The following is a 56312-nucleotide window of genomic DNA, read 5'->3' as shown; positions in this document are numbered from 1 at the left end:
TGAAAATAGAAATGAGAGTACATGCACATTCGCCGACAACCGGCGTGCGCGAACGCGTCTGCGGGCACCCAGCGCCGGGGCGATCAGCGACGTCGCGGCAATCGACAATCCTATGCCGATCGACGTCGAAAAGAAGAGGATGGAACTCGCATATCCGACCGCGGCGACGATCGCTTCATCGCCAAGGCGCGACAGAAAATAGATATTTGCGAGGTCGCCGATGAAGATCGCCATCAACCCGACGGCGCCTGCCGTCGTCATCGACAGAATGTGGCGCAGGAGCGACCCGGTGACGAACTTCGGACCTTCCCCACCCCGCCGGACGATTTCGACTTCCGCCATTCGCTTGGCTCTCTCAACCACTTCCCATCGTCATCCCCGCGTAGGCGGGGATCCGTCCAAGCAAGAGGTCGTTACTGTGGGCCTGGATAGATCCCGGCCTTCGCCGGGATGAGGGAGGCACCTACAGTTTGCGCCGGGCTTTGAACGCGGCGGCGAGCGTACCATCGTCGAGATAATCGAGTTCGCCGCCGATCGGAACGCCTTGCGCAAGGCGCGATACCGTAACGTCCGCCGACACGAGTTGATCCGAAATAAAATGCGCCGTCGATTGGCCCTCGACGGTGGCGTTGAGCGCGAGCAGAATTTCTTTGACGTCCGGTGATTGCGCCCGCCCCACGAGGCTCGCAATGTTGAGCTTGTCCGGGCCGACGCCGTCGAGTGGCGACAGATGCCCGCCGAGCACGTGATATTGCGCGAAGACGACGCCCGCACGTTCGAGCGCCCACAGATCGCCAACTTCCTCGACGACCACGATCAAGCTCGTATCGCGGCGCGGATCGGCGCAGATGCTGCACGGCGAAACCGTATCGAGATTTCCGCACACCGGACATTCGGCGATTTTCGCGATGGCCTGCTGCAAAGCTTCCGATAGAGGAACGAGCAACTCGTTCCGCCGCTTGAGCAGCGACAGCACCGCCTTGCGCGACGAGCGCGGCCCAAGGCCCGGCAACCGCGCCAGCAGCTGCACGAGGCGCTCGATTTCAGGGCCTGCGGTTTTGCGAGACATTCAGTGCGATGCCGGGAGAGCCGATGCGATGATGAGACCTCGCAGGTCTTCGAGTTTCTAGAAAAGCTTCATGCCTGGCGGCAACGGAAGCCCGCCGGTGATCTCGGCCATCTTGTCCTGCATGGCCGTATCGACCTTGCTGCGCGCGTCCACCGCCGCGGCGACGATCAGATCTTCGAGGATCTCGACTTCGTCCGGCTTCATCAGGCTCGGATCGATCCGCACGCGTTTCACTTCGCCTTTGCCGTCGACGGTCAGATGCACGAGACCGCCGCCCGACTGGCCCTCATGCTCGGCCTTGGCGAGATCGTCCTGCATCTCTTTCAGGCGAGCCTGCATCTGGCCCACCTGCTTCATCATTCCCATAATGTCTTTCATATCGTCCTCGCGGCAACACGCCGTAATCGGCTCAAGCTTTAGACGGCTTCACTCTCGCTGTCCGTATCAGTCTCACGGCCGGCGATTCGCCGCACCTCGGCGATCTTCGCATCGGGAAACGCTTCGAGCACGGCACGCACCGCCGGATGCGCTTTCAGCGATTCGAGTTCGGCCGCTTCGCGTTGTCTGCGCACGGCGCCGACGGCCGGAGCACCGGCTTCTTTCGAAAGCAAAACAACCCAGCGCCGGTTCGTCCAGGCATTGAGTTTCTCGCGCAGCTCGTTGGGAAGCTCCGGAGGCGCCTCGGGAAAAAGAAACAAATCGATCGATCCCGCGGCCGCATCGAATTTCACGAGGCTCACATGATCTTCGAGATGGATCGTGAGCTTCACATCGCGCTTCGCGCTCGCAAGCGCGATGACCTCGTCGAACGAACGCGGATTGGCGAGAGGAAAAGCACTCGGACTTTCTCCGTCGTCTTCGTCATCGCCGATCGGTTCGCCGTCGTCGAACTCGAATGCGTCCCCCGCCTCGTCGTCGAAGCTTTCGGCAACCGGGGTGCTAGCGCGCGAATTGAGCGGCTGACGCTGGTCGCCAGTGCTGCCTCCGTCGCCCGCGGGAAGAGCCTGACGACGCGCCGGCACGGCGCCGCCACCCAGCGCACGGATCAATTCGTCCGGCGTCGGCAGATCCGACGTGTACGCAAGGCGAATGAGAACCATCTCGGCTGCCACGCGCGGATTGGGCGCCCGCGCCGTTTCCTCGAAACCTTTGATGAGCATCTGCCAGGCGCGCGACAGGTACGGCATCGAAAGCCGCCCGCCGAGATCCTTCAGCCGGGCTTTTTCTTCCGCCGTCAGGCCTTCGCCCGCAGGCTCTCCGCCCACGGCTTTGACGCGCGCGATCGCGTGCACGGATTCGGCAAGGTCCGATATGATCTCGGCCGCCTCGGCACCATCACGATGCAGCGACGACAGCGCTTGAATCGCGCCGGCGACATCGCCGCGGAACAGACATTCGGCGAGATCGAAAATGCGTGCACGGTCGGCAAGACCGAGCATGTCGCGCACCTTCGCGGCGGTCACATGCCCCTCGCCCATCGCGATGGCCTGATCGAGAATGGAAAGCCCGTCGCGAACCGAGCCCTCGGCCGCACGCGCGATCAGCTGCAAGGCATCCGCATCGGCGCTCGCACCCTCGGCGCCGACGATTTTCTGAAAATGTTGGGCAAGCACCGGCTGCTCGACACGGCGCAGATCGAACCGCTGACAGCGTGACAGCACGGTCACGGGAACCTTGCGGATTTCCGTCGTCGCGAAGATGAAGCGGACGTGCGCCGGCGGCTCTTCAAGCGTCTTCAGGAGCGCGTTGAACGCCCCCTTCGACAGCATGTGAACCTCGTCGATGAGGAAGACTTTCGTGCGCGCTACGAGCGGCGTGTACTGCGAGCTCTCGATGATTTCGCGAATGTTGTCGACGCCGGTGTTCGACGCGGCGTCCATTTCGAGCACGTCCGGATGACGGCCCTCCATGATGTCTTTGCAGTGAACGCCGAGACCCGGCATGTCGATCGTCGGCTTGTCGTAGCCGGGCGCTTCGTAATTGAGCGCGCGCGCCAGAATTCGCGCCGTCGTCGTCTTACCGACGCCGCGCACGCCGGTCAGCATGTAGCCTTGAGCGATCCGCCCCGACGCAAAGGCGTTCCGGAGCGTCGTCACCATGGCCGACTGCCCGATCAGATCGTCGAACGTCGCCGGACGGTACTTCCGCGCCAGGACGACATAAGGCTTCGCGGGCTCTGAGCCGCCAGAAGCCTCGACGCCGTCCGACGCATCTGATTTTTTCTTTGCCATGATCCCTGAGCCAACTTTCGCCCGAAGGGCGAGGGAGCAAGGCGACCCGCGCCAAGACTCGTGTAGGAGACCGCGCCCCTGCGGAGAGCGCCGGATCGCCCTTGCGATCCGAATTGCGCTCGTGAGCGAATAAAAAGGAGGCTGGCGAACGACCCGACTTCTGATCGTTAGGGCTGCTTCCTTCCGGACCTGACCCGGTTGGCGACGAATTCGTCCGTCACCAACCTCCCGCTCCTATAATGGGCCGGGCAGCCGAAAAGTACAACCCTTCGGAAGATCAAGGATTTAACTCATCCTCGAAATTCTGAGGTGCCTCGATGTCCTCTGCCCGTCAGCCTGGGCGCTTGATCGGCACGAGGCCGTTCGCGGCGAGTTCGCGGGCTTCCTTCCGGTATCGGCTCGCCGGATACGTGCCGAAAATTTTCGTCTGCGTCGAGAAGAACGAGAGCTCTTCCAGCGCCAACTGAACGGGCCTGTCGACCGGGTGGCCTTCGATATCGGCGATGAACATCGTCGCGTTGAAGGTGCCCTCTTCCTGATAGCTCTCGAGCTTCGTCATGTTGACGCCGTTCGTCGCAAACCCCCCGAGCGCCTTGTAGAGGGCCGCCGGCACGTTGCGGACACGGAAGAGGAACGTGGTCATGACGGGGCCGTTTCCAGGCTCCGCGTCGTCCGGGTCCTTCGCCAGAATGACGAACCGCGTCGTGTTGTGCTCCTGATCCTCGACGTCGCTCTTCAGGATCTTCAGGCCGTAGATTTCGGCGGCAAGCCTCGACGCGATGGCGCCCGTTGTAACGTCGTCGCTTTCCGCAACGAGACGCGCGGACCCGGCGGTGTCGGCTTCCGGAACGGGTTTCAGGCCGAGCATGCGCAGCGTATTCCGGCACTGGCCGAGCGCCTGCGTGTGGCTCATGACTCGCTTGATCGTCGACATGCTGGCTTCGGGCTTCGCCATCAGCTGGTGGCGTACCCGCAGAAAGTGCTCGCCGACGATATAGAGACCGGCATCGGGCATCAGATGATGGATGTCGGCGACGCGCCCGGCGACGGAATTTTCGACCGGGATCATCGCGTACTGCGCTTCCCCCGTTTTGACCGCCGCCAAGGCGTCCTCGAACGTCGGATAGGCGACGCTTTCGGAATCTGGATAAGCTTCGCGCGCCGCCAGATGCGAATTCGCCCCCGGCTCACCTTGGTACGAGATTTTGCCGGCGCCGAGCTCGGAGCCTGATTGATTTGTCATAGCCTGTCGATTGTCCGGGAGAAGATGCTAAGGCGTGATGAGGCGGCGGGCGCGCTCAAGGTCGGCGGGAGTATCGACACCGAGAGGAACGGTGTCAACGATAGCGACGTCGATGCGCATTTGAGCCTCAAGTGCCCGTAATTGTTCAAGTTTTTCGCGTTTCTCGAGAACCGCTGGAGGCAGCCCGACGAAGCGTTCGAGACTGTCGCGGCGATAAGCGTAAATCCCGATGTGATGAAAGAGCGGCCCCTCGCCGTGAGGCGCGGTCGCGCGCGTGAAATAAAGCGCCCGGAGCCGGTTCTCGCCGATCGGCGTCCCGACGACCTTGACGACGTTCGGATTGTGACGCTCCTCGTCATCGGAAATGAGCGCGGCAAGCGTCGCGATATCCGTTTCACCCGACGCGAGCGGCGCGACGCAATCCGATACGAGCCGCGGATCGAGCGTCGGCAGGTCGCCCTGCAGATTGACGATGATCTCCGCTTTCCGCGCCGGATCGACCTTGGTGACGGCCTCGTGGATGCGATCCGAGCCCGATGCGCAATCGGCCCGCGTCATGACGGCCTCGCCGCCGGCCGCCTTCACAGCCTGTAAAATCTCGGTGCTATCGGTCGCGACGACGACGCGACCCGCATTCGCGTCGACCGCGCGCTGCCAGACGTGGACGATCATCGGCTTTCCATGAATGTCCGCGAGCGGCTTGCCGGGAAGCCGCGTCGCCTGCATCCGCGCCGGTATGAGGATGAGAGTTTCTTGGGCCACTGCGGTGAGTTCTTTTGTTCGGTGACAAATTGCCACGATATCGCTATCGACATTCAAAAAACGTCGACGTGCGTGCGGGGCGGACGAGCTTATATACCGCAAATCGATCTCGTCACCTTGAATTGCGCGTGCCTAGGGGAAGCCGAAGAGGGAGCGAAGATAAATGGACAGTTTCGAGTTCACGAAGATAGCGGGCGCTGTGCTGTCGGCGCTGCTTTTGATTTTCGGAGTGAAGACAGCGATCGACATGAACATCGGGCATACGCCCGAAAAGCCCGGATTCGTGCTGCCGGCTGCAGCACCAGCTGCCGAGGCCGCGACATCGAAGGAAAGCGCCGCGGAAGCCGCGCCCGCAGCTGGCGGCGGCGGTGAAGAAGTCGTCGCACTCCTGGCGAAGGCAAATCCCGAAAACGGCAAGGCCATATTCAAGAAATGCCAGGCCTGCCATGTGTCCGAAAAAGGCAAGGCGGCGACCGTTGGTCCGAACCTGTGGGACGTCGTTAATCGCCCGAAGGCGAGCTTCCCCGGTTTCAGCTATTCTGAAGCCATGAAGTCCAAGGGTGGCAACTGGTCGTTCGAAGAACTTGCGCATTTTCTCCATGGGCCCAAAACCTTCGTTCCGGGCACCAAAATGGTGTTCAAGGGCCTCCCCACCGCGTCTGATGAAGCAGACGTAATTGCCTATCTGGCGACGCTTGCAGATACCCCCGTTCCACTGCCAAAATGACGGCGTTTTAACTCGCTAAGAACGGAAAACTTTGCGACCCTGCCGGGCACTTGGCGGGGTCGTTTCATGTCCGGCTTATCTCCGGCCAGGCGGCCTTATTCCCCGGGGCGCCGAAGCTATGTTAACGCGCCATGTTGAGCTGTCATTGCAAGCGAGAGTTGGAAGGACGAATTCAAATATGCAGATGCGCCTGACGCCGTTCATGGTTGCCGCGCTGGCGTTCTTGAGTTTCTGGCCGAACCTGGCAAGTGCGGACGAATCTCAGTGCCGCAACGCCATGTCTCTCGTCGGCGAGCCGAAATACGGACCCGACTTCAAAAATTTCGATTGGGTCAATCCCGACGCGCCGAAGGGCGGGACCGTGCGCCAATGGGCAAACGGCACCTTCGACACGCTGAACCCATTCTCCGACAAAGGCGTCAAGGCCGCGGGACTCGGACTGTTGTACGACAGCCTGTTCACGCCGAGCCTTGACGAGCCCTCAACGCAATACGCGCTCATCGCCGAGTGCGCGTCCTATCCGGATGATTTTTCCTCGGTGACTTTCAAGCTCCGCCCCGAAGCGAAATTTCAGGACGGCCAACCCATCACGCCTGAAGACGTGATCTTCTCGTTCGACGAGTTCAAGAAGGTCAATCCGTTCTACGCGTTCTACTACAAGAACGTCGTAAAGGCCGAAAAGACCGGCGATCACGAGGTGAAGTTCACGTTCGACAAGGCTGGCAATCGTGAGTTGCCGATGATTGTCGGCGAGCTGAACGTCGTGCCGAAGCATTACTGGGAAGGCAAAGCCGCCAACGGCAAGCAGCGCAGTCTCGCCGAGACCACTGTCGAGCCGCCGCTCGGCAATGGCCCCTACAAAATCAAGTCGGTCGATACGAGCCGCAAGATCAGCTACGAGCGCGTCCCCGACTACTGGGCGAAAGATCTGCCCGTAATGCGCGGACAGCAGAATTTCGACACTCTCGAATTCACGTATTATCGCGACCGCACGCCCGCCTTCGAAAACTTCAAGACCGGATCCCTCGACGTGTGGGGCGAGAACCAGGCAGCAGCCTGGGCGACGCAGTACAATTTCGACGCCCTGAAGAAGGGCCTCGTGAAAAAGGAAGCGATCCCGGTCAAGCGCGTCGCGCCGATGCAGGCATTCGTCTTCAATCTCCGCCGCCCGCAATTCCAAGACCCGCGTGTGCGCCAGGCGTTCAACCTGCTTTTCAATTTCGAGGAAACCAACAAGAAGCTGTTCTTCGACCTCTATCAGCGGGTTGATAGCTACTTCGCCAATTCCGATCTGGCGGCAACCGGCCTGCCACAGGGCCGCGAACTCGAAATCCTGAACGAAGTAAAAGACGAGGTCCCGCCGGAAGTCTTCACGACCGAATGGAAGAACCCGGTCAACGCCCAGGAAGGCGATTACCGCAAGCATCAGCAGGAGGCTCTGAAACTTCTCGAAGCCGCAGGCTGGAAAATCAGGAGCGAAGCAGTCGACGATCCGTCGTGCGGCACCTGGTGCAAGATCAAGAAGACGATCGGCCTTTCATCGGGCTCGACTGCGCGCGCCCTTCGCAACGATAAGGGCGAGCAGATGACGGTCGAATTCCTGATCAATGGCGATACGTTCGAACGGATCATCCTGCCTTACGTGAAAGACCTTTCCGCTCTCGGCATCAAGGCGACCGTGCGTAACGTCGACGATGCGCAGTATAAGCAGCGCGAAGACAATCGCGACTTCGACATCATAGTCGACACGTTTGCCCAGTCGAACTCGCCCGGCAACGAGCAGCGGGATTTCTGGGGCTCGGCATCGGCCGACAAGCCGGGCAGCCGCAATACGGCCGGCATCAAGAACCCCGCAGTCGACAAGCTCGTCGACAAGATCGTGTTCGCAAAGGATCGCGACGATCTCGTTGCGGCAACCCACGCGCTCGACCGCGTGCTGCTGTGGAATAACTACGTCGTGCCGCACTGGAATTATCCCTACGAACGCCTCGCCTACTGGGACATCTTCGGACGCCCGGCGAAATTGCCGTCGCAGACAGCGGGTCTGACACAGGTCTGGTGGTCCGACGCCGACAAGGCGAAGGCCGTTCAAGCCGCGAAGGGAAAATGAGCCGCGTGCCAGGATCTCACTCAGCTCGAAAGACCACGCTTCTCCCGGTGACGTTCTTCACCGCGCTGGCGCTGCTGTTCTCCGTGTCATGCGCGAGGATCGCAAGCGCCGAACCGCGGCATGGTCTCTCGGTTTTCGGCGAGCTTAAATACCCGGCGGATTTCCAGCACTTCGACTACGTCAATCCGGATGCGCCAAAGGGCGGCCGCATGGTGACGTCGGGAACCGGCGGCGCCAACACGTTCGACACGTTGAACCAGTTCATCCTGAAAGGCGACGCCGCCCAGGGCCTCGACTCCATGTTCGATGCCTTGATGGTGCGCGCGCAGGACGAGCCCGATGCCGTCTATGGCCTCGTCGCCAAGTCGGCCGACGTAGCACCCGACAAAATGTCGGTGACGTTCAAGCTGCGCCCCGAAGCGAAATTCTACGACGGGTCGCCGCTGACGGCCGAAGACGTCGTCTTTTCCTTCGGCATCTTGAAGGAAAAAGGTCATCCCGCGATCTCGATGACGCTGCACGACGTCGTCTCAGCGGAAGCGCTCGATAAGGAAACGGTGCGCTACACATTCAAGGGCAACTTGGTGCGCGATCTGCCGATCATCGTCGCGCAGCTCCCCGTTCTGTCGAAGGCCTATTACACCACTCAGCCGTTCGAAGAGACGTCCCTGAAGCCGCCGCTGGGCTCCGGGCCCTACAAGATCAAAAGCTTCAATCCCGGCACCGACATCACCTACACGCGGCGCGAGGATTATTGGGCGAAGGATCTGCCCGTAAACAAGGGCCGCTATAACTTCGACGAGGTTCGCTACGACTATTATCGCGACCGCAACATCGAACTAGAGGCGATAAAGTCGGGCAACTTCGACCTCCGCGAGGAGTTCTCGAGCATCAGCTGGGCAACCGGTTACGAGATTGCCGCCGTCCGCGAAGGGCGGCTGCTCAAGGCGTCGCTGCCGGATGATCGCCCGTCCGGGGCGCAGGGCTATTTCCTCAACACCCGCCGCGACAAGTTCAAGGACCCGCGCGTTCGTCAGGCGCTCGATCTCGTTTTCGATTTCGAATGGTCGAACAAGAAATTGTTCTACGGGCTCTACAAGCGCACGACGAGCTACTTCGAAAATTCCGACATGAAGGCGACGGGGAAGCCGAGCCCTGAAGAGCTGGCGCTGCTCGAGCCCTACAAAGATAAACTTGCGCCCGAAGTCTTCGAAGAACCCTATACGCCGCCGGTGACTGACGGCAGCGGCAACAACCGCGACAACCTGAAGAAGGCCCGCGATCTTCTCATCGCCGCGGGCTGGAAACCCGGCTCCGATAATTTCTTGCACAACGACAAAGGCGAACGGCTGACGATCGAATTCCTCGACTTCGAGGCGATGTTCGAACGCATCACCGTTCCCTACACGGAAAACTTGAAGCGCATAGGCGTCGATGCCTCGTGGCGGCTCGTTGATCCTGCCCAATATGAGCGGCGCGTGAAGGCGTTCGATTTCGATATCGCGACCCAGCGATATTCCTTGCGGCTGACGCCCGGCATCGAGATGCGCAGCTATTGGGGGGCGGAGGCTGCCAAGACCGACGGCTCGTTCAACCTCGCCGGCATATCCGATCCCGTTATCGATGCCCTCGTCGACAAAGTTGTCGCAGCGAAATCGCGGGCCGAGTTGGTCACAGCGACGCGCGCCATTGATCGCGTGCTCCGTGCAGGTCATTATTGGGTTCCGCACTGGTATAAGGCGTCGTACTCGATAGCGTATTGGAACAAATACGCGCGACCTGCCGTGCAGCCCAAATATGATGCAGGCATACTCGATACGTGGTGGTACGATCCGGCAAAGGCCGCAGCGTTAAGCTCCGGTAAGCCGACCGCTCAAACTCAGGAACAACCGGCAAAGCCCTGATGGCTGTTTATCTTTTAAAACGCATACTGCTGGTCATCCCGACTCTGCTCGGGATCATGCTGTTCTCGTTCATCATCATCCAGTTCGCTCCCGGCGGACCGGTCGAGCGCATGATCGCCGAGTTGACAGGGCAATCGTCCTCGATCGTCAGCCGCATGGGCGGCGGTGGTGGCGACACCCTCGGCGGCGGAGCCATGAGCAATCAGCTCGGCGTCGGTGGCGGCGATTCCATCACCTCGAAATATCGTGGCGCCCAGGGGCTCGATCCCGCTTTCATCAAAAGTCTCGAGAAGCAGTTCGGCTTCGATAAGCCCGCCTACGAACGCTTCTACCTGATGATGAAGAACTTCCTGACGTTCGATTTCGGCAAGAGCTATTTCCGCGACGTCTCGGTACTGGAGCTGATCAAGGAGAAGCTTCCGGTTTCGATCTCGCTCGGCATCTGGATGACGCTGCTGACCTATCTGATCTCGATCCCGCTCGGCATCCGCAAGGCCGTAAAGGACGGCGAGCCCTTCGATACGTGGTCGAGCGCGGTCCTCGTGATCGGCTACGCGATACCGGGGTTCCTGTTCGCTGTCCTTCTGCTCATCCTGTTCGCGGGCTCGCAGTTCCTCCACTGGTTCCCGTCGCGCGGCCTGTTCTCCGATAACTGGGATCAGCTGTCGACGTTCGGCAAAGTCACCGACTATCTATGGCACCTCGTGCTGCCGATGATCGCGATGGCCGTCGGCTCGTTCACCGCGATGACGTTCCTGACCAAAAACTCGTTCCTCGACGAGATCCGTAAGCAATACGTTGTAGCGGCGCGCGCCAAGGGCCTGACCGAAAGCCAGGTCCTTTACGGCCACGTCTTCCGCAACGCCATGCTGCTCGTCATCTCGGGCTTTCCGGCAGCCTTCATCAGCGCGTTCTTCTCGGGCGCGCTCCTGATCGAAACGATCTTTTCGCTTGACGGTCTCGGCCTTCTCTCGTTCGAGAGCATCGAAAAGCGCGACTATCCCGTCGTGTTCGCGTCGCTCTACATCTTCTCGCTCGTCGGCCTGTTCGTCGGCATCCTGTCGGACTTCGTCTATACCCTCGTCGATCCTCGCATCGACTTCGAGACGCGCGAGGTATGACGATGGATCAACGGGCCGATCGCGCATCAGGCGCCACTGTATCCCCGGAAGCGGCACCCGCGAAATCGCGCCTTGAGCGCCTGCGGCAGCGCTTCCGGCTGTCGCCTGTCAACCGCCGCCGCTGGGACCGGTTCAAATCTCATAAGATCGGCTATCGCTCGTTCATCATCTTCACGTTCCTGTTCGTCGCCTCGCTCTTCGCCGAGTTCATCGCCAACGACCGCCCGCTGATCGCGAGCTACAAGGGCGAAATCCTGTTTCCCGTTCTCGTCGATTATCCTGAAGAGAAGTTCGGCGGCTTCCTCGCCGTGACCGACTACAGGACGCCCGACATTGCGAACGAGATCAACGCCAACGGCTGGATGCTGTGGCCGCCGATCCGGTATTCCTATTCGACGATCAACAAGGATTACCCGGGCCGCATCGGCGAAAGCGGCGTCTGCCTCGGCTATCCGGCGCCACCTCCATGGGCAACGTCCCTCAAGCTCTGCCCCGCACCGCCCGACCAGCTCGCGCGCTACGAGGAGCTTGGAAACACCAATTGGCTCGGCCTCGACGATCAAGGGCGAGACGTGCTCGCGCGCGTGATCTACGGCTTCCGTATTTCCGTCCTGTTCGGCCTGATCTTGACGATCGTCTCGTCCGCAGTCGGCGTTGTTGCCGGCGCCGTGCAAGGCTACTTCGGCGGCCGTGTCGATCTCATATTCCAGCGCCTGCTCGAAGTCTGGAACTCGATTCCGGAACTGTTCGTGCTGCTCATCATATCGTCGCTCTTCGTGCCGGGATTCTGGACGCTGCTCGGAATTTTGATGATCTTCAGCTGGACGTCTCTCGTCGGCCTCGTCCGTGCCGAATTCCTTCGTGGCCGCAACCTCGAATACGTCCGCGCCGCGCGCGCGCTCGGCCTTTCCGACTGGCAGATCATGTTCAAGCACTTGCTGCCGAACGCCATGGTCGCGACTCTGACGTTCCTGCCGTTCAAGCTTTCGGGCGGCATCGCGGCCCTGACCGCGCTCGACTTCTTAGGGCTCGGCATGCCGCCCGGCTCACCCTCGCTCGGCGAGCTTCTGCTGCAAGGCAAGAAGCACCTCGAAGCGCCGTGGCTCGGCATATCGGGCTTCATCGCCGTCTCTATCATCCTGTCGCTCGCGATCTTCATGGGTGAAGCCGTGCGCGACGCACTCGATCCGCGAAAGACCTTCAGGGGCAAGAGTTGATGTCAGCCGGAACGCCTCTCGTCGATGTTCGCAATCTGTCTGTCGCTTTCGGCGACGGCGCCGAAGCGGTGCGCGTTGTCAAAGGTGTGTCGTTCACGGTCGGCAAGGGTGAGACGGTCGCGCTTGTCGGCGAATCCGGCTCCGGCAAGACCGTCTCCGCAATGTCGATCCTGCGCCTGCTTCCCAATTCCGCCTCCCATCCAACGGGCGAGATTTTGTTCGAGGGGAAGGACATCCTGAAGATGAACGCGGCCGAGCTTCGCGCGATCCGCGGCCAGCGCATCTCCATCATCTTCCAGGAGCCGATGACGACGCTCAACCCGCTTCACACCATCGAGAAGCAGGTCGGCGAGATCATCAAGCTGCATCAATCGCTATCGGATGACAAAACCCGCGAACGCGTCCTTGAGCTTCTGAAGAAGGTCGGCATTCGCGAGCCCGAAAAGCGGCTCGGCGCCTATCCGCATCAGCTGTCCGGCGGCCAGCGTCAGCGCGTGATGATCGCGATCGCACTCGCCAATAAGCCGGACCTGCTGATCGCCGACGAGCCGACGACCGCCCTCGACGTGACGATCCAGGCGCAAATCCTCGAGCTTCTGAAGTCGCTGCAAAAAGAAATGGGCATGGCGATGCTGCTCATCACACACGACCTCGGCATCGTCCGCCGCATGGCTGAGCGCGTCTACGTCATGCGTCACGGCGAGATCGTCGAAACGGGACCGGCGGAAGAAGTCTTCACGGAGCCGAAGCATCCCTACACGCGCCATCTCCTCGAAGCCGAACCCAAAGGAATGCCACCCACGACCGACACCACGCGGCCCGTGGTCGTCGAGACCGACAACCTCAAAGTCTGGTTCCCCATCAAGCAGGGATTGCTTCAGCGGACGGTCGATTACGTGAAAGCCGTCGACGGGTTGTCGATGAAGCTCAGAGCCGGTGAAACCTTGGGCGTCGTCGGCGAATCCGGTTCCGGCAAGACGACGCTCGGCCTCGCCATTTTGCGTCTGCTTTCATCCGACGGACCGATCGCTTACGTCGGCAAGCGCATCGACGGCTTGACGAACAAGCAGATGCGCCCGCTCCGCAAGGAAATGCAGATCGTCTTCCAAGATCCCTACGGTTCTCTCTCGCCGCGCCTCACCGTGGGCCAGATCATCGAAGAAGGACTGACGATTCAAAATCCCGAGCTTGATGACCACCAGCGCCGGGAACGCGTAAGCGCTGCACTGACCGAGGTCGGTCTCGATCCGACGTCCCAAGACCGCTATCCGCATGAATTCTCAGGCGGCCAGCGCCAGCGCATCGCGATCGCACGCGCCATGGTTCTGCAGCCGAAATTCGTCATGCTCGACGAACCGACGAGCGCGCTCGACATGAGCGTGCAAGCCCAGATCGTCGATCTCCTGCGCGACCTGCAGACGAGGCACGATCTCGCCTACCTGTTCATCAGCCACGATCTGAAAGTCGTGCGCGCGCTTTGCAACTACGTCATCGTCATGAAGAACGGCAAGGTCGTCGAAGAAGGCCCCGCGCGCGACATCTTTGAAAAGCCGAAGGACGAGTATACCAAGGCGCTTCTCGCGGCCGCATTCGACCTCAAAGTCGCCCACAGGGGAGCGCTCGCGAGCTGAACAGGGAGGCCGAAAATGGCAACGCCTAAGCTCGTTCACTACCACGCGCCACAAACACGCTCCTTCGCGATCCGCTGGCTGCTTGAGGAACTTGGCTCCCCGCCTCACGAGCTCAAAGTGCTCAACATGAAAAAGGGCGAGCACAAAACTCCGGAATTCCTCGCCATCAATCCGATGGGAAAAGTGCCGGCCATCGCGCACGGCGATGCGCTCGTGACCGAAGTCGGCGCCATTGCGATCTACCTCGCCGATCTCTTCCCGGAAGCGCAACTCGCGCCCGTCATCGGCGATACGGCCCGCGGCACGTATCTCAGGTGGATCGTTTTCAATCACGGCGCCATCGAACCCGCCATCGCCGACCGCTGGCGGAAGATCGAGCCATCGATGGCCTCTGCAATGAGCTACGGAACGTACGACGACACAGTCAACGCATTGGTCGGCGCGGTCAGCGGTGGTTCGTATATTCTTGGTGAACGATTCTCTGCCGCCGACGTCGTAATTGGTTCTGCGGTCCGCTGGATGACGCTGTTCAAGCTGCTGCCCGAAAAGCCTGAATTCGCGAGCTATATCGAGCGCCTGACGAGCCGTCCTGCATTCAAAAGCGCAATGGCGAAGGACGAAGAGCTGGTCCGCGCGCTGGCTTCCTGAAAAGCGGAGTGTCACCGCGGCGTGCTTTCGGAACCCCCGGGATCAGCTATCCTGGGGTTCCGAATCGCCGATGCGAGATCCATCGATAATGCTTCCCAATGATGTCTTCCGGGACCGCCTCGAGCGGACACTCGTCGATCTCGAAGCGTGGGCCAAGGCAACGGCCGATTGCGCCGAAATCGGCATCGCCGCTTCCGAGCGCTATTGGCGAATGGTCGTCGTCCCGAATGCCGATCTCGCCTGCCCGTTCGAGCTGATGATCAAATCCGATCAGAAATTTGGATTGAAGCTCGCAGCTGAAACCTACGAGGACCGCCCCGTCGAGCGGTTCGATTTGTTCCCGGCCCTCGTTCGAGCGATAGAGGCCGGCCGCGTCGACGAGATCGAAATATTCAATGCCATGACGGACGCGCTCGTCGGTGTCGCGATGCGCGTCGAACTGGCGCCCGGCTGGGACTGGATCGGCGACCGGCGGATCGCTCCGCCGACGCCGGCCGAAGAATGGCGAACACGCCGCTTCCTCCCGTATCGCCGCTGAATAGCGACGATTAGAACGACGGCGCGTGACCGGCGAGCCGCTTGATTGCCGAGATATGGCTGCCGGATTTTGCGATCCGTCGCGCGGCCTCGGACAGCGGCTCGACCGCGACCACCATGTGATAGGCGTTGGCGTGAATGAACATCACGCCGTCAAGCATGATACCGACGTGCCCCTTCCAGAACACGAGGTCACCGCGCGCCAACCCTTCGAGATCTTCGGAGACGAGAACATTGTCGCCAAGCTCCGCCTGCTGCATATCGCTATCGCGCGGCGCCGGAATGCCCGCAGCCTGTAGCGCCGTCTGCACAAGGCCCGAACAGTCGATTCCGACGCGCGTGCGGCCACCCCAGAGATACGGCGTACCGATGAAGCGTTCGGCGATTTCCGCATAATCGCGCACAAAGCGATCTTTCACCGAAGCGTGCCGCGCGTAAATGAAACCGCCACCCTCGAGTTCGAGAAATCGATCGTCGCCGCCAATCACCGCAATCGGCGTGTTGAGTGCGAGGTGCATGATCGGCGGCGACTTGATGTCGGGTGCGCCGTAAAGAAATGTGCCGAGCGTCTGCACGCGATGAGTTGGACGTATCGCGCCGCGCGCGATCGTGTCCGAGCGCAGATAGCCGACGTATCCGTCGCGCGCCAGCTGAACCCACGCCCAGCCGTTGGCATCGTCGAAGATTGTCAGGCTCTCGCCGAACAAAACCTCGGTTTCGAAACCGCATGACGGATCAGGTTTCTTGCGAAGCGGCACCGTGGAACGCACGACAAAGCCGGGCTCTCCGGTGACGTAACGCTCGGCGCGAACCACGCCCTCGAGCGACTTCGCCGCGAGATCCGGACGAAAAACGTTGCGGCGCGGATCGAGTGCGCCTGCGGTCCGTTGCGAAACTCCAGTGGTCACGAGGTCAGCTCTCGCCTCAGTTGTTCCATCACTGCGCGGGCCGTCTGCGGCTCCCCGCCCTTCGGGCCAAGGGGCCGAGCCGCCGGTCGCCACCCATATAGGTCGAAGTGGGCGAAACGGCGAGCCCGGGTGACAAAGCGCTTCAGAAACAACGCCGCGGTAATGGCGCCGGCGAATGGCGATTCCCAGACGTTGTTCATGTCGGCGATATCGCTGTCGATATGACGGCGGTAACCATCCCAAAGCGGCAGATTCCACAACGGATCGCCGATAGAGGCGGCAAGCGGCGGCAGGCTGCGCGCCAGTTCGTCGTCATTCGTGAAGAACGCAGGCAAGTCCGGCCCGAGTGCCGTTCGCGCCGCGCCGGTCAACGTTGCGAACACGAAGATGCTGTCGGGCTCGTCCGCGTCGGCGAGCGCCAGCGCGTCGGCGAGCACAAGCCGCCCTTCGGCGTCCGTATTGCCGATCTCGACGCTGAGACCGAGACGGCTCGCGATCACATCGCCCGGCCGGAAGGCATCGCCGCCGATCGAATTTTCAGCTGTCGGGATCAGCACGCGGAGCCGGCATTTGAGGCCCTGCCCCATGATCATGTGCGCGAGCGCCAACGCCGTCGCGGCGCCGCCCATGTCCTTCTTCATCAGAAGCATTCCGCTCGCGGGCTTGATGTCGAGACCGCCGGTATCGAACGTGATGCCCTTGCCGACGAGCGTGATCTTCGGCGCGCCGGCTGGGCCCCAGCTCACGTCGATGAGACGCGGCTGCCGCGGGCTCGCCCGGCCGACGGCATGAATGAGAGGGAAGTTCTCCGTCAACAGGTCGTCGCCGGTAGTCACGGAAATATCGGCCCCGTGGCGCTCGGCAAGAACACGCGCGATGGCTTCGATATCCGCAGGCGCCATATCCGACGCGGGCGTGTTGATCAGATCCCGGCCGAGCCAGACGGCTTCGGCAGTATTGATGATGCGATCGGATCCCGCATTGGCGAGCCGCAGCTTGGCGCGGCTGCCATTCTTGTCTTTCTTCAGGTAGCGCGAAAACGAGTAGGCACCGAGAGACCAGGCCAATGCGGCAAGATCGGCGTGCCCCAGCTCCGAAGCGAAGCGATACGTTCCCGCCGGCAAGCCTGAACCCAAAAGCCCGGCAAGCAATTCGGATGGGCCACTCGGTTCCCCCTGCTGGCCGTTGCCGATCCCGAGCGCGACGGACGCGATGTTTCCATCCGCGCCCGGAATGAGAACGGTGCGCTTGGCGTTCCCTGAAAACTTCTGCGCCTTGAGCCACGCGCGCTGAACATCGTCGAGCGAGCCGATGGCATCGACGCCGTCGGACGGCACGAAATGAACAGGGATGTCGTCAGTGGCCGCAGCGCCGAGTGCAAATGTTTCCGCCGCTGCCCAGGCTGTCGTCTCGACCATTCGTCTCACACTCCACTGCGTTGCATTCATTCAATAGAGTCGCGCGCCGGCTGCAACTGCCCAGTGCTGCCGTGGCTGCCGGGGGGCGCCAGAGCACAAACCTTTTCAGCGATTGCACTGCTTATACAGGTCTGGGGCAAAACTTAAGCGTTTGTTGACCCATGCCTCAGAAACTGACGGTCTCGCAAAGATTCGCCAGGGGAACGGCGAATCAATCCCCGACGGAGACTTTCATGACGCGTTTTGAGCACCCCCTGCCATGTGTAGTGCTGCGGCCCCGGCGCCTCGGCACCCTCGCGGCCCTGACCGCGAGCCTGCTCTTGGGGGCCTGCTCCGCGTCAACCGATCTGTTGCCGAGCATCGCCATGAAGCCGAACGATACCAAGACGGCTGATGCCGGTCCGTCGTCTCCACAAAACGAGTTGCAGAAGGCCACGATCTACTGGGGCAACGAGTACAACAAGAAGCCGAGCGAGCTTCGCCCGGCCCTCAACTATGCAAAAAATCTGAAAGCCCTCGGCGAAAAGGACAAGGCTCTCGCCGTCCTTCAACAAGTCAGCGTCCTTCACGGCAACAATCCGGAAGTCGCCAGCGAATACGGGCGCCTCGCGCTCGAAATGGATCAAGTCGGCGTCGCCAATCAGATGCTGACGATGGCCGACGACCCGACGAAACCAGATTGGCGCATCGTCTCGGCACGCGGCACGGTCATGGCGAAGCAGGGCAAGTACACCGAGGCTATCCCATTCTATGAACGCGCATTGACGCTTTCACCCAACAATCCGACCGTCACGAACAACCTCGCGATGGCTTATGCGATGAACGGCGATCCGAGGAAGGCCGAAGGTCTGCTCCGCCAGGCGGTATCCTCGTCCGGAGCGACACCGAAAATTCGCGAAAACCTCGCGCTCGTACTGGGTCTCCAGGGCCGCTACGACGAATCGAAAGCCATCGCCTCCGGCGTCCTCAACACTGATACCGCATCCGCCAACGCGGCTTACCTGAAGCAAATGGTGAAGATCGAACCGACGACGGCCATGCCCGACGCGAACAGCTTTGCCGCCAATACGTCGGTCAGCGCGGCGGCTCCCGTCCAGAAGGCAGCGGCGACGGCCGGTTCTCTGCCTGTTACGCAAGGCGTCTGGCAAACGAGCACCGACGAGCCGCTGCCGGTCACGCACTGACCTCGAGCGGCAACTACAAAAATCGACAGTCGACGCACTATCAGCCGGCCAATTGCGCCGGCTGTTCGCGTTCGCGCGTCCACTCTGCGTCATAAAAAAAGCCCCGGCCACCGATGGGGCCAGGGCCAACGCGACACAAATCCAAAGCGCGGCGACGCCGATGTCTTCTTGTGGGACGGCTTACTTTTCCATCTGCATGTAACTGATGCCAGCCGGCCCGAGGATGACGATGAAAAGCACGGGCAAGAAGAACACGATCATCGGAACGGTCAGCTTCGGCGGCAGAGCAGCAGCTTTGCGCTCGGCTTCGGACTGTCGAATCTCGCGGTTCTCCTTCGCCATCGTTCTGAGCGCTTGGCCAACCGGCGTGCCGTAACGCTCGGCTTGCACAAGCGCCGTCATCACCGATTTGACGCCGGGAAGTCCCGTCCGCTTAGCCAGATTTTCATACGCCTGCCTGCGATCCTGCAGGTACGACAGCTCTGCCGTCGTCAGCATCATTTCCTCGGCGAGTTCGACCGACTGGGCGACGATCTCCTTGCCGACCTTCGCGAAACCCGCCTCGACCGACATGCCCGATTGCACGCATATCAAAAGCATGTCGAGCGCATCCGGCCACGCTTGCTTGATTGCCATCTGCCGCTTCTGAACACGGTTGGAGATGAACATGTTCGGCACATAAAAGCCGAGGAACCCTGCGGCAAACGCCATCAAGACGTTGACGAGCGCAGAGTAGCCGCTGTCGTAGAGAACGAAGAGATAGAATAGCGCGAAAAAGAAGATCACGATTGGAGCGGCAACGCGGAAGAACATGAAGGACACGATGTTCGCCTGCCCGCGAAGACCGGCGCGCTTCAGGTTTTCACGCAATTCCTCGTTGTCGAAGCGCTCGCGAAGCTTCAGCTGATCGACGACCTGCTGCATAAAGCCCTTCGGCGTCGCTCTCAACCGCCCGCCCTGTGGACGATCCTTCGTCGCCAATTCCGCGAGACGGGCCGAACGCATCTTGCCGCGTTCGATGGCCATCTCCTTCATGCGCCGGTTCATCTGATCACGCTGCAACATCGGCAGCGCAACCGTCAGAACAGTCGCGAACACGCATACGGCGGCGAGCACCGTCGCGATGAATTGCGGGTCCATTACAACGTCGACGAACGACAACATCGCTATACCGCCAGCATGTCTGTCTGCACGAGCAGAAGCCTAGAACTTGAAGTTGATCATCTTCTTCATGACAAGAACGCCCGTCATCATCCACGCCGCGCCACCCGCAACCATGAAGTGCCCGATCGTCGTTGTGAAAAGCGGCATGATGTACCCAGGAGACGAAAGAAAGACCATTGTCATGACACCTGGCGGCAACGAGGCGAGCACCATGGCAGACGCTTTTGCTTCAGCCGAAAGCGCCTTCACTTTGAGCGCCAGCATTTGCCGGTCACGGAGAACATTCGAAAGGTTCGCGAGTGCTTCGGACAAGTTGCCGCCGGATTGCTGCTGAATGCCGATGACGATCGTCAGGAAGCGGACTTCCGATATCGGCATTCGCTCGCACATCCGCTCGAGGCCATCCGCGATGGATAGGCCGAGCCGCTGTTGCTCGACGACTTCGCGGAACTCACCGGCGAGCGGCTCCGGACTTTCGCGCGAAATGACTTGAAAACATTCGTTCAGCGGCAAGCCCGACTTGATGCCGCGCACGACGACGTCGATGGCGTTTGCCAATTGCGCAACGAACTTCTGCTGACGCCGGTTGATCATCTTGTTGAGGATCCAGCGCGGCATACCGAGGCCGCCGACAATGGCCGCAACGACTGTACCGCCTAACGGCAGCCCCAAGATGAATATCGAGACAGACGCGAAGAGACAGCCGAGCAGCGCGCTGGCGATATAGAATTCGCGCGGCTTCATTTTCGAGCCGGACCGCATCAGCCGCATGCTCAGCGTTACTTTTTTATCGGCTTTCTGGCGGTCGTCGATTTCCTTCAGCGAATCGGCAACGGACTTCTTGCGGCTGCTTTGCAGGTCGCCGGCGCCCCCCGAAAGGCGCGAGCTTCGAGCACTGGACACGCTCTCCAACCGCTTCGACTGCCGGTCATCGGCGAAATATGGATAGGCGATCGCGAAGACCGCGCCAGCGAATGCGAGCGCCGCAAGCAGCGGCACCATGAGCGAAAAAACATCGAGATCACCCATTGCGATCACCAAGCGGACCGCCGTGTTTGTCTTCGACCTCGGACTGGACGAGCGCCCGAGTCAGGCGTTCCGTCTCACCGTAATAGTCCGCGCGTTCCATGAAACGCGGCCGCGTAATGCCCGTCGACCGGTGCCGCCCGATCAGCTTGCCGTGCGCGTCCTCGCCGGTGATTTCATAGATGATCAGGTTCTGAAGAGTGATGGTCTCTTCTTCCATGCCCATGACTTCGGTGATGTGCGTGATTTTGCGCGAACCGTCACGCAAGCGCGACGCCTGAACGATCACATCGATGGAACCGCAAATCATCTCGCGAATGGTCTTGATCGGCAGCGCGTAACCGCCCTGCATGATCATCGACTCGAGACGGCTCAGCGCTTCGCGCGGGCTATTGGCGTGCAACGTGCCCATCGAACCGTCGTGGCCCGTGTTCATCGCCTGCAGCAAATCGAACGCCTCCGGTCCGCGGACCTCACCAACGATAATGCGCTCCGGACGCATGCGAAGGCAGTTCTTGATGAGATCACGCATCTTGATCTCACCTTCGCCCTCGAGATTGGGCGGCCGCGTTTCGAGACGTACGACATGCGGCTGTTGCAGCTGAAGCTCGGCCGAGTCCTCGCACGTGATGATGCGCTCGTCATCATCGATCGAACCCGTAAGACAGTTGAGAAGCGTCGTCTTGCCGGAACCTGTGCCGCCCGAAATGAGAACGTTGCAGCGAACGCGTCCGATGATCTCGAGGATCGTCTTTGCGTCCGGCGTAATCGAACCAAACTTGACCAGCTGCTCGAGGCGCAAACGGTCCTTGCGGAATTTACGGATGGTGAGCACGGGCCCGTCGATCGCGAGAGGCGGCGCGATGACGTTGACGCGCGATCCGTCGGGAAGACGCGCGTCGCAAATCGGGCTCGATTCATCGACCCGCCGGCCGATCTGGCTGACGATGCGCTGACAGATATTCATGAGCTGTTGATTGTCGGCGAACCGGACGTTGGTCTTTTGAACCTTCCCGCCGACCTCGATGAACGTCGTGCCGGCGCCGTTCACCATGATGTCGGCGATGTCGTCTCGCGCCAGAAGAGGCTCGAGCGGGCCGTAACCGAGCACGTCGTTGCAAATGTCTTCGAGCAGTTCTTCCTGCTCGGAAATCGACATCACGACGTTTTTGATTTGAATGATTTCGCTGACGATATCGCGAATTTCTTCGCGCGCCGCAATGCTGTCGAGCTTCGACAGCTGCGTAAGATCGATCGTATCGATCAGCGCGTTGAAGACGGTCGTCTTGACATCGTAGTACTCTTCCGAGTGCCGCCGCTGCGTCTCGGCAACGGGCTCAGCTCGCTGCGGCGTGGGGTTCGGCGCAACGGGTGCTCGCGCCGGCGCCGATGCGCGCGGTTCGATAGCGGCGGCTGCCTGCGGTTCAGGAGCCTGCGGCGCAACGCGCCTCTCTGACGATTGATCGTTGGAGCGCCTACCGAACATGGGGCCTAGATCCTCAACGCTTGAGCTTCAACTTCTCCAGGAGCGGCGCGATGGCCGACAACGGCGAACTTGGTTTTTCCGCTTTAGTGTCTTTACGGCGCGTTAGCCTGAACGCTAATTCGTGGAACTTCTCGATCGACTTCGCCTTGGAGTTGAACTCGCCGATCATTTGCCCGTTGTTCGCCGCCTGGCTAAAGGTTTCGGAATCGTAGTCGATCACCGAGATGACCTTGAGACCAAGAGCCTGCTCGAATTCCTTGACGCTGATTTCCTGGCGCTTCGGCACGTTCGTCATGTTCAGGATCAAGTGCGGCTTCGCGTCGTTTTTCCTCGACGTCTTGAGAAGATCGACGATGTTCTTGGCGTTCCGCAGGTTCGCGAGATCCGGAACGGCCGTGATGACAACCTGGTCGGCCTGCATCAGGACGCGCTTCGACCACGGCGACCACCCATGCGGCAGATCGACGGCAACGAACGGCACGTTCTGGCGCGCAACATCGATGACGATGGCGCAAGCTTCGGGCGAAATGTCGTAGTCGCGGTCGAGCACGACGGGCGCCGCAAAAATGGAAAGATGCTGCGAGCATTTCGTCAGCAGACGATCGAGCAACTGGTCATCCAGACGCTCCGGCGTCGCCAATGCTTCAGCTATGCCCTGAACAGGATCCTGATTGAAATCGAGGCCTGTGGTGCCGAACGCGAGATCGAGATCCGCGATCGTGACATCCGATTTCAAAACTTCCGACATCGTCCACGCCACGTTGTGGCAAATGGTCGACGAACCGACGCCGCCTTTCGCTCCGATGAATGCGAAGACATGGCCGACAGGATCGGTTTCCGGATTGTTGTAGAGATTGGAAATGCTCTCCATCAACCCCATCGGATCGACGGGGGAGACGAGATACTCCGCGACGCCGCGCTTCAAGAGCTCACGATAGAGGAGCACGTCGTTGTGCCGCCCGACGACGATGACCTTCGTTCCCGGATCGCAGCTCTCCGCCAACCGATCGAGTTCGACGAGCAATTGGCTGCCTTTAAGCGCACTGTCGAGGATGACCAGATTGGGCGTCGGGCTATCGAGATAGTGCGCGACGGCAGCGCCGATGCCGCCCATGTGGACGCTGACGTGCGCTTTCGACAAGCGGCGATCATTGGCTGCGTACTGAAGCGCGTCGGCAACCTGCGGATCATCGCAAAAGGCTTGAATGGAAATGCGCGGTATGGGACGGGCGCGATCGGCCGGATGGAGATCCTGAGGCGCGCCTTCTTCGAGGACCGGTTCCTCGCCTGGGCTGGTTGGAGCGTGCTTGGACATGTCGTCTCCGAAAGATCAATTGGTGGAGGGCTTGGCGATCGTCGCGGCTTCGGCATCGGCGCCAAGTGGCTTACCTGCCACGTATTTGGAATACATATCGTCCCGGCGGTTCGCGTCGCGGCTGGTCATCGTACGCGGACCGAGCAGGTCAGCCGGGTTCGCGACCATGACGGCAAGATTGCGCTGCCCCGCGCAGCCGTAGTTGGGATACGGCGTATTTTGATAGCTGCGAGCGAGATTTTCCGACCAGTCCCGTCCGCACTCGGGCGCCTCGGCGACATAGCGCATGTAGGACAGGCGCAACGGCGCATCGCGGCCGTCCGCATGATAAGCCTCGACCGCAATCGACGTTTCCGAATAGCCGGTCTCGATCATCAACCGGCGCGCTTCGTCAGCTGCCTGCATCGCGGCGCCTTCGTTCGCCGAACCGCCGGGAGCCGAAATGACGACGCGGCTGTTTCCTGCATCCGAAGCGCGGCTTCTGCCGGCGAACTCCAAAACGCGCGCGCGCTGCGCGGGTGTCAGACCATCGGAACTCGCAGCTATATGCAGATTGAGCGTCGCCGGCTGCTGTGACACGAGGATCGGATGTCGTTGCTCGGGATCGATGACTTGCCAGCCCGCGACCTGAGGACCGGGAGCATCGTGACGGCATCCAGCGATGAAAAGCGGAAGCAACGCTATGAAAAGTACTTTGGCGAAGCCCGAGTGTAAATTCCGGGACTCGCGGTCGGTCGTGCACTTGATCGGCATGATGCGTCTGCGCCCCAGTTATTCGACGATGAAACCGTAATCACCCTTGAGACCGCCGGAAGGCATCGCTTCGCTCTTGCCGTAGATCCTGTTGAGATGACCGAGAAAGTCCGCCTTGAGGTCGGTCGCCGGCGCCAACCCGTCCGTCGGCGCAGCAAGCTGCTGACGCGAGGTCGGCTGCACCAGGTAAGGCGTCACGATGACGACCAGCTCCGACTCCTGGTTTTGGAAATCGCGGCTTCGAAACAGCGTGCCGAGAATTGGAATATCCTTGGCGCCCGGCAGGCCATCGATGTTTTGCTGCGTCTTCGTATTGATGAGGCCTGCGAGGGCGAGCGATCCGCCGGATGGCAACTCCACAACCGTTTTCGCCTGGCGCGTATCGAACACCGGATTGCCGCCGATGAATTGCGAAATATCGCTGACGCTGGTGTCGATCTTCAGACTGATGCGGCCTTCGGAAAGCACGACAGGCGTAAAGCTGAGCTGCACGCCGAATTTTTTGAACGCGACGGAACTCGTGCCGGTTTGCGTGTCGATGCCGGTGACGTATGGCACTTCGCCGCCCGCGAGGAATTCGGCTGGCTCACCCGAAATGGCGGTCAGGTTCGGTTCCGCGAGGGTCCGGATCAGACCGTCACGTTCCAACGCCCGGATCGCCGACTGGATTCGATTGCCACCCGAACCCCATCCCGACAGCAGACCGCTGTTGCCAATGGCGCCGTTACCGGGGCCGGTGTTGAACGGGCATATCGGCGCGCCGACCGCGCAGGCTGCACCCGCAGCGGCGGGAAGTCCGAACGTCGGAAGCGTTCCGAGACCTTGCGCCGCCGATATGGGTAATGAGTTTTCTGTCAGAAGCGTGGTCGAGAAGCTTCCCGACTGCAGCATTCCGCCAAGATTGACGCCTAGCTGCTTCAGAACCGTCCGCTGAACTTCGGCGACCGTCACCTTGAGCATCACCTGCTCTTCAGCTTCGACCGTCAGCATATTGATGACGGGTTGTTTCTGCTGATTGGTCTGACTCTCGCCCATCGTAACGCCCTCTTTGACGTTGACCGACGAGTTCACAAGCTGCTGCGAGATGAATTGTGCGGCGATGTTGCCGGCGCGGGTCGAGTCGATCGGACTCTTGACGCTTCCCGTGAGGATGACCGTCTGATTGAGCATCTCGACCTTGATCGAAGAGCCCGTGATGATCCGGTTGAAAAGCGATTGCAGCCCCGCCGTCTCTCTCTCGATGTAAAGCTCCATGGTCGCGAATTGCGCGCCCGTCGTATCGAAGAAGAAGGCGTTTGCTTCGCCGGTTCCTTTGGCGAGCAGGAAGACGCGGTTTGAACTCAGCACCACCGCATCGACCACGGCGGGGTTCGACACCATCACGTCGCGGACATCGCGCGGGAATTCGAGTAGGACCGATTTTCCCATGCCTATCTTCAGGCTTTTCCTGATAGGGCCGCCGGTGTCCTTGATGCGAATGAACGATTGATGCCCCCCCGCATCCGCCGAGAGGTCGCGATAAGCTTCTTCGGACTCTGGCGGCTGCGCCACTGCCGCCGAAAAGGCGAGCGTCGCGCCAAAAAACATCACGATGGCGCGCAATCGAGCGCGCCAAGAAAATCCGGAATTACTGCGCATGAGCCCTAAACCTATGACGACTACTGATTAATCATTTACTCAGTTCACGCCATACACACGCGACTTGGCTCCGTAGCGAACGATGCGCACGGAATTGTTTTTAGGTTTGTCGAGGCTGACACCGCCGGCCCTTGCCGGGTCTGTGCTTAAATCGGCAACGCTGCGAAGGGACAAAGTGATCTCGCCCATCGAATTCGCGAGTGCCATCATCTCCGCTTGGCGCGGCGTCAGCTCCAACGTCGCCGTCGTTGCCGAACTGTCCGCTGCCTTCTTGCCCTCCTTCGTCTCGATTTGCTGACCGATTGCCATGACACGGACGTTTCGGAACAGCGTGTCGACGACGCTTGCGTCCTGACCGCTGCGGCCCCGCACCTGCCGGATCAGGATGACGTCCACATGATCGTTGGGGAGAATGAGGCTGCCAGCCGCCGTCTCAGCTTTGATCTTCGTCGAAATGGCGCGCATGCCTTGCGGCAGGATCGCAGCGAGAACGCCGCCCTGCCCCGCCTTGATCAGCTTCTGCGCGGTAACGGGCTCTCCGGCGAGCAGCGGCGAGCGCGCCACCGAACCCGAGAGGTTATGCATGATCGACTGGCCGCCGCTCTGCTTGGTGATGTAGCTCGCGGAGACGGCTTCCGAAGGCCACGAGACCCATCGGAAGCTTCCTTCGTTGACGATCTGTCCGACCGGGATATCCGATCCGGCGACCAGGACGTCGGTGCTATTGACCGTCTTCTCGACAGTGATCGGAGCTGCGGGCGGGCGCACGAACGCGCTCGCCACGTAATACGCGAGCAGGGCGGCGCTTAAAGCCACCGAAAATCCAATGAGCTGAGCCCGTTTCATCCGCCCCGTAGTCCCCGAGAGCACAAATCGATCTGCTCCGGACGATGACGGCCAATTGTCAATTTGAGGTTAATCTCTGTCTCGAAGCGAGGCTAAGACCCCGAAACGTTGTAGAGACAGTTATGAATACGTTAACGCTCGTTCGGCGAGCACGCAACATCCCTTGATCGGCAATTCCGCCCGGCTCGCGGGCACGCGTGTCGGACTCGCCCAAAGGAAAACTAGACGACGAGAGACAGAAAGATATCCGTCGCCGGGAAGACCACGAGCCCACCCGCCGCGATGGCGATGCCGTAGGGGATGGGGCCCTTGGGCAGGTGGAGACGCAGAGCCCAGCCCGGAAGAGCGAGCTTTTCAGCGGGAAACCAGTTGCGGTATCCGAGGATTACGAGCGAAAGCACGCCGCCGAAAATCGCGACGAAGACGAGATACTCGACGATGTGATTTGCGCCGATCCAAACGCTTCCCGCGGCGATCAGCTTGGCATCTCCACCACCGAGAAGATTGAGCGAAAAGAGCGTGAACGTCACGCCGAGGATCGCGAACCCGATTGCGAGGTTGGTGCCGAAAGTCTCGAGCGGCATACGCGTGAGCAGCGCCACGACAATAAATCCGCCGACGAGCGCGAGCGAGATCTTGTTCGGTATTTTCATCGTGAAGAGATCGTTGGCCGCGGCAAACGCCATCGCGACTGGAAACGTCATGAGCAGGATTGGGTCGAGCGACGCCATGAGTGGAGACCTAGATGGATGCAAAAGACGCTACGAGAATGCAGCATGTGAGTAAAAGCGCGCCTAACGGCCGCGAAATCTCTGCTTTCGATTCCGCCTTACAGATTGGCCGCAAAGTACGTGCCGATGGTCGCGAACATGCCCTGCAAGGCTCCGGATATCTGCGACAGTGCGGCGACCATGCAGATACTCACCATCCCGGCAACCAACGCATATTCGATAGACGTCGCGCCGCTTTCATTGCTTAGGAAGCTCCGGACGAACCCTTTGTGCATGTCGGTTACCTTGTGCTGTCGGAGCTGAAGTCGGGCGCCTTCCGCGAAGAATTGTGGCGCAGAGATCTTAATCTCCGGTGGCCGCATGAAATTTGCGAAGCATTGCCGCGGGCAGCCGCACCGGCCGGAACTATCTCGGATGAAAAAATGCGCCCGGAGTTGTTTTTTCCGAGCGCATCTTTTTCGCAAACCTAGGAAGGCAAGTTGCCTTACTTAGCCGTGTTCGCGGTGTTGAGTTCGGTGCCAACCTTGGTGAACGTGTCGTTCAGGTAGCCCTTAAGAGTGCCGAGCGAAGCGATGATGCCGACAGCGACGATCGCAGCGATCAGGCCATATTCGATGGCCGTTGCACCCGACTCGTCGTTCATGAAACGCGAAAACAAGTTCATCTGTACTCTCCCAAACTAGTCGTAAGTGTAGTGTCCAATCCTGCTTCGCCGGGGGGATCCGTCCTCACCAGCGAACTTTAGCGACAATAATGCTCAAAAATTAAAGTCAGGTAAAACCGCGCAGGTTGCACGGATGACCTAACTAAAGCGCAAATGAACGCCCGATATTTTGCAGAAGTTACGAGTATAGTCACAGGAATGACCAGATGACTATTATTACTAAATCGAAAATAACAGAACGAATACATGAAATGTAGAAGTATTCAATAGTTAATACTGCTTAATTATTTGGTATTTGGCTTCGGATCTGGAGGTGGATAGAGCATAGCCTCTGCCGTCTTCCACAATACAATCCGAGACGCAGCTGCGCGTGACCTTGGATGAACACGGCCTCCATTCACCGGCGCACATTCAACTCGAGTAACTTTTTCATCCCGCGAATGACGCGCTGCAACCTGTAGGATCGCGCCGGTCGCCACTCCGCGCTCGATTGAAACGGCCATTACCAGTTCCTTCACCAATTCATGCGGTAATTATCTCTTCCTCGAGATAGCCGGATGCCGAATGCTGAGAAGATCCAGACGACCCGCAACGCCACCCCGGCTGATCCGCGGCATCGCGTATGCGAGCCTCATTGCATTGGCCGGCATGCCGGCAACCGCCGGAGACTTGGTCGTACGTTACGATCAATCCCAACTGCTGCGGCTTCCAAGACCGGCATCTGAGATTATCGTGGGCAATCCTTCGATCGCGGACGTCACTCTTCAAGACGGCAACCTGGTCGTCGTGACCGGCAAGACCTTCGGAATAACGAACATCATCGCCCTCGATAGCGACCACAACGTCATCCAGGACCAGCGGGTGATGGTGGAGCGCGACGATCGCAGAATCGTCAATCTGCATAAAGGAAGTCAGCGCTTCACGTACGCGTGCACGCCCAACTGCGAGCCGACGCTGACAATCGGCGACGAGAAGGACTTCTTTGATAACGTCAAGTCGGCGAACTCCAGCAAGACGAAGTTCTCCGAAGGCTCAGCCGATCAAGGTGCCAACGCAAACAACCAGCAATAATGAGCGGGTAGAGGAACGGCGCCGATTCCCGGCGGGCGCCGTGTTGGATGCGATTAACGCTTTGTGAACCGCGCCGAAGGAAGGATGTTTCGATAAATACGCTTTTAATGTTCCAGGTCTACCTCTCAACGTAACGCATTGAAGAGGGATCTCGAGCGCAATGACGGCTGGCATCAAGCCGCTTTTGAATCTTCTCGGCCTTCGTCGGCTTCAACGCGACGACAATGGCTCGACCGCGGTTGAGTTTGCGATCGTCGCCACGCCCTTCATGATGTTCATCCTCGGCCTCGTCGGCTGCGCCTTCTATTTTTTCATTATCAGTTCGATCGAAAAGGGCATGGACCAGGCGAGCCGCCTTATTCGCACCGGACAAGCGGTCACGCAGAAAATGACCGTCGACCAGTTCAGAAAGAAAATTTGCACTGGGGCAGGCCCGTGGATCGACTGCAACAAACTTCAGATTTTTGCGCAGGCTGCGGATAATTGGAATGGCGGTATCCAGCCGTACAAATGTCTGGACAACACCACAAACCTCTCTCTCGTCATGAAGCCGACGGACCTCATAGCTATTTACACCGGCACTGCGAGCCAGATCGTGATCGTTACGACCTGTTATAAATGGGACTTCACCGCCAAGCTCCCGCTCATCAAATTTGGCAACGCTCCCGACGGCACGACGATGATGCAAACCGCTACTGCTTTCCGCAGCGAGCCCTACCCGAGCAATTGAACCATGCATCAGTTTGGGCCTTCTCGATTGATATCTCAATTCCGCTCGCTGCTGCGGGACAGCTCCGGCGTCGCAGCCGTCGAGTTCGCGTTTCTCGCGCCGCTACTGATACTGATGACTTTCGGCACCTTCGAAATCACACGCGCACTGATCGTTCACAAGCGCTTCCAGAAAGCGGCGGCGATGATCGGGGACCTCGTAGCCCGTGAGCAGCAGCTCGGCGCAACGAGTACGGACGCAAAAAATCAGCTCAATGCCATCATGGTCGCAGCCGTCCAGGCGATGTCGCCGTACAGCTCCAACGCGATGCGGATGGGCATCTATCAATTCAGGGCCAACAGCACCGACGCCACGAAGACCAGAATCGAATGGTCTTACGCCTACAATTCCATGGTCATTCAGCCATGCTCTCTGACGTACACTGCGAATAAGCTGGTTCCGGCGAACCTCCTTTCGAAGGGTGACGCCGCAATCATCATCGACGCCCAATATCAGTTCTCGCCGCTGCTGAAGAACCTGCTGCCGGCCATCATAAAGAACCTGACCTGGTCCGACACGGCGACGTTTTCCCCGCGCTACGGGTCGGTCTTCTACGGTCAGGCGACCCAAAATTCGGTTTGCCCGACCTAATTGGTCATTCATCTCGAAATTTCTGGGGTGTGTGCGCTCGGCGCATCAACCACGAATGAAATTCGAATACTTTTTTTAATTAATCCGAGTACGGAGGAAATTAATCCTCCTATGCCGGATTAATGAGCACTCCATTATCTTAAACACCCCTTCTACCGCAAGCGCGAAGAAAACTTTTTTCGCCGGACGCACAGAATTGAGCATTCCTTTCTAGTAGCGCCCCGACAGACCCTTGTCTTGTTGCAACCATCCGGTACAGTTTACTCATCATAATTAAAAGTGCGCTAAGGATTGCCACCTTATGGGACGAAGATCCGTTCATTCGCCTGAGGAGTTGCGTCAGCTTATTCTCGATGCCTCGCAAACCATTGTGGAACGCAATGGAATGACGGGACTCTCAGCTCGCGAAATAGCGCGGATGATCGGTTATTCGCCCGGCACGCTCTACAATATCTTTGAGAACCTGGATGACGTTCTGCTGACGCTTCAAGTGCAGTTGATGGGCCGCACCCTCGAACACATGAAGCGCGTTCCGCTCGGACCGGATAGGGAAAAGAACGTCGAGGCTTTGGCGCACGGCTACGTCGACTTCGCCCTCGTCAATCGCCGCATGTGGAATCTATTTCTGGCCCACAGCTTGCCTCCGGGAACCAGCGTGCCCGTGCTGCTTCACGATTATACGAATAGCCTCATCGACATCGTCAAAGACCAACTCGCTCCGATCGCACCGGACGCATCGCGTGAGTCTCTCGATGCGATGGCACGCACTCTGTGGGCTGGCCTCAACGGCATCACGGGGATCGCGGCAACGGAAAAGGGCGTCTACCTCACGCCCGCGACCGCGCAATCTTTCGCCAAGGAATTGACGACGAACTTTATTAGGGGTTTGCGCTGCCAGGCAGCACATCACTAGCCGGAGCGGGAGCCGGAAGCGGTGCCGCTTCTGCCGCCGGTTGAGGCTGCACACTTGGAGCCGCGGCGTCCTTCGCCTCTCCAGGACGATCGCCAGGATGCTCGCCGATCGAACTCGTCGTTATACCGTTCGCGCTATCGGGCTTGCGGCTCGCAAAGTGCGGACCTTGAACGATTCCGAACCACTTGTCGGTCGGCAGCATCCGCTGCTGCAAACCCGTCCACATGCTGCGCGAACTAAGCCCATCGACGAATGTCGTTGTCTGCGGTGAAATCATGATCGCCGCCGCAGTTGCCCCCGCCATCGCGAGCGAAGCTCCGAGATGCCGGCGATCGAATAACTTCAACGCCGTGCCGAATGACGATTTGATGCGCGTGTCCATCACGTCGACCGAATAGATCTCATCGAGCGTCAGATGCGTGATGTAACCGACGAACATGAACGCGCCGGCGAGCCACGAAACGCCCTCCGGCTTGCCGAGCAGATACCGAAACACGATCGCCGTCGCGACTGACGAAAATACCGCCGCTAGGATCGAATGCCAGATCCCTCTGTGCACCGAGATACGATGGAAGATCGCGTGCAAGCCGTATCGAACGACGAGAAGCGTTCCGAGCCACAGCACCCAAAGCTCGGCAATGGAGAACTCCGTCGCCGCATTGAAGAGCACCGCGAATGAAAAGAAGATCGCAAGCCCCGCGAACATCGCCCGGCTCGGCCGCGAGTCCTTGAGATCGATGTCGGGCAGCACGGAACCGAGAACGCCGGCTAAAGTTACCGCGACGAGATTTTGCGGAGCGACGACGTCCGCCGCGAGGGTGAGGGTTGCAAGCGCGCCAGTTACAACGGTACCAATCGCGATGTGAGTGGTGAAATTCGCCATCGTTGCCACCAACCGCATTTGCCCGCTCGAAAACCGAGACGTATGGACTGGCTAGCGGCCCTCTCTTCGGCTAATGGAGCATCAGATTCGCACCGCCCCGACGAGGGCCTGATGCGGCACGGATGTGGATAAGCCGGCCGGGAGCACGGCCGGCTAAGGCCGAAACGATCCTTCCAATTGCGGCGCTGCGATTCGAGTATAAGACCTGGGCGCAGCCATCGACGACGGAACACCGCTTTTAATGTCCACCGCCACTGAAAACGAACACAGCAGGATCGCACGCGTAGCGGCGATCAATATCGGCGTCGCGCTGACCGTCGTGACCTTGAAATATATCGCCTACGCGGTTTCGGGATCGGTCGCCCTCTTCTCCGATGCGCTCGAAAGCATCGTCAACGTAATGACCGCCATCGCGGCCTTTAGCGCCATCCGCCTCAGTGCCAAACCGGCCGACGCCGATCATCCCTTCGGTCACTACAAGGCCGAATTCCTTGCGGCCATGTTCGAAGGCGCAATGATCGCCGTCGCCGCGGTTCTCATCATGATCAAGGCCTATTCTGGCTTGGTGAACGGCGTCGAGCTCGCGCACCCGGGCCTCGGCCTCGCAATCAACGTCCTCTCGACTGTGATAAACGCCGCTTGGGCTTGGGCGATGATCAAGTGGGGACGGAATTGGCGCTCGCCCGCGCTCGTGGCGGATGGCCAGCACTTGTTTACGGACGTCATCACGTCAGTCGGTGTCGTCATTGCCCTGATCGTTGCAATTCTGACGGGCTGGACGATCCTCGACCCATTGATCGCCGCCGTCGTCGCGACTCACATCCTCTTCATGGGCTACAACATCGCGACGGATTCCATGTCGCGATTGATGGATCAGGCGGCGAGCCCCGACATCGAGGGCCGCATCAGAGGCGTCATCGAAGCGAACGGCCACGGAGCGCTCGAAGCACACGACATTCGCACCCGCCAAGCCGGACGCGCCCTGTTCATTGAATTTCATCTCGTCGTGCCGGGCACGATGACTGTCGATGATGCTCACGTCATCTGCGACCGGCTCGAGAATTCAATCGAGCAGAGCATCGAAGGCTCTGAGGTCGTGATTCACGTCGAGCCGGAGTACAAGGCGAAGCCGGAGGAATCCGGCGCCGTACCGCTTTAGGCCCGCTCGGCCCAGAGATCGTACTCGTCAGCTTCGACGACCTTGCCGCGGATCATGTCCCCGGCTTTCAAATCGGCTTCGCCATTGAGAAACACGTTGCCGTCGATATCGGGCGCGTCCCACTTCGAACGGCCGATGGCGCCGTCTTCGTCGACTTCATCGATGATGATGTCGATCGTCGATCCGACCTTTGCTCGCAGTATCTCGCTGCTGACGTCCTTCTGAGCGGCCATGAAGCGGTGCCAGCGCTCCTCTTTCACCTCTTCCGGAACCGCACCCTCGATCGCGTTGGCCGTCGCACCCTGCACGGCTTCATACTTGAAGCAGCCGGCGCGGTTGATCTTGGCTTCCTTCAGCCAGCTGAGCAGGAATTGAAAATCTTCCTCTGTCTCGCCCGGGAACCCGACGATGAACGTCGAACGAATGGCGAGATCCGGGCAGACGTCACGCCAGCGGCGAATACGTTCGGCCGTCTTCTCCTGCGACGCAGGCCGCCGCATCGCCTTCAGGACCGACGGAGAGGCATGCTGAAACGGGATGTCGAGGTACGGCAGGATCTTGCCGTCCGCCATCAGCGGAATGACGTCGTCGACATGCGGATAGGGGTAAACGTAGTGCATCCGCACCCACGCGCCGAGATCGCCCAGCGCGCGCGACAAATCGAGAAAGCGCGCTTTGAGCGGACTGCCCTTCCATGGGCTCTCCGCGTATTTCAAATCGAGGCCGTATGCGCTCGTATCCTGGCTGATGACGAGCAGCTCTTTGACGCCGGCGCTGACGAGACGCTCGGCCTCGGTCATCACGTGGTTCGACGGCCGGCTCGCGAGATCACCTCTGAGCGACGGGATGATGCAGAACGTGCAGCGATTGTTGCAGCCTTCCGAAATCTTCAGATAGGCGTAATGGCGCGGCGTGAGCCTAAGCCCCTCGGGCGGCACGAGATCGAGAAACGGATCGTGCAGCGGCGGCACGGCGTCGTGCACGGCTTCAACGACCTGCTCGTATTGATGCGGCCCCGTCACCGCGAGAACACCCGGATGGGCCTCGCGAATCCGATCCTCTTCCACGCCGAAGCAGCCCGTCACGATCACCCGGCCATTGCCGTTCATCGCTTCGCCGATGGCGTCGAGACTTTCCTTTTTGGCTGAATCGAGAAAACCGCACGTGTTCACCACGACGACGTCGGCGCCGTCGTAATCGCGGGCTATCGAATAGCCTTCCGACCTGAGCTTGGTGATGATGCGTTCGCTGTCGACCAGGGCCTTCGGACACCCGAGCGATACAAACCCGACTTTGGGCGTGCGTGATTGCGGCTCGACCGCGCCATGCGCCAGCCGCCGCACCTTTGCACTTTCCTTTGCCTTGATCTTTACTGAGGGTCTCGCCATCTTCGCGCTTCTAGCCTTCGGGCCAGACAAGCGCAATCGCGACACTATGGCCATTATCCAAAGTTGAGCCCGTGACCGACCTCCAAGCCGATCAAGTTGCTTCCAAAACAGACGCTCCGCTCACCAATGCAAGGGCGGCGGCAAGGGCCTGGCTCGAAACCGGGCGTCCCGTTGCCATCGCGACGGTGATCGACACCTGGGGCTCGGCGCCCGTCCGCGCCGGCGGCCAAATGGCGATCGCCGATATCGACGAGTTTCAGGGCTCGGTTTCCGGAGGCTGCGTCGAAGCCGACGTCATCGCCGCGGGGATGGACGTCATTGAAACCGGCAAACCGGAGATTTTGAGCTTCGGCATCGCCGACGAGACCGCCTGGCGTGCTGGCCTCGCCTGCGGCGGCAAAATCCGCGTCTACGTTTCGCGGCTCGATCCGAACACCGACCTCGAATTCGTAAAACGATTGGACGAAGCCGCAGCCAACCGGCGCCCGGTGGTAATCACGACGCGTCTCTCGGATGGCGTCCGCGAAATCCACGATGGAACCGCAACGACGGACCCGTCGATTGCCGAAGCGATCCGCCGCGCTCACAGCGCCGTCGACAAGGCCGGCGAAACGTTTCTGCACGCGTTGACCCCACCGCCGCGCATCATCATCGTCGGCGCAACACACATCGCCCAGCATCTCGCGACCATGGCGACGGCAGCCGGGTACGACGTCAAGGTGATCGATCCGAGAACCGCGTTTGCAAGCCCCGCGCGTTTCGATCCCTCGCAGATCATCGCCGGATGGCCGGAAGAGTGTTTCAAGAAAATGACCGCCGATCCGTTCTCGGCAGTCGTGACGCTCACCCACGTCGATCATATCGATGATGAAGCTCTCACCATCGCGCTCAAATCGCCTTGCCGTTACATCGGCTCACTCGGCTCGCGCAAAACGCATGCAAAGCGCGTCGCACGTCTGCAGGCCGCCGGATTTACCGATGCCGACATCGCGCGCATCAATGCCCCCGTAGGTCTCGATATCGAGGCCGAGACGGCAGGAGAAATAGCGACCTCGATCCTGGCGCAGATCATCTCGGCATTCCGGAAAGCGCCGGAGTGAAGCTCGCTGCGGTCATTCTCGCCGCCGGAAGCTCGTCGCGCTTCGAGAATGGTCACAAACTACTCGTGGAGATCGACGGCGTCTCGATGGTCAGGCGCGTCTGTTCTGCGCTCGCGCAATCGAAAATCGACGACATCGTTTTAGTGACCGGCGCGACTGACGACAGAGTTGCAAAGGCAGCGGGCGAAGGCCGTTGGCGGATCGTCGAAAACCCCGACTCTCGCGAAGGCCTTTCCACATCACTTCGCACCGGCCTTCGCAATATCGATCGGACAGCCGTTGGACTTCTCGTCGCGCTCGCCGACATGCCGGGAATATCGAGCGCACTGGTCGATAGATTGGTGTCGGCTTTCGAGATCAACCCTGATGCAATCGTCTTTCCCGCGTCGCCGGACGGCCGCAGGGGCCATCCGATCATCTGGCCCCGATCACTGTTTGCGGCACTCGAAATGGTATCGGGCGACTCGGGCGGCCGATCAGTAGTCGCGGCTCATCAAGATCTCTGGCATCCGGTCGCGTGCGATGACCCGGGCGCCTTCGCCGACATCGATACGCGTGCGGATCTCGAAACGTTTATCGCTCCGGATCAGCCGACGCGCCGCAAGTGATTGTCGAACGAGATGTCCTGAAGCTCGTGCTCGGTGATGGTCGAAGCGCGCGCCGTTTCGTAACGCACGACGCCGAAACCCGATGACGCCGCGAAATCTTGCTGGCCCTCGGGCGCGATTCCGCACACGTCCTTCAAGTTGCTCTGCCCGACGACGGTCGCAGTCGTCGTGTCGACGTAGAGCACATGCCCGGCTTTCGGAGCGCTGGCCGCGATGTAGCGACCGTCGGCGCTAACCGCCATCGCGCCGATATATCCCTTGAGATCGCTGCCGCCCTTGGCCTGCGGCTCGATGAGCTTCAACGCCCGATCCACGCCTGCACTGCCGACGAGCTGCGGCGTCTCGCTCGGGCTGCCTTCCCATTGGGCGCCAAACCACACGAGGCCCGTCGCGTCCTGCGTGACGTGACGAATGGAAAGCGATTTGAGATCGCCCGTCATCGTGTGCTTGGCGATGAGCTTCCCGCTTTCGCGATCAACGAACGCGAGCGACGGCTCCATCGTATCGACGTTGAGATTCTCGCGCCCGGCGTCCGGCACGGTGTCGAGGCCGCCATTCCCGACGGCAATCGTCTTGCCGTCCGCCAGCAACATGATCTCGTGCGGCCCCGTACCGTAGCTCGGATGCTCGCCGATTTTCTTGAAGCCCGAAGCGACGTCGTAGATGCCGATCACGCCGTCGCCGCTGTCGATGTCGTTTTCGGAAGCGTAGAGCGCCCGGCCGTCCTGCGAGAAGCTGCCATGACCGAAATAATGCCGGTTCTCGCCGGGGGTGAAGACAACCGGCTGCTGCGTCGTTTCCAAATCGAAAGCGACCGCGAAGGCTCCCGGCCGCCGCGCAAAGACCGCAACCCTGTTCGAGGGCCGGTGAATGGCGATGTCATGCCCACGGCCCGAGAGCGCAACGTCCCTCAGAACGGATCCGTCGGCACGAAGAAGAAGAACCGTATGCGAGCCGTCCGCGCGACGCGCGGCGGTCACGTAGGCGATATCGTTTGCGCCCATTGCGAACGCGCCGCGCATCGGCGCCGCGCCGACGAACGCGAGCGTGCCGAGCAATAACGATCTGCGGTCAATCGCCATCGAGCTCATTGAACCCCACAGTCAGCTTCGCTGCCACCGACAGCCTGTTGGACACCATGTTGCGAAGGCCGTTTGCCCGATCGAAAAGCTCACGCGGCGTCGGAGAATCGTCGCGTTGCGCATGCGATGCATGACCGCCTGCGCCGTCGCTCGCCTCGAGCGCGCGCCACGTTCCGGCAACCCAATCCTTCATCCAGCGCCTCTCGGGCGGCAGATAGCTTTCGAGCTGCAAAGCGTCGTAGAGCTGGTGCAGCGACGCGATGCTCGCGGCATAAAACGGCTTCTGAAGACCCGATTTGTCGTACGGCGGCTTGAGCCGGATCTTGGGATCGATCTGCGGTTTGATCTGCAAATCCGCCGTCAACGACAGCCCGACGATCAACGCCTTGACGACCTCGACCGCAGCCTCGCTCTCATTCTTGTAAGTATCGTTCTCGGGCCCTGGATGAAGCATCTTGTCGGCCCAGCCGCCCGGCTTTTCCCACCCCGTAGCAACTTCATCCGTGAGGCGAACGATGTTCCGGGCTATCGCCCCGGCGACGACGCAACGATAGCGCGCAGCCTCATCGGGCCCGAGCGGTACGTCTTTATCCTGTATCAGATATTCAAGTGCGCCGAGCCCCTGCACGGCCGCGCTCTGCTTCGCGAGCGCCCCAGGCTGCGCAATTGCTTCATCCCGCGCAGTCAGGATGAGGCGCATCTGCCGCCCGAGAAAACCACGCGGGTCGGGCCAGAATGAAATCTGCTCGCGACGGCCTTTCTCGAGCATCGGCCCGAAGCGAAGAAAATCGATGCCCGCGTACGCTTCAACCACTTTCGCAAATTGCTGCGAAAGCAGCTGCCGCGATTCCGCCGACCCGCTTTTGCAAACGTTTTCGACAGCTGCCGGCAAAGGCTCCACGGCAACCTTCAGAGCGTCGATGTGCGGAATGATGTGCCGCTCGATAGCCGCCTTCACCATCCCCGCGTGGCTGACTGGTTCGTTCGCCGCGACACCGGCAGCTTGGCTAATCAATGCAAGGATCGAGAACCCGACCAGCATCACTCTATGTACCATCATAACCCATTCACATATTCGACGAGCTGCTTCTTGTCGTCAGGCGAGAGCGCCTCGAAAAGATTGCGGCTGCGCTCAGCCTCGCCGCGATGCTTGCCAATCGCTTCCTCGACGGTCTCCGCCGACCCGTCGTGAAGAAAACGCCGCTGTTCCGAAGGTAAGCGGTGACCGATAAGCGGTGCGGTTCGCCATTCCGACGATTTCACCCCCGGCTCTCCGACACCGTCGTCGAGCGCTGGACCCATATCGTGAAGAAGCAGATCGGTGAAGGCCGGAATTTGCCGCCCATCGCGCGTGGCGAGCGTCGGCACATGACAACCGGCGCAACCGCTCGCCGCAAAAACCGCTTGGCCCTCCGAAGGATCAGCCTCAGCCGGCACACGCAGTGTTTTCAAGTAGCTCTCGACCATTCTAAGCATCACGGACGAGAGTTCTCGCCCCTCGAACTCCGGGCTCTCGCCGTTGGGCGCCGCCAGGCACGCGGTTTCGAGCTTGGTGCAATCGCCATAGGGAAACGGCATAGCCGGACTGGACATGCCAATGTCGATTGCGAAGGCATGCGCGACTTGTTCGTCGAGCGTCACGTGCCCCGCTTTCCAGCCGTATCGCCCAATCCCCCGTGGCGTGACGTTCGCACGCCCCTTGATGCCGTCGCCGTTACGATCGCCGGGATCGGCACGCTTCAAAATCTCTTCGTCCGCAACATCGTCGAACGCCGCCCTGCCAAACAGCGGTGGCGCGAGCCGAACGCCCGCGTGCACGCCGGTAGCGAGCGCCGGACCTTCCAAGTTGTATTTGAGATAAGGAAGAAAGCGCGCCTGCCCCTCCGGCATCAATCCGGGCACGGCATTGGTTTGCAGTTGCAGCCCGTAATAGGGATCGGTCGCCCCACCGGCATTCCCGAAACGCACGACGGCACCCGAAATATCGGCCTTACCGTCGTCGCGCGTCACGACGCGCGCGCCTTCGCCGCGCGAATGGCAGCCGGTGCAGGATCGCGACGAGAAAAGCGGCCCCAATCCGTCGGTGGCTTTGGTCGAGGCCGGCCCTGGAATCCATTGACGGTCAAACAGCGCCTTGCCGACAGCCGCATCGAGCTCGCCGGCACGAAGCGCATCCGTCGGCACAATGGCGAAAAAGAAAAGCGTAAGCGCGACACGCATGCGGGCCTTCACACGACCTCGATGTAGCCCATCATGCCGGCTTCTTGATGTTCGAGAATATGGCAATGGAACATCCATTTTCCGGGATCGCCCGCAACGAGACCGACCTCGATGCGCTCATTCGGGAGCAGGAGCACCGTATCGCAGCGAACACGCGGAATACGACGCACGCTCGAATTCAATACTTCGAATGTGTGCCCGTGAATATGGATCGGATGCGCCCGCGGCGTCGTGTTCTTCAACTCGAAAATATAGCTCTGACCCGCCTTGAGAACGGCGATCGGAGGCCCGAGATCCTTATGTTCGTGTCCCGGCCAAGCCTGCTTGTTGATCGCCCAGAACGTATGCTTCGCGAGGCACAGCGGCCCGATCTCAATGCCTGAATTAGCTACGCTTTCCGCAAGCGCAGCGCCCGTCGGCGTAGCGGAAAATTCAATCGGTATGTGCTGGGCATTCGCCTCGTCGAGTTTCGCGAACGGCATGACCTTGAGGGGCGTCGCCTTGAATTTGCCCTTGCGCTTTGCCGGCCCCTCGGACTTGAACTCCGCCAGAACGAACGGCTCCTTCGAAAAATAATCGAAGAGCTTCACGGACTGGCCCCTGGGCGCCGTGCGCAGCAAGACGTCAAGACGCATGGCGGTACCCAACCGCCAGGATTCGAGCGGCATCGGCGGCACGCCGTTGCCGTCGACGGCGATGATTGCAGCTTCCGCGTTCTCGAACCCGATTTCGGATACGCGCATCGGATCGAGATTGTAAAAGCGAATGCGGACATTGGCCGACGATGGCACGGTGAAGACCGGAGATTTCTCGCCGTTGACGGACCGGACGGTTCCGGCTGTGCCGCTGCGCGCTGCGCCCTGGTCCGTCGTGAATGGCAGGAACGTACCGTCAGGGCCGATGCGCCAATCCTTCATCAGCAGCACGTATTCCGCGTCCGGCGGCGTGATCTCGTCGCCCTCGACGATCAGCACACCAACCAAACCTCGTCCGAAATGCTCGGTCGAATTGCAGTGCGTGTGAAAGAAGAACGAGCCCGTGTCCGGCGGCACGAAGGAATAGCGGCCTTCGGCGCCCCGCGGGATGGGCTGCTGCGTCATGTACGGGACGCCGTCTTGATCGTTTGGAATGCGCAGGCCGTGCCAATGGATCGACGCGACTTCGCCCGCAACCGGCAGGTTGTTTTTGAAAACCGTGTCGAACCGCTCACCGAGCTTGAGGCGCACGATCGGAAAGGTCGTGCCCTCCTCGAACGTCCACAACGGCAGCGTCTTGCCATCGAAACACGGCAACGCCGTCGGCCGCTCGGCAAGATCGAAAGTCACGGCTTTCACGCCGTTCGCGATGGGCTTCGCGATAACTTCGGGCGCCGCGGCCGCCTTGGCCTTGGTTTTGGCTTCGACTGTTCTCGCGACGCCGAGAAAACCCGCGGCGGCGCTTGCCGAAAAAGCCGCCGCACCAGCGATGAGATCTCTGCGTGTCACCATGCGAAGACCTCATCTGGAGCAACGGCGTTGGTTACAAGGTAGGCCAATTACTTCGCCCCGGCGACCTTGGACGGATCATCGAGGCTGTCCGAACCTTCGATCTTCACCTTGAGGTTCAGCGCTGCAACGACTGCCTCGATGGCACGCGCCTGGGCGACAAGAGCATCGACGGCATCGAGAATGAGCTTGTTGCCTTCGTCGTTACCGGCGGCCAGCATCTGGTCGTACATCATTTCGCCGGAATCGGCCTTCGTTTTGATGGCATTCATCTTTTCGAGCGTGGTGGCCATCGCTTCGTCGACGCGCTTTGCGGCATCTGGCGCCTTCTCGCGCGCAAGTTCCGCGATGCTCGGACCGCTGATCGGGGTGACGCCGTCGTATTTGCCATTCCAGATCTCGGTCATTCCGACTTCGTCGTAATAGTGGCTGTTGTGCGTGTTGTTCGAGAAGCAATCGTGCGCCTCTTCAGGATCGTGCAGCAGCACGCCGAGCTTCATGCGCTCGCCCGCGAGTTCGCCATATGAAAGCGATCCGATCCCCGTCAAAATCGTCGACAGCTGCGCGCTCTCGTCGAGACCGGCGAGAGCCTTGCGCGCGGCGCCATCCGGCTTCCAATTTCCGGTCATCTCTGTGAGATCATCGACGAGCAGACCCGACGCCGCCTTCAGATAGGCACGGCGGCGATCGCAATTTTTGTGCGTGCAGTTCTTGAGATCGAAGTCGCTGGCTGCCCGTTCGCCCGATTTGACGCCGGGCTTGTGCAGGTTCTGTCCCCACAGCAAGAACTCGATCGCGTGATATCCCGTCCCGACATTCGTCTCGACATCGAGCGCGCTGTTGAGCTTGGCGATGACCTTCTTGTCAATCTTCGACGCGTCGAGAATTTTCGGTCCGAGGCGGATCTTCTTGTTGGCGATGATATTCGCCGTGTAGAGAGGGTTCTCTTCCTTGGTGTCGCCGTAGCTCGCCTTGTCGACGTAGTCGATCAAGCCTTCATCGAGCGGCCACGAGTTCACGTTGCCTTCCCAATCGTCGACGATCTTGTTGCCGAAACGAAAGCCTTCCGTCTGCATGTAGGGAACGCGCGAAGCTTTCCACGCCTCTCGTGCAGCCTGCAGGGTCTCCGCATTCGGCTTAGCCAACAGCGCGTCGATCGATTTATCGAGATCCTTGGCCTTCGCCAGGGCATCGCCGTACATCGCATGAGCAACATCGCCGTAATTCTTCATGATGTCTTTGGTCGCGGGCGCCGCGAAAGCGGGGGCTCCCGTCATCAGAACCGCCGCCAGCGCTAATTGAGTTGCGCAGGCCCATGCGAACGCCTTTTTCGACATCTCGGTCTCCGTAGCTGCTAGGTTTCGACGGCACTAAATAAGTGCGGGATCACCGGATCCAGTTATTATTGACGGCGTAGGTATAGAATGCGGGTTGACCTGACTGTCAAGTGAACTCGGATCGGTGCCGCCCCTTGCCACGCCGATAAGATTTGTGAAACAAGCAAGTCACGGACATTTGAGCCACGGCCGCGCGGCACCGGGTAAATAAAAGATGCGCTTGACGAAGCAAACCGGCCACGCAATCCGCATCCTGATCGATTGCGCGCTTGCCGGAGATCAATTGATAAAGGTCGCCGATATCTCCGATCGGCTCGGCGTGACCAAGCAGAACGTCTTTAAAATTGTCCACATCCTCTCGCACGCCGGGTTTCTCGCGGCGGTCAGGGGCCCGAACGGCGGCGTCAGGCTCGCCAAGCCGGCCACGTCGATCAAGATCGGAGACGTTGTCCGCGCCATTGAAGTAACTCGAGTACAAGTCGAGGCCGGCAATGATCCGACGTCGAACGATACCGACCCCGGCAATATCAACGCGATGTTCGACGATGCTCTGACGGCGTTCATCACCGTGCTTGATCAGCACACGCTTGCCGAACTCGCGGTTCGATCGCCTATGGGATTGAAACAGATCGAAGAGCCCGGCGAGAATGATCACGGTAGCAGCAAGGCACGGAGCAAAAAGCCCGCGGCTCGCGGTTCTCGGCGAAGTTGACCCTTGCTGACTAGCTTATCGCGCTCATCCGGATTACTTGCACGGACCATGACCCGTGACACCATCCGCTTGCCTTTCGCGGCGCTTGCCGCAGTGGCGCTTCTGGCGCTCATTCCTACGTGGATTTGGGTAAGCAATCCGCTACGCGCCTTCATTTTCTTAGGCGCCGGCCTGCTCGCTGGAATTGCCGGGCTCTTGGCTTGGCCGCGCACCGCACTCGATCAAAAAGCAAGTGAAATGGCTGGAATTAGCTCGAATTCCGACACGATGCTCACGTGGACAGATCTTGCTGCGGCAATACCCGATCCTGCGATCATCCTCGATCAGACATCCGTCATTCTGAATTATAACCAAGCCGCGTTGAAGCTTTTCGACAGGCTGAGACAGGGCGTGCCTCTCGAGCACGTCGACCGCGACCCCGAACTCATCGCAGCTGTTTCAGGAGCCTTTGAAAGCAGCGAAAAAAAAACGGCGCGTCTCCTTCCCCGCGGCGGCCTCGGACAACGCCTCATCGCGACCGTGACGCCGCTGGGCCGGAGCAATCAGCATGGACCTCTTGCAGCTCTGATTACGATCCAAGATGAATCCCAGCATCATCGCCTGCTCGAGATGCGCACCGATTTCATTGCCAACGCGAGTCATGAACTGCGCACGCCGCTCGCATCCGTACGAGGCTTCATCGAAACGCTCCAGGGACCGGCGCGAAACGACGAAGCGGCCCGCGAGCGCTTCCTCGCCATCATGGCGGACCAGGCCGAGCGGATGACACGCCTCATCGACGATCTGCTTTTGCTCAGCCGTGTTGAAGAGAAAGCCAACCTGAAGCCGACGGGCCGCGTCGATCTCAACGATCTGATGGAAGACGTCGTGCGATCAATGGCGCCATTTGCACAGGAACGGAGCATTACGATCAGTGTAGAACCCTTGCCCACCCCATTGGTGGCGATGGGCGACCGCGACGAACTCTTTCAGGTCTTTCACAACCTCGTCGAAAACGCCGTCAAATACGGCCGCGACGGCGGCACGGTAAAAATCGCGCTGAAGAAGAAAACGAGCGTCCATGACGAAAGCGCCGGGGCTCGTGCGTTCGTTTCGATCACCGACGACGGCCCGGGCATCGCGCCTGAGCATTTACCAAGGCTGACGGAGCGCTTCTATCGTGTCAGCACCGAGCACAGCCGCCGCATCGGCGGCACGGGCCTCGGCCTCGCCATCGTGAAGCATGTCCTGAACCGCCACGAAGGCGAACTTTCGGTCCAATCCGTTGTTGGCCAGGGGACCACATTTGACGTGGTTTTACCGGCCTACAAATAAAATACATATAAAACAGATATTTGCACTGTCACAAATCGATTGCGTCCCATCGCTAGAAGAGTGCAGCGACGGATGACGGCATTCGAAAGCGGCCGCTAAGCGGCTCACTCTCATGAAGGCCACGTTTGTCGCAATGCGCGCCTTGGGGAAGGCCGCGGAGGATTCGGTAACAGCATGTCAGCATGACAAGCCGGAGCCGCCCGATGAGACCCATCACTGCTACTGTATGAAATGTAGGCGACGCCAAGAATGCTTACCAAATTCAAGGCGTTAACGTTTCACATGGCCGTGACCTTACTGGACTAGAGAGTGCGGGCCGAGCTCAGCTCGGCGATGGAGTGGCGAGGGCTTGAACGCCCCCCGTTCAACAAGGAGACCACAGTGAAACAGTCTTTTCTGGCGTTATTTGCGGCGTTCGCGGCAACTGCTGCCGTAACCGCTGCGGCCTCGGCAGCGGATCTTTCCGGCGCGGGCGCGACCTTCCCGTATCCGATCTACGCAAAGTGGGCTGACACCTACAAGAAAGAGACGAACGTCGGGCTGAACTATCAGTCGATCGGTTCGGGCGGCGGCATCAAGCAGATCCAAGCCAACACGGTTACCTTCGGTGCAACCGACAAGCCCCTCTCGGGCGAAGACCTCGAGAAGAGCGGCCTCATCCAGTTCCCGACCGTCATGGGCGGCATCGTTCCGGTTGTGAACGTTGAAGGCATCAAGCCGGGCGAACTCGTATTCGACGGCCCGACGCTTGCAAAAATCTATCTCGGCGAAATCACCGCCTGGAACGACCCGGCAATCCAGAAGCTGAACCCCGGCCTGAAGCTTCCTTCGGACGCCATCGCCGCCGTTTTCCGCTCTGACGGATCCGGCACGACGTTCGTCTGGACGAACTACCTCTCGAAGGTCAGCGCTGACTTCAAGTCGAAGATCGGCTCCAACACGTCGGTTCAGTTCCCGGTCGGCCTCGGCGCCAAGGGCAACGAAGGCGTCGCCAACAACGTGATGCAGACGAAGGGTTCGATTGGCTACGTCGAATACGCCTACGCCAAGCAGAACAAGATGTCCTACACCAAAATGATCAATAAGGACGGCAAGACGGTTGCTCCCGTCATCTCGTCCTTCCAGGCCGCCGCTGCCGGCGCAGACTGGTCTTCGGCTCCTGGCATGGGCGTGATCCTCACGGAGCAGGCTGGCGCCGAATCCTGGCCGATCACGAACCCGACCTTCATCCTTATCCACAAGAAGCCGACGGACGTCACAGCCGTTAAAGAAGCCCTCAAGTTCTTCAACTGGGCCTATGCCAACGGCGGCAAAGAAGCCGAAGCGCTTGATTACGTGCCCCTGCCCGACAGCGTCGTAGCTCTCGTCAAGAAGAGCTGGGAAGGTGTCGTCGGCGAGGACAACAAGCCGGTCTTCTCGAACTAATCTATCGGACGACGAGAAGCGCCAATACGGCGCTTCTCGATCCGTTTATAACGCAGACGTCATTCTTCAGTCTGGAGCGATATCTTGACCTTCATGGCAGACGTTCATTCTAATGCGGCGGCTGCAGCCGTAGCACGGCGCAAAGTTCTCGAACGTCTTCGCATGACAGACGGAATTTTCCGCGGTTTGACCCTCTCCTCCGCGTATTTCGTCCTGATCCTTCTAGGTGCGATCTTCGCTTCACTCGTCGTCGGTGGCTACCTCGCATTCAAGACCTTCGGCTTCAGCTTCCTGACGACCGAAGTCTGGAACCCGGTCACCGAGCAATTCGGCGCTCTCGCCGCGATCTACGGAACGCTCATCACGTCCGCGATCGCGATGCTCGTCGCCGTACCGATCAGCATCGGTATCGCGGTATTTCTGACAGAGCTTTGCCCTTTGCCTCTGCGCCGCCCGATCGGCATCGCGATCGAGCTTCTCGCCGGCGTTCCGAGCATCATCTACGGTATCTGGGGCTTGTTCTTCTTCGCGCCCGTGATCCAGCAATACGTCCAGCCGGAATTGATCGCGGCGTTCAAGGACGTACCCGTCCTCAATCAACTGTTCGCCGGCCCGCCCTATGGCATCGGCATTCTGACGTCCGGCCTGATCCTCGCGATGATGGTTCTGCCGTTCGTAACGGCCGTCTGCCGCGACGTCTTCGAAACCGTCCCGCCGGTCCTGAAGGAAGCGGCGTACGGCATGGGCTGGACGACCCGCGAGGTCGTACGCAACGTCGTAATCCCATACACGCGCGTCGGCATCATCGGCGGCGTGATGCTCGGCCTCGGCCGCGCACTCGGCGAAACCATGGCTGTCACCTTCGTCATTGGTAACGCGCACCGGATCTCCGCTTCGATCTTGGCACCGGGAACGACGATCTCGGCGACGATCGCGAACGAATTCACCGAAGCGGTCGGCGACATCTACACTTCGTCCCTGATCGCCCTCGGCCTCATCCTCTTCTTCATCACGTTTGTCGTCTTGGCTCTCGCGCGCCTCATGTTGATGCGCATCGAGAAGAAGGCGGGAGCATAAACATGGCCTTGGATCTCGCGAAATACCGCAGGCGCCGCATCAGAAGCACGATCACGGTGGCACTCTGCTGGGCGGCCTCGGCCCTCGGCTTGACCATTCTCGCCGTCATTCTGGCGACGCTGCTTTACAAAGGCCTAGCCGGTCTCAACCCGAAGGTCTTCACCGAAATGACGCCGCCGCCGGGCAGCGATGGCGGCCTTCTCAACGCCATCGCCGGAAGCCTCGTCATGACGATCACCGGCGTTGTCGTCGGCACGCCTATCGGCATTCTTGCGGGCACCTACCTTGCGGAATACGGCCGCTACAGCAAGGTTTCGTCGGTGATCCGCTTCATCAACGACATTCTTCTGAGCGCACCATCCATCGTAACCGGCCTCTTCGTTTACGAACTGCTGGTACGCCCGATGGGTCACTTCTCCGCATTCGCCGGCGCAGCCGCCCTCGCCGTGCTCGTCATCCCGACAGTCGTTCGCACCACCGAGAACATGCTTCTTCTGGTGCCGAACCAGCTTCGGGAAGCATCCTCGGCGCTCGGATTGCCCCAGTCTCTCGTCATCCGTAAGATTGCCTACAAGGCCGCTCGGGCCGGAATGATCACCGGCGTGCTCTTGGCGATCGCACGAGTTAGCGGAGAAACGGCGCCGCTGTTGTTCACCTCATTGAACAACCAGTTCTGGAGCACCAATCTCAACGCTCCAATGGCAAGCTTGCCCGTCGTGATCTTCCAATACGCTCTCAGCCCCTACGAGGACTGGCAGCGTCTCGCTTGGACAGGCGCACTACTCATCACCGCGGCTGTGCTCACGCTCAGCATCGCAGCACGTTGGTTAAGCTCTTCGAGGACGTCGCAATGAACTTAATGTCAAAAGACGTGGACACCGATCTCTCGGAAAAGATTTCGATCCGGAACCTGAAGTTCTTTTACGGATCGTCCCTCGCCCTGAAGAGCATCTCGTTGCCGCTTTATGAGCGTCAAGTAACGGCCTTCATCGGTCCGTCCGGTTGCGGCAAGTCTACGCTGCTCCGCGTGATGAACCGTATGTACGACCTCTACCCGAACCAGCGGGCCGAGGGCGAGGTGATGTTCGATGGCGAGAACATTCTCGACATGAAGGACCTTAACCTTCTCCGCTCGCGCATTGGCATGGTGTTCCAGAAGCCGACGCCGTTCCCAATGACGATTTACGAAAACATCGCGTTCGGCATCCGTCTTTACGAGCGCTTGCCGAAATCGGAAGTCGATGCGCGCGTCGAATCCGCGCTCGAGAAGGCAGCACTTTGGAAAGAAGTGAAGGACAAGCTTCAATCGAGCGGCCTCAGCCTTTCAGGCGGCCAGCAGCAGCGCCTTTGCATCGCTCGCACAGTTGCCATCCGTCCCGAAGTCATTCTCTTCGACGAGCCATGCTCTGCGCTCGACCCGATCTCCACGGCGAAGATCGAAGAGCTGATCGATGATCTGAAGAACGAGTTCACGATCGCCATCGTCACGCACAACATGCAGCAGGCTGCCCGAGTCTCGCAGCGCACCGCGTTCATGTATCTCGGCGAGCTCATCGAATTCGGCATCACCCAGAAGATTTTCACGAACCCGACAGACAAGCGGACGCAGGACTACATCACCGGCCGCTTCGGATAGGGCGTGCTCGGATAGTACGCGGCGACCAGTCAAAATCTGACTTTAGGAATTGAGACCATGAACGAACATACCGTGAAGTCATACGAAGACGAGTTGAGGCTCCTCGATCGCCGCATCGCGCAGATGGGCGGCTATGCCGAGAAGCTTCTCGTCCAGGCCATGGATGCCCTCGAGCGTCGCGATCCGAAGCTTGCGGAGAAAGCTGTCGCCGACGACGTCATGGTCGATCAGCTCGAACGCGAGTTGCAGGAACAGGTGATCGTGATGATCGCCCGGCGCCAGCCGCTTGCGAACGATCTCCGTCACATCATGACGGTCATCAAGATCGCGGGCGATCTCGAACGTATCGGCGATCTTGCCAAGAACATCGCCAAGCGCGCGCTCGCCATTGCCGGCGAAACCTATCCCAAGCCGCTGATGACCGGCATGCGCCACATGACCGAGATGGTGCAGCAGCAGCTCAAGGACGTCCTCGATGCGCTTACGACCCTCGACGCCGAAAAGGCGATGCAGGTCTGGCGCGACGATCAGCAGGTCGATGCGATGTACAATTCTCTGTTCCGCGAACTTCTGACCTACATGATGGAAGATCCGCGCAACATCGGCATCTGCACGCACTTCCTGTTCGGCGCCAAAAACATCGAACGCATCGGCGACCATACGACCAACATCGCCGAGAACGTCTACTACCTCGTTCACGGCGTTCCCATCGCAGACGACCGGCCGAAGGGCGACGAGACGTCGTCGACGCTGATAACGCCGCGTCAATGACCGAAAGATTTTGAAGGAACACTGACGAAACGCCATGCCAGCTAAGATCATCGTCGTCGAAGACGAATCGCCTCTTGCAGAGCTGCTGAAATACAATCTTCAATCCGAAGGCTATGACGTCGTGCATGCCGCGGATGGAGAGGAAGCGGAGCTGCTTCTGTCGGAGCAAAGTTTCGACCTCGCGATACTCGACTGGATGATCCCCAAGATCTCCGGCATCGAGCTCTGCCGGCGCCTTCGCAACCGGAGCGAGACGCAAAGCCTGCCGATCATCTTGCTCACCGCTCGCGGCGAAGAAACCGACCGCATCCGCGGTCTGACGACAGGCGCCGACGATTACGTGACGAAGCCGTTCTCCGTTCAGGAGTTGATGGCGAGGATCAAGGCTCTGCTTCGGCGCGCGTCGCCGGAGCGGATGAGCGACATCCTCGTCTCCGGCGAGATCACGATGGATCGCGGCGCGCACAAAGTGACGCGTGGCCCCCGCGAAGTTCGCCTTGGCCCGACAGAATACCGGATGCTCGAAGTGTTCATGGAAAGCCCGCGCCGCGTGCTGTCGCGCAGCCAGTTGCTCGACCGCGTCTGGGGTCAGTCCTCGGAGGTCGACGAGCGGACGGTCGATGTTCACATCGGTCGCCTCCGGAAGTCGCTGATCCGTGGCAACGAAAGCGATCCGATCCGCACTGTACGCGGCGCCGGATACGTATTCGACGGCCGCGAAGCGGAAGCCCAAGCCCAATAGCGAACTGGGCAACGGGCTCCGCAATCTCCTCAGTTAGCCCTTGCCGTTCAGGCAGCTCGCGACATTGTGGGCCAAGCCGCGCATGAGCTCGAAATAGAGACCGGGGCCGGGCGACAGCATTTGGCCCTCGGCGTCGATCGTACCGGAGCGTGCATTCGTTCCCTCAGTCACGGCCGCCACGAGGTTTGGCTGAAAGCTCGGTTCGGTGAAGACGCAAACGGCGCCAAGAGACGACAGCTTGCGCCGAACTTCCGTCAAGCGCTTGGCGCTTGGGGGCACGTCGGGACTGACGGTGATCGACCCCGCGGCGCTCTGCCCGAAGTGGTTCTCGAAATACTGTGTCGCGTCGTGAAATACGATGAACGGCTTGCCCTTCGAGCCGTTGAGTTCCGTCGTAAGCTCGCCATCGAGCGCGTCGATATCGGCAATGAGAGACGCCGTATTGGCTTTGATCTTTTCGGCTTGCTCAGGGTATCGCGCCTCGAGGACCTTCGCGACATCGGCAGCGATCGCCTTGGCATTCTGCGGATCGAGCCAGATGTGCCCATCCTTGCCATCCTCGTCATGATCGTCGTCGTGCTCGTCTGCAGCACCTGAATGCGCGTCCGCTTCGGCCGCCGCCTCCTCATGCCCGTGATCGTGCTTTTCGAACGTGCCGCCTTTGCGCTGATCGAGAAGCTTGACGCCGTCCGCACCAGCCAGCGTCAACACCGTGACGTTCGCGGGCAGAGATGTCACGATTTTCCGCGTGAAGGGTTCGAGTTGATCGGAAACCCGAACGAACACATCTGCATCGTGGATGGCCCGCGCTGTCGACGGCTTCAGCGTAAACGTATGAGGCGAAGCAGAACCCTCGACGATCAGCAGGGGCTCGCCGACACCCTCCATGACCCGGCTGACGAGGGAATGAATGGGCTTCGTCGTGACGACGACTTTCGGCGCCTCTGCGGCTCCAGCGCCCGCCACTGAGAATTGCGTCAAAGCAAAGAAAAGCACCGAATACCGCACCGCCGGCCCCATCATGCCCCATCTCCGTTGGACTAAAGCGTATGTTATAACAACCATTCGAGACGTCGCGCAACTGGCACCGCAAGTCTCTTAGGCGGTTCGACCGATCAAGGGCGTCGCAATCTCGCCATGTTAAATGTGCGTCGGTAGCTGTCGCCGAAGAGATTCCCATCGCACGAAAGGTCTGAGCTCAGCGTGCTCGAAATCAACAAGACATACCGCCACTTGGCTTTGATCTTCATTTCCATGTTGGCCATCGTCATCCCCGCATCCGCCCATCCGCATATGTGGGTCACATACGTATTGACCGTGGACTACGACAAAGGCGCCGTCAGCGGCGTCGATCACGCGTGGACTTTCGACGACTCCTACACGGCAATGGCCCTCGAAGGGCTCGATACGAACAACGACGGCAAGTATGACCAGCACGAACTAGCCGAGCTTTTGAAGGTCAACATGGATGGCCTGAAAGAGTTCAACTACTTCACGCTGACGAAACTCGGAGAGGAGCAGCTCGAATTCTCGCCCCCGACTGACGCTCGTCTCGAATATACGAACGGCGTGTTGCGCCTCTACTTTCATTTGCCGCTCGCCAAGCCCGTGCCAGCCGATGCCGAGGGGCTGACGTTTGCCGTCTTCGATCCGTCCTACTTCATCGACTTCCAGCCCGAGAAGACGGACGCCGTAAAACTTGCGGCAGCGCCCGAGGGCTGCTCGGCGACTCTTATCGATCCCGACGCGGAGAAACAGGACGCCCAGGCGAAGAAGCTCGGCGACGCTATGGCCCAGCAATTCGGCGCAGCCTCCGTCGGCTTCGGGTCCTACAAGACGGTTGCCGTGACCTGCAAAAAGTCCTGAACGCGGCCTCACCAAGCGACGTTTCGATTTGCGACAGGAATTAACTAGCTCTTCATTTTTCGAGGGTGGCTGGCGGCGTTTGAATTAAATTCGACGAGTTCCTTGCGAGCTCGAGACAACGCCCATGCCGATGAAGATCCGAGTGATACTTTTCGCGTTGTTGATGCTGTCGCCCGTGGCGGCGTCACGCGCCGGGCTCGACACGGACACTGTGGTGAGCGCGGATAGAACGTTCGAACTCATCGTCGTCGAAGCCGAGGGCTGTATTTACTGCGAGATCTTCAGGCGCGACGTGCTTCCGGCCTATGAGACCTCCGAACAGGGGAAAAAGGTGCCCGTCCGCTTCGTCGACGTTAACGACGTCGACGCCGGCCACCTCGATTTCAATGCCTCGGTCGACATCGTGCCGACATTCGTGGTGGTAAAATCGCAGCACGAAGTGGGGCGTATTTCTGGCTATGTAGGCCCCGAGAACTTCTTCCATTCGATCAACTATCTGCTTGGCTCCGCGCCCTAAAAGCGAGCGAAATGCCGCCGGGACCGCTACCCGGTCCCGCAATTTGGGCGAACGGCGGCCGCGAGGCCCATTTTCTCCACTGCGAGACGCCGTAAACCCTTGTAAACTGGGCCTCGGTCCTGTACCGACGCGGTTTCCGTTTTCGGGGCTTTGGACGCCATTATGAGCCGGATCAGGCCGCAAGTCGGCATTATCATGGGAAGCCAGTCTGACTGGCCGACGATGCAGCTCACCGCTGACATTCTGACCGAACTTGGCGTCGCGTTCGAAACCAAGATCGTATCCGCGCATCGTACGCCAGAGCGGCTTTACAGCTACGCCAAGGGCGCGAAGGCTGCCGGCCTTAAAGTCATCATCGCAGGCGCCGGTGGCGCGGCCCATCTTCCGGGAATGACGGCCTCGATGACGCCGCTGCCCGTCCTCGGCGTGCCGATCGAATCGAAAGCGCTCAAAGGCCAGGACAGTCTCTATTCGATCGTCCAGATGCCGGCCGGCGTGCCGGTCGGTACGCTCGCCATCGGCGAAGCAGGTGCGAAGAACGCGGGGCTCTTGGCAGCTCAGATCCTGGCACTCTCCGATGCTGCTCTCGCCGAGCGCCTTGAAGCCTGGCGCAAGCAGCATTCAGCTGACGTCGCCGAAACGCCAGTACGGGTTTAATGACGACCACGATGACCGCATTCCCTCCCGGCTCGACAATCGGAATTCTCGGCGGCGGCCAGCTCGGCCGGATGCTCGCCTTGGCAGCCGCACGCCTTGGCCTCAAGTCGCACATCTACGCCCCCGAATCCGACAGTCCCGCATTCGACGTCGCGACCAAATACACGGTCGCCGCCTACGAGGACGAAGCGCGCCTCATTACCTTCGCCGAAGCCGTCGATGTGGCGACCTACGAATTCGAAAACATTCCGGTCAAAACCGTCGAGTTTCTCTCCGCGCGCATTCCCGTTCGCCCCGGCGCCAAAGCTTTGGCGTGCGCCCAGGACCGCATGAACGAGAAGTCGCTGGCGCGTGAGCTTGGCGCGATGACCGCCGAGTTCGCTGCAATCGATAGCCTCGACGATCTCACGAAGGTCCTCGACGGCGGCTTCCAGATTCCGTCCGTGCTGAAAACACGCCGGCTGGGTTACGACGGCAAGGGCCAGGCCAAGATCCTGAAACGCGAGGACGCGGGCGCGGCATGGACCGCCATGCACGGCCAGCCGTCGATCCTCGAGAGCTTCGTGACTTTCCGCGCCGAAGTTTCCGTCGTTGCGGCACGCGGCGTCGACGGAGCGTTCCGCGCCTTCGACGTAACCGAGAACGAACACCGCAATCACATTCTCCATCGCTCCGTCGCACCGGCTTCGGTTGCACCGGATACCGCGGCAGAGGCGATCGAAATCGCCCACAGGATCGCGGAGAAACTCGACTATATCGGCGTCTTCGCGATCGAGTTCTTCGTCGTGACGGAAAACGGGCGCGACCGCCTCTTCGTCAACGAGATGGCACCGCGCGTCCACAACTCCGGCCACTGGACGATGGACGGCGCGCTCACATCACAATTCGAGCAGCACATTCGCGCCGTCGCCGGATGGCCGCTTGGCGCGACGGCGCTGAATGCGCCCGCCGCCGAAATGATCAACCTGATCGGCGACGACATTCTTGCCTGGGAAAAGATCGCAGCCGAACCCGGCGCATTCTTCCACCATTACGGCAAGCGCGAAGCCCGGCCCGGCCGCAAGATGGGCCACGTCAATCGTCTGCTCGCGAAAAAGCCGAGCGCCTGACGCACATCCTGTCTCGCTGACGAGACGCGACGGCACATTCTCCAACACGTTCACAGCAAGCCCATTGAACCCGGCGTCTGCGCGCTTTGGGCGCCATAAAGTATGGCGCAGATTTACTATGTTCAGGAGATAGAGCAGCGCGCACTCCAGCGCGCTCGATGAATTCGAGAGAACAGAATGCCGATGACCAAATCTCTTTCGCGTCGGCAAGCTTTGACGGGCGTGCTCGCGGCGCCGGCCGCGTCCGCGATCATGGCAGGCTCCGCGTCTGCTGCGAGCGATACGCCGGCTGCGGCAGAGCAACCTCATGGCCAATGCGTGCTGCTGCCTCAAGCCGTCGAAGGTCCTTTCTACTTCGACCCCAAGCTCGTGCGATCCGATATTTCGGAAGGCCGTCCGGGCGCACCGCTTCGGCTTTCGCTTCGCGTCATCGAGGCTGGCCCCTGCACGCCGATCGCGAACGCACGCGTCGACGTTTGGCATGCAGACGCGACCGGTATCTATTCCGGATATTCGGGCCAAGGTGCATCGCGCGATATCTCGACGAAAGGCCAAACCTATCTGCGCGGTACGCAGATGACCGACGCCGACGGGCGCGTTTCATTCAACACGGTCTACCCCGGATGGTATCCGGGACGCACGCCCCACATCCACGTCAAGGTCTTCCTGAACGAGACGAGCCTCGTCATCGGCCAGATCTATTTTCCCGACGACTTCAGCGCCCGCATTTATTCAACGCGCGAGCCCTATAACGCTCGTGCCGTTCCCGACACCACAAATGCCACCGACTGGATCTACGGCGACGGACAGCGCGAAGGCGGCGGCACGGTGCTTGCGATGAGCGAAGACGGCGACACCATCGTCGCGGGCCTCCTGATCGGCGTCGACAAGAGCGGGGAAGCCGCAGCGAAAGCCGGGCGCGGATTTTTCCGCCGGCTGCTCGGGCTCTGATGCTGCAGTACGGCAAACGAAAAACGGGCCGACTTAACGCAGAACTATCGAAAATCCGTCGCAACTCCGCAAAAAATCCCGCCGCTTTAACTGCAAATAAAAGTTAGCAGCCAATTTAGCTCGACTTTGCGCACCGATCGGAACTGATCGCGAGTACTTGCCGTTTGCGCAAGTAGCATCATTCGCTGGTGCGCACTGCGCCGTCGAGCGGCACCACCAAGAAGAAGAAGGAGCCACCATGAAACGAGGTCTAGCATTTGTTGCGGCGATGATCGCAGCGCTGGCGATGCCATTAGCGGCAGACGCACGCCAACACGGCGGCGGCGGTCATAAGGGCGGCGGCCACCACATGAGCGGCGGTCATCACCGCGGTGGGGGCCATATGCGCAATCCAGGACATCGCGCCGGGAACCATTTCAGCGGCGGCGGAAAGCATTACCGCGGCGGCGGCAAAAACTACGGACGCCATTACAACCGCGGTCGCCACCATGGCCACCACGGACGCCGGTTCTGGCACGGCCGCTGGTACGCCTACGGCGTCGGCTCCTGCTGGCGCTGGTCGCCACGCTACGCCGAGTTCGTCTGGGTCTGCTACTA

General features: G+C 60.1%; 56 protein-coding genes and 1 other RNA gene (2 of these 57 running past the window's edge). 30 read left to right on the top strand and 27 right to left on the bottom strand.

Annotation, left to right across the window (positions count from 1 at the left end):
* The 7 genes from AC1DK3_RS10965 to AC1DK3_RS10935 all read right to left on the bottom strand — a co-directional run.
* Positions 1–342: the 5' portion of an MATE family efflux transporter gene (locus tag AC1DK3_RS10965; protein ID WP_477192230.1), read on the bottom strand. The gene continues 1023 nt to the left of window position 1, outside the view; 342 of the gene's 1365 nt are visible here — the first part of the coding sequence; its start codon is at positions 340–342; the stop codon falls past the left edge of the window.
* Between the two features lie 121 nt (positions 343–463).
* Positions 464–1069 carry a recombination mediator RecR gene (gene recR, locus AC1DK3_RS10960; RefSeq protein WP_477192229.1) on the bottom strand — a complete coding sequence of 202 codons (606 nt, stop codon included), beginning with the start codon at positions 1067–1069 and terminating at the stop codon, positions 464–466.
* Positions 1070–1126: 57 nt separating this feature from the next.
* Positions 1127–1447 (bottom strand): YbaB/EbfC family nucleoid-associated protein, encoded by a 321-nt coding sequence (locus AC1DK3_RS10955; protein ID WP_339081992.1) that lies wholly within the window; start codon positions 1445–1447, stop codon positions 1127–1129.
* Between the two features lie 38 nt (positions 1448–1485).
* A complete protein-coding gene (locus AC1DK3_RS10950; RefSeq protein ID WP_477192228.1) occupies positions 1486–3300 on the bottom strand; it encodes a DNA polymerase III subunit gamma/tau in 1815 nt (604 codons plus the stop codon).
* A gap of 133 nt (positions 3301–3433) precedes the next feature.
* Positions 3434–3529: signal recognition particle sRNA small type (ffs, locus tag AC1DK3_RS10945), an RNA gene on the bottom strand.
* A gap of 102 nt (positions 3530–3631) precedes the next feature.
* A complete protein-coding gene (locus AC1DK3_RS10940) occupies positions 3632–4543 on the bottom strand; it encodes a prephenate dehydratase (protein ID WP_477192227.1) in 912 nt (303 codons plus the stop codon).
* A gap of 27 nt (positions 4544–4570) precedes the next feature.
* On the bottom strand, positions 4571–5305 hold the full coding sequence (locus AC1DK3_RS10935) for a 3-deoxy-manno-octulosonate cytidylyltransferase (RefSeq protein WP_477192226.1): 735 nt from the start codon (positions 5303–5305) through the stop codon (positions 4571–4573).
* Positions 5306–5468: 163 nt separating this feature from the next.
* On the opposite strand from AC1DK3_RS10935, the gene AC1DK3_RS10930 reads away from it, so the two are divergent.
* The 8 genes from AC1DK3_RS10930 to AC1DK3_RS10895 all read left to right on the top strand — a co-directional run bounded on the left by AC1DK3_RS10930 (position 5469) and on the right by AC1DK3_RS10895 (position 15201).
* Positions 5469–6032 (top strand): c-type cytochrome, encoded by a 564-nt coding sequence (locus AC1DK3_RS10930; protein WP_477192225.1) that lies wholly within the window; start codon positions 5469–5471, stop codon positions 6030–6032.
* Between the two features lie 178 nt (positions 6033–6210).
* Positions 6211–8142: an extracellular solute-binding protein gene (locus AC1DK3_RS10925; protein ID WP_477192224.1), complete on the top strand. Its 1932-nt coding sequence runs from the start codon at positions 6211–6213 to the stop codon at positions 8140–8142.
* Entirely contained in the window at positions 8139–10046 is a 1908-nt protein-coding gene (locus AC1DK3_RS10920) for an extracellular solute-binding protein (protein WP_477192223.1), read from the top strand. The genes AC1DK3_RS10925 and AC1DK3_RS10920 overlap by 4 nt, the downstream gene beginning before the upstream one ends.
* Positions 10046–11167 carry a microcin C ABC transporter permease YejB gene (locus AC1DK3_RS10915; RefSeq protein WP_477192222.1) on the top strand — a complete coding sequence of 374 codons (1122 nt, stop codon included), beginning with the start codon at positions 10046–10048 and terminating at the stop codon, positions 11165–11167. The genes AC1DK3_RS10920 and AC1DK3_RS10915 overlap by 1 nt, the downstream gene beginning before the upstream one ends.
* 2 nt (positions 11168–11169) lie before the next feature.
* Complete coding sequence (locus AC1DK3_RS10910) at positions 11170–12384, top strand: ABC transporter permease (protein WP_477192910.1); 1215 nt, start codon at positions 11170–11172, stop codon at positions 12382–12384.
* Positions 12384–14015: an ABC transporter ATP-binding protein gene (locus tag AC1DK3_RS10905; RefSeq protein WP_477192221.1), complete on the top strand. Its 1632-nt coding sequence runs from the start codon at positions 12384–12386 to the stop codon at positions 14013–14015. The genes AC1DK3_RS10910 and AC1DK3_RS10905 overlap by 1 nt, the downstream gene beginning before the upstream one ends.
* 15 nt (positions 14016–14030) lie before the next feature.
* Complete coding sequence (locus tag AC1DK3_RS10900) at positions 14031–14663, top strand: glutathione S-transferase family protein (protein ID WP_477192220.1); 633 nt, start codon at positions 14031–14033, stop codon at positions 14661–14663.
* Positions 14664–14751: 88 nt separating this feature from the next.
* Entirely contained in the window at positions 14752–15201 is a 450-nt protein-coding gene (locus AC1DK3_RS10895) for a hypothetical protein (RefSeq protein WP_477192219.1), read from the top strand.
* 10 nt (positions 15202–15211) lie between these two features.
* Here AC1DK3_RS10895 and AC1DK3_RS10890 read toward each other — a convergent pair whose 3' ends face one another.
* Both AC1DK3_RS10890 and AC1DK3_RS10885 read right to left on the bottom strand, forming a co-directional pair.
* On the bottom strand, positions 15212–16108 hold the full coding sequence (locus AC1DK3_RS10890; protein ID WP_477192218.1) for a C40 family peptidase: 897 nt from the start codon (positions 16106–16108) through the stop codon (positions 15212–15214).
* Positions 16105–17526, bottom strand: a complete 1422-nt coding sequence (locus AC1DK3_RS10885) for a leucyl aminopeptidase family protein (RefSeq protein ID WP_477192217.1) — start codon at positions 17524–17526, stop codon at positions 16105–16107. The genes AC1DK3_RS10890 and AC1DK3_RS10885 overlap by 4 nt, the downstream gene beginning before the upstream one ends.
* A gap of 233 nt (positions 17527–17759) precedes the next feature.
* Between AC1DK3_RS10885 and AC1DK3_RS10880 the strand changes: the two genes are divergently transcribed.
* Positions 17760–18710, top strand: a complete 951-nt coding sequence (locus AC1DK3_RS10880; protein WP_477192216.1) for a tetratricopeptide repeat protein — start codon at positions 17760–17762, stop codon at positions 18708–18710.
* Positions 18711–18890: 180 nt separating this feature from the next.
* Here the strand turns inward: AC1DK3_RS10880 and AC1DK3_RS10875 are convergent, their stop codons facing one another.
* From AC1DK3_RS10875 to AC1DK3_RS10830, 10 genes are all read right to left on the bottom strand, one after another.
* Complete coding sequence (locus AC1DK3_RS10875) at positions 18891–19874, bottom strand: type II secretion system F family protein (RefSeq protein WP_477192215.1); 984 nt, start codon at positions 19872–19874, stop codon at positions 18891–18893.
* 39 nt (positions 19875–19913) lie between these two features.
* The gene (locus tag AC1DK3_RS10870; protein WP_477192214.1) at positions 19914–20903 is read right to left on the bottom strand and encodes a type II secretion system F family protein; all 990 of its coding nucleotides are present in this window, start codon (positions 20901–20903) and stop codon (positions 19914–19916) included.
* Positions 20896–22386 carry a CpaF family protein gene (locus AC1DK3_RS10865; RefSeq protein WP_477192213.1) on the bottom strand — a complete coding sequence of 497 codons (1491 nt, stop codon included), beginning with the start codon at positions 22384–22386 and terminating at the stop codon, positions 20896–20898. Before AC1DK3_RS10865 ends, AC1DK3_RS10870 begins: the two co-directional genes overlap by 8 nt.
* 13 nt (positions 22387–22399) lie before the next feature.
* Positions 22400–23701, bottom strand: a complete 1302-nt coding sequence (locus AC1DK3_RS10860) for a CpaE/TadZ family protein (protein WP_477192212.1) — start codon at positions 23699–23701, stop codon at positions 22400–22402.
* Positions 23702–23716: 15 nt separating this feature from the next.
* A complete protein-coding gene (locus AC1DK3_RS10855; RefSeq protein WP_477192211.1) occupies positions 23717–24454 on the bottom strand; it encodes a CpaD family pilus assembly protein in 738 nt (245 codons plus the stop codon).
* Between the two features lie 18 nt (positions 24455–24472).
* Entirely contained in the window at positions 24473–26092 is a 1620-nt protein-coding gene (locus AC1DK3_RS10850) for a type II and III secretion system protein family protein (RefSeq protein WP_477192210.1), read from the bottom strand.
* Positions 26093–26131: 39 nt separating this feature from the next.
* Positions 26132–26938, bottom strand: a complete 807-nt coding sequence (gene cpaB / locus AC1DK3_RS10845; RefSeq protein ID WP_339081951.1) for a Flp pilus assembly protein CpaB — start codon at positions 26936–26938, stop codon at positions 26132–26134.
* Between the two features lie 221 nt (positions 26939–27159).
* Positions 27160–27669 (bottom strand): A24 family peptidase, encoded by a 510-nt coding sequence (locus tag AC1DK3_RS10840; protein WP_477192209.1) that lies wholly within the window; start codon positions 27667–27669, stop codon positions 27160–27162.
* A gap of 98 nt (positions 27670–27767) precedes the next feature.
* Positions 27768–27944: a Flp family type IVb pilin gene (locus AC1DK3_RS10835; protein WP_477192208.1), complete on the bottom strand. Its 177-nt coding sequence runs from the start codon at positions 27942–27944 to the stop codon at positions 27768–27770.
* A gap of 209 nt (positions 27945–28153) precedes the next feature.
* Positions 28154–28333 carry a Flp family type IVb pilin gene (locus tag AC1DK3_RS10830; RefSeq protein ID WP_477192207.1) on the bottom strand — a complete coding sequence of 60 codons (180 nt, stop codon included), beginning with the start codon at positions 28331–28333 and terminating at the stop codon, positions 28154–28156.
* Positions 28334–28897: 564 nt separating this feature from the next.
* Here AC1DK3_RS10830 and AC1DK3_RS10825 point away from each other — a divergent pair.
* The 4 genes from AC1DK3_RS10825 to AC1DK3_RS10810 all read left to right on the top strand — a co-directional run bounded on the left by AC1DK3_RS10825 (position 28898) and on the right by AC1DK3_RS10810 (position 31677).
* Positions 28898–29404 (top strand): pilus assembly protein N-terminal domain-containing protein, encoded by a 507-nt coding sequence (locus tag AC1DK3_RS10825; protein WP_477192206.1) that lies wholly within the window; start codon positions 28898–28900, stop codon positions 29402–29404.
* Between the two features lie 160 nt (positions 29405–29564).
* A complete protein-coding gene (locus tag AC1DK3_RS10820) occupies positions 29565–30134 on the top strand; it encodes a TadE/TadG family type IV pilus assembly protein (RefSeq protein ID WP_477192205.1) in 570 nt (189 codons plus the stop codon).
* A gap of 3 nt (positions 30135–30137) precedes the next feature.
* Positions 30138–30764 carry a TadE/TadG family type IV pilus assembly protein gene (locus AC1DK3_RS10815; RefSeq protein ID WP_477192204.1) on the top strand — a complete coding sequence of 209 codons (627 nt, stop codon included), beginning with the start codon at positions 30138–30140 and terminating at the stop codon, positions 30762–30764.
* A 301-nt stretch (positions 30765–31065) separates the two neighbouring features.
* Positions 31066–31677: a TetR/AcrR family transcriptional regulator gene (locus AC1DK3_RS10810; RefSeq protein ID WP_477192203.1), complete on the top strand. Its 612-nt coding sequence runs from the start codon at positions 31066–31068 to the stop codon at positions 31675–31677.
* Here AC1DK3_RS10810 and AC1DK3_RS10805 read toward each other — a convergent pair.
* Positions 31643–32578, bottom strand: coding sequence for a metal-dependent hydrolase (locus tag AC1DK3_RS10805; RefSeq protein ID WP_477192202.1), 936 nt, complete (start codon positions 32576–32578; stop codon positions 31643–31645). The two genes, AC1DK3_RS10810 and AC1DK3_RS10805, sit on opposite strands and share 35 nt — an antisense overlap.
* Before the next feature lie 223 nt (positions 32579–32801).
* On the opposite strand from AC1DK3_RS10805, the gene AC1DK3_RS10800 reads away from it, so the two are divergent.
* Complete coding sequence (locus AC1DK3_RS10800; protein ID WP_477192201.1) at positions 32802–33719, top strand: cation diffusion facilitator family transporter; 918 nt, start codon at positions 32802–32804, stop codon at positions 33717–33719.
* On the opposite strand, the gene rimO is transcribed toward AC1DK3_RS10800, so the two are convergent.
* Positions 33716–35107 (bottom strand): 30S ribosomal protein S12 methylthiotransferase RimO, encoded by a 1392-nt coding sequence (rimO, locus tag AC1DK3_RS10795; protein ID WP_477192200.1) that lies wholly within the window; start codon positions 35105–35107, stop codon positions 33716–33718. The genes AC1DK3_RS10800 and rimO overlap by 4 nt on opposite strands.
* 71 nt (positions 35108–35178) lie before the next feature.
* On the opposite strand from rimO, the gene AC1DK3_RS10790 reads away from it, so the two are divergent.
* Positions 35179–36207 (top strand): XdhC family protein, encoded by a 1029-nt coding sequence (locus tag AC1DK3_RS10790; RefSeq protein WP_477192199.1) that lies wholly within the window; start codon positions 35179–35181, stop codon positions 36205–36207.
* Entirely contained in the window at positions 36204–36815 is a 612-nt protein-coding gene (locus tag AC1DK3_RS10785; RefSeq protein ID WP_477192198.1) for a nucleotidyltransferase family protein, read from the top strand. The genes AC1DK3_RS10790 and AC1DK3_RS10785 overlap by 4 nt, the downstream gene beginning before the upstream one ends.
* On the opposite strand, the gene AC1DK3_RS10780 is transcribed toward AC1DK3_RS10785, so the two are convergent.
* From AC1DK3_RS10780 to AC1DK3_RS10760, 5 genes are read right to left on the bottom strand one after another with little or no spacing between them, the layout of a single operon-like run.
* Positions 36794–37897 (bottom strand): DUF1513 domain-containing protein, encoded by a 1104-nt coding sequence (locus AC1DK3_RS10780; RefSeq protein WP_477192197.1) that lies wholly within the window; start codon positions 37895–37897, stop codon positions 36794–36796. The genes AC1DK3_RS10785 and AC1DK3_RS10780 overlap by 22 nt on opposite strands.
* A complete protein-coding gene (locus AC1DK3_RS10775) occupies positions 37887–38957 on the bottom strand; it encodes an imelysin family protein (RefSeq protein ID WP_477192196.1) in 1071 nt (356 codons plus the stop codon). The genes AC1DK3_RS10780 and AC1DK3_RS10775 overlap by 11 nt, the downstream gene beginning before the upstream one ends.
* Positions 38954–40117, bottom strand: a complete 1164-nt coding sequence (locus AC1DK3_RS10770) for a di-heme oxidoredictase family protein (protein ID WP_477192195.1) — start codon at positions 40115–40117, stop codon at positions 38954–38956. The genes AC1DK3_RS10775 and AC1DK3_RS10770 overlap by 4 nt, the downstream gene beginning before the upstream one ends.
* A gap of 8 nt (positions 40118–40125) precedes the next feature.
* Positions 40126–41604 (bottom strand): multicopper oxidase family protein, encoded by a 1479-nt coding sequence (locus AC1DK3_RS10765; protein ID WP_477192194.1) that lies wholly within the window; start codon positions 41602–41604, stop codon positions 40126–40128.
* A gap of 47 nt (positions 41605–41651) precedes the next feature.
* Positions 41652–42938 carry an imelysin family protein gene (locus tag AC1DK3_RS10760; RefSeq protein ID WP_477192193.1) on the bottom strand — a complete coding sequence of 429 codons (1287 nt, stop codon included), beginning with the start codon at positions 42936–42938 and terminating at the stop codon, positions 41652–41654.
* A gap of 214 nt (positions 42939–43152) precedes the next feature.
* Here AC1DK3_RS10760 and AC1DK3_RS10755 point away from each other — a divergent pair, with 214 nt between their 5' ends.
* The 8 genes from AC1DK3_RS10755 (at position 43153) to phoB (ending at position 50615) form a co-directional block, all read left to right on the top strand.
* Positions 43153–43650, top strand: coding sequence for an RrF2 family transcriptional regulator (locus AC1DK3_RS10755; RefSeq protein WP_477192192.1), 498 nt, complete (start codon positions 43153–43155; stop codon positions 43648–43650).
* Between the two features lie 48 nt (positions 43651–43698).
* Positions 43699–44964, top strand: coding sequence for an ATP-binding protein (locus AC1DK3_RS10750; RefSeq protein ID WP_477192191.1), 1266 nt, complete (start codon positions 43699–43701; stop codon positions 44962–44964).
* A 381-nt stretch (positions 44965–45345) separates the two neighbouring features.
* Entirely contained in the window at positions 45346–46389 is a 1044-nt protein-coding gene (gene pstS, locus AC1DK3_RS10745) for a phosphate ABC transporter substrate-binding protein PstS (RefSeq protein ID WP_477192190.1), read from the top strand.
* Positions 46390–46551: 162 nt separating this feature from the next.
* On the top strand, positions 46552–47466 hold the full coding sequence (gene pstC / locus AC1DK3_RS10740) for a phosphate ABC transporter permease subunit PstC (protein ID WP_477192909.1): 915 nt from the start codon (positions 46552–46554) through the stop codon (positions 47464–47466).
* A gap of 2 nt (positions 47467–47468) precedes the next feature.
* Positions 47469–48320: a phosphate ABC transporter permease PstA gene (gene pstA, locus AC1DK3_RS10735; protein ID WP_477192189.1), complete on the top strand. Its 852-nt coding sequence runs from the start codon at positions 47469–47471 to the stop codon at positions 48318–48320.
* Positions 48317–49102: a phosphate ABC transporter ATP-binding protein PstB gene (gene pstB / locus AC1DK3_RS10730; protein WP_477192188.1), complete on the top strand. Its 786-nt coding sequence runs from the start codon at positions 48317–48319 to the stop codon at positions 49100–49102. The genes pstA and pstB overlap by 4 nt, the downstream gene beginning before the upstream one ends.
* A 57-nt stretch (positions 49103–49159) precedes the next feature.
* Positions 49160–49873: a phosphate signaling complex protein PhoU gene (phoU, locus tag AC1DK3_RS10725; RefSeq protein WP_477192187.1), complete on the top strand. Its 714-nt coding sequence runs from the start codon at positions 49160–49162 to the stop codon at positions 49871–49873.
* Positions 49874–49907: 34 nt separating this feature from the next.
* The gene (gene phoB / locus AC1DK3_RS10720; RefSeq protein WP_477192186.1) at positions 49908–50615 is read left to right on the top strand and encodes a phosphate regulon transcriptional regulator PhoB; all 708 of its coding nucleotides are present in this window, start codon (positions 49908–49910) and stop codon (positions 50613–50615) included.
* 33 nt (positions 50616–50648) lie between these two features.
* On the opposite strand, the gene AC1DK3_RS10715 is transcribed toward phoB, so the two are convergent.
* Positions 50649–51638 carry a zinc ABC transporter substrate-binding protein gene (locus tag AC1DK3_RS10715; protein ID WP_477192185.1) on the bottom strand — a complete coding sequence of 330 codons (990 nt, stop codon included), beginning with the start codon at positions 51636–51638 and terminating at the stop codon, positions 50649–50651.
* A 180-nt stretch (positions 51639–51818) separates the two neighbouring features.
* Between AC1DK3_RS10715 and AC1DK3_RS10710 the strand changes: the two genes are divergently transcribed.
* The 6 genes from AC1DK3_RS10710 to AC1DK3_RS10685 all read left to right on the top strand — a co-directional run.
* A complete protein-coding gene (locus tag AC1DK3_RS10710; protein ID WP_477192184.1) occupies positions 51819–52481 on the top strand; it encodes a DUF1007 family protein in 663 nt (220 codons plus the stop codon).
* 124 nt (positions 52482–52605) lie between these two features.
* Entirely contained in the window at positions 52606–52998 is a 393-nt protein-coding gene (locus AC1DK3_RS10705) for a hypothetical protein (protein WP_477192183.1), read from the top strand.
* A gap of 162 nt (positions 52999–53160) precedes the next feature.
* Positions 53161–53655 carry a 5-(carboxyamino)imidazole ribonucleotide mutase gene (gene purE, locus AC1DK3_RS10700; protein ID WP_477192182.1) on the top strand — a complete coding sequence of 165 codons (495 nt, stop codon included), beginning with the start codon at positions 53161–53163 and terminating at the stop codon, positions 53653–53655.
* A gap of 11 nt (positions 53656–53666) precedes the next feature.
* Positions 53667–54764 carry a 5-(carboxyamino)imidazole ribonucleotide synthase gene (locus AC1DK3_RS10695; protein ID WP_477192181.1) on the top strand — a complete coding sequence of 366 codons (1098 nt, stop codon included), beginning with the start codon at positions 53667–53669 and terminating at the stop codon, positions 54762–54764.
* A gap of 183 nt (positions 54765–54947) precedes the next feature.
* Positions 54948–55715 (top strand): intradiol ring-cleavage dioxygenase, encoded by a 768-nt coding sequence (locus AC1DK3_RS10690; protein WP_477192180.1) that lies wholly within the window; start codon positions 54948–54950, stop codon positions 55713–55715.
* Positions 55716–55953: 238 nt separating this feature from the next.
* A protein-coding gene (locus tag AC1DK3_RS10685) for a hypothetical protein (RefSeq protein WP_477192179.1) crosses the window boundary here: on the top strand, positions 55954–56312 show its 5' portion. 1 nt of this gene lie beyond the right edge of the window; 359 of the gene's 360 nt are visible here — the first part of the coding sequence; its start codon is at positions 55954–55956; the stop codon is cut by the window's right edge — 2 of its three bases fall inside, at positions 56311–56312.

This window comes from Hyphomicrobium sp. 01T421 (assembly GCF_056398805.1).
Note: the sequence above shows the minus strand (reverse complement) of the source record. Positions and strands in the feature narration are given on the sequence as shown.

Coding starts and splice junctions, on each gene's coding strand:
- AC1DK3_RS10855 (WP_477192211.1), bottom strand. CDS start 24,454: ATGCCGATCAAGTGCACGACCGACCGCGAGTCCCGGAATTTACACTCG.
- AC1DK3_RS10705 (WP_477192183.1), top strand. CDS start 52,606: ATGCCGATGAAGATCCGAGTGATACTTTTCGCGTTGTTGATGCTGTCG.
- AC1DK3_RS10885 (WP_477192217.1), bottom strand. CDS start 17,526: ATGGTCGAGACGACAGCCTGGGCAGCGGCGGAAACATTTGCACTCGGC.
- AC1DK3_RS10865 (WP_477192213.1), bottom strand. CDS start 22,386: ATGTTCGGTAGGCGCTCCAACGATCAATCGTCAGAGAGGCGCGTTGCG.
- AC1DK3_RS10870 (WP_477192214.1), bottom strand. CDS start 20,903: ATGGGTGATCTCGATGTTTTTTCGCTCATGGTGCCGCTGCTTGCGGCG.
- phoB (WP_477192186.1), top strand. CDS start 49,908: ATGCCAGCTAAGATCATCGTCGTCGAAGACGAATCGCCTCTTGCAGAG.
- AC1DK3_RS10930 (WP_477192225.1), top strand. CDS start 5,469: ATGGACAGTTTCGAGTTCACGAAGATAGCGGGCGCTGTGCTGTCGGCG.
- AC1DK3_RS10770 (WP_477192195.1), bottom strand. CDS start 40,117: ATGCGTGTCGCGCTTACGCTTTTCTTTTTCGCCATTGTGCCGACGGAT.
- AC1DK3_RS10850 (WP_477192210.1), bottom strand. CDS start 26,092: ATGCGCAGTAATTCCGGATTTTCTTGGCGCGCTCGATTGCGCGCCATC.
- AC1DK3_RS10810 (WP_477192203.1), top strand. CDS start 31,066: ATGGGACGAAGATCCGTTCATTCGCCTGAGGAGTTGCGTCAGCTTATT.
- AC1DK3_RS10925 (WP_477192224.1), top strand. CDS start 6,211: ATGCAGATGCGCCTGACGCCGTTCATGGTTGCCGCGCTGGCGTTCTTG.
- AC1DK3_RS10760 (WP_477192193.1), bottom strand. CDS start 42,938: ATGTCGAAAAAGGCGTTCGCATGGGCCTGCGCAACTCAATTAGCGCTG.
- AC1DK3_RS10695 (WP_477192181.1), top strand. CDS start 53,667: ATGACCGCATTCCCTCCCGGCTCGACAATCGGAATTCTCGGCGGCGGC.
- AC1DK3_RS10920 (WP_477192223.1), top strand. CDS start 8,139: ATGAGCCGCGTGCCAGGATCTCACTCAGCTCGAAAGACCACGCTTCTC.
- pstB (WP_477192188.1), top strand. CDS start 48,317: ATGAACTTAATGTCAAAAGACGTGGACACCGATCTCTCGGAAAAGATT.
- AC1DK3_RS10940 (WP_477192227.1), bottom strand. CDS start 4,543: ATGACAAATCAATCAGGCTCCGAGCTCGGCGCCGGCAAAATCTCGTAC.
- AC1DK3_RS10875 (WP_477192215.1), bottom strand. CDS start 19,874: ATGTTGTCGTTCGTCGACGTTGTAATGGACCCGCAATTCATCGCGACG.
- pstA (WP_477192189.1), top strand. CDS start 47,469: ATGGCCTTGGATCTCGCGAAATACCGCAGGCGCCGCATCAGAAGCACG.
- AC1DK3_RS10880 (WP_477192216.1), top strand. CDS start 17,760: ATGACGCGTTTTGAGCACCCCCTGCCATGTGTAGTGCTGCGGCCCCGG.
- AC1DK3_RS10820 (WP_477192205.1), top strand. CDS start 29,565: ATGACGGCTGGCATCAAGCCGCTTTTGAATCTTCTCGGCCTTCGTCGG.
- AC1DK3_RS10780 (WP_477192197.1), bottom strand. CDS start 37,897: ATGGCGATTGACCGCAGATCGTTATTGCTCGGCACGCTCGCGTTCGTC.
- AC1DK3_RS10815 (WP_477192204.1), top strand. CDS start 30,138: ATGCATCAGTTTGGGCCTTCTCGATTGATATCTCAATTCCGCTCGCTG.
- AC1DK3_RS10840 (WP_477192209.1), bottom strand. CDS start 27,669: ATGGCGTCGCTCGACCCAATCCTGCTCATGACGTTTCCAGTCGCGATG.
- AC1DK3_RS10775 (WP_477192196.1), bottom strand. CDS start 38,957: ATGATGGTACATAGAGTGATGCTGGTCGGGTTCTCGATCCTTGCATTG.
- AC1DK3_RS10690 (WP_477192180.1), top strand. CDS start 54,948: ATGACCAAATCTCTTTCGCGTCGGCAAGCTTTGACGGGCGTGCTCGCG.
- recR (WP_477192229.1), bottom strand. CDS start 1,069: ATGTCTCGCAAAACCGCAGGCCCTGAAATCGAGCGCCTCGTGCAGCTG.
- AC1DK3_RS10910 (WP_477192910.1), top strand. CDS start 11,170: ATGGATCAACGGGCCGATCGCGCATCAGGCGCCACTGTATCCCCGGAA.
- phoU (WP_477192187.1), top strand. CDS start 49,160: ATGAACGAACATACCGTGAAGTCATACGAAGACGAGTTGAGGCTCCTC.
- AC1DK3_RS10805 (WP_477192202.1), bottom strand. CDS start 32,578: ATGCGGTTGGTGGCAACGATGGCGAATTTCACCACTCACATCGCGATT.
- AC1DK3_RS10755 (WP_477192192.1), top strand. CDS start 43,153: ATGCGCTTGACGAAGCAAACCGGCCACGCAATCCGCATCCTGATCGAT.
- AC1DK3_RS10950 (WP_477192228.1), bottom strand. CDS start 3,300: ATGGCAAAGAAAAAATCAGATGCGTCGGACGGCGTCGAGGCTTCTGGC.
- AC1DK3_RS10955 (WP_339081992.1), bottom strand. CDS start 1,447: ATGAAAGACATTATGGGAATGATGAAGCAGGTGGGCCAGATGCAGGCT.
- AC1DK3_RS10860 (WP_477192212.1), bottom strand. CDS start 23,701: ATGTCCAAGCACGCTCCAACCAGCCCAGGCGAGGAACCGGTCCTCGAA.
- AC1DK3_RS10765 (WP_477192194.1), bottom strand. CDS start 41,604: ATGGTGACACGCAGAGATCTCATCGCTGGTGCGGCGGCTTTTTCGGCA.
- pstC (WP_477192909.1), top strand. CDS start 46,552: ATGACAGACGGAATTTTCCGCGGTTTGACCCTCTCCTCCGCGTATTTC.
- AC1DK3_RS10915 (WP_477192222.1), top strand. CDS start 10,046: ATGGCTGTTTATCTTTTAAAACGCATACTGCTGGTCATCCCGACTCTG.
- AC1DK3_RS10905 (WP_477192221.1), top strand. CDS start 12,384: ATGTCAGCCGGAACGCCTCTCGTCGATGTTCGCAATCTGTCTGTCGCT.
- cpaB (WP_339081951.1), bottom strand. CDS start 26,938: ATGAAACGGGCTCAGCTCATTGGATTTTCGGTGGCTTTAAGCGCCGCC.
- AC1DK3_RS10800 (WP_477192201.1), top strand. CDS start 32,802: ATGTCCACCGCCACTGAAAACGAACACAGCAGGATCGCACGCGTAGCG.
- AC1DK3_RS10750 (WP_477192191.1), top strand. CDS start 43,699: ATGACCCGTGACACCATCCGCTTGCCTTTCGCGGCGCTTGCCGCAGTG.
- purE (WP_477192182.1), top strand. CDS start 53,161: ATGAGCCGGATCAGGCCGCAAGTCGGCATTATCATGGGAAGCCAGTCT.
- AC1DK3_RS10830 (WP_477192207.1), bottom strand. CDS start 28,333: ATGAACTTGTTTTCGCGTTTCATGAACGACGAGTCGGGTGCAACGGCC.
- AC1DK3_RS10825 (WP_477192206.1), top strand. CDS start 28,898: ATGCTGAGAAGATCCAGACGACCCGCAACGCCACCCCGGCTGATCCGC.
- AC1DK3_RS10715 (WP_477192185.1), bottom strand. CDS start 51,638: ATGATGGGGCCGGCGGTGCGGTATTCGGTGCTTTTCTTTGCTTTGACG.
- AC1DK3_RS10900 (WP_477192220.1), top strand. CDS start 14,031: ATGGCAACGCCTAAGCTCGTTCACTACCACGCGCCACAAACACGCTCC.
- AC1DK3_RS10835 (WP_477192208.1), bottom strand. CDS start 27,944: ATGCACAAAGGGTTCGTCCGGAGCTTCCTAAGCAATGAAAGCGGCGCG.
- AC1DK3_RS10895 (WP_477192219.1), top strand. CDS start 14,752: ATGCTTCCCAATGATGTCTTCCGGGACCGCCTCGAGCGGACACTCGTC.
- rimO (WP_477192200.1), bottom strand. CDS start 35,107: ATGGCGAGACCCTCAGTAAAGATCAAGGCAAAGGAAAGTGCAAAGGTG.